We start from the raw sequence: 57,671 nt of genomic DNA on the forward strand, positions 1-57,671 counted from the left end.
AAAACCATTACCGATCCCAAAGGGCAAACCACTACTTACGAATACGATGAATTCAACCGTTTGAAATTGGTGAAAGATGCACAGGGGAACATACTGTCTGAAAATCAATATCATTATAAAAACTAATCTAAAATGATAAAAAAAATATTAGTTTGTTTTGCTATAGTTATGATTGTTCCTTTTGGAAATGCACAAACAAAGACGAATAATCAAGCTGAAGCTAGTGCGCCTCCACAAGATGGTATTTACGAATGGTATATTGATAAAGATAGAGACGGGTACGGCGTTTCAAATGAGGAGCCAATTATGAGTCTTAAAAGACCGAAACCGAATTACGTTACTAATAATAATGATTACGATGACACAACTAAAAATATTACAAATATTCCTCCTCAATATTTTTATCAAGATAATGATAATGATACTTTTGGTAATCCAGGAGTAAGTTTGTATTATAGTATAAAACCAGTAGGCTATGTTGCTAATAATGCCGACTGTAATGATGTCGATGCAACATTAAATCCCAATACGGCTTGGTATCGAGATGCTGATTCGGATAGTTATGGAACTAGTGCAATCACAAAATTGCAATGTACTCAACCAGCGGGTTATCTTCGAAATGCGAGTGATTGTAACGATGGAGATGCATCCTTAAATCCCAATACAGTTTGGTATCGTGATGCCGATGGAGATGGCTATGGAACGAGTACACCCACCGCTACAGGCTGTACCCAACCTGCAGGTTATGTACGAAATGCAAGTGATTATAACGATACGACAGCAAATATTACCAATATCGCACCACAAACATTTTATCAAGATGCCGATGGTGATACTTTTGGAAATCCAAATGTTAGCATATACTACAGCGTAAAACCAGCAGGTTATGTAGCTAATAATTCCGATTACAATGACACAACCGTAAATATTACCAATATCGCACCACAAACATTCTATAGAGATGCTGATGGCGATACTTTTGGAAATCCAAGTGTTACCTTGTACTACAGCGTAAAACCAACAGGATATGTAAACAATAGTTCCGATTATAATGACACTACGGTAAATATTACCAATATAGCGCCTCAATATTTTTATCAAGATACCGATGGAGATGCTTTTGGGAACCCATCAGTAAGTTTGTATTATAGTGCAAAACCAACAGGTTATGTTAATAACAATACCGACTGTGATGACGGTAAAGCAGCTGTAAATCCCAATACCAGATGGTATGCCGATATGGATGGGGATGGTTTTGGTGATCCTTCTAGTTTTGTGCAACAATGTGGCAATCCAGATGGGAATTATGTGCTTAACAATACTGATTTATGTCCTAATATACGTGGTACAGGCAACGATTGTGAAAGTATAAAAGCACCATCTCTAGATCAAAACTATATTATAGGTGCTAATTATAAAAAAGCGAGAACAACCGTTTATGTCAATGCATCACCTCTCGAAGCTCAGGTAAACATAACCTATTTTGACGGACTGGGCAGACCCATGCAACAAATTGCTAATCAGCAGTCTGATTCGGGAAAAGATATTATAACACATATTGGCTATGATGATTTTGGGAGACAAACTAAAGATTATTTGCCATTTGCTAGCACAGCAACCAATATGGTATATGATGTAAATGCCGCAGACAATACCGTTAATTTTTATAGAACAGATAAATATGACAACACATCAAATCCCTTTTCAGAGAAAAAATTAGAATCCTCTCCGCTCAATAGAGTGTTAAAACAAGCCGCTCCAGGAACTGATTGGGCTATGAATGCAGGCCACGAAATAAAACTCGATTATCAAACCAATACAGGTACAGAGGTAAAATTATACAAAGCAACTACCACTTGGAATGCCGGATCGGGCTTATATGATATTTCCTTTTCGGATGCAGGAAATTATGAAGCCAATCAATTGTATAAAACCATTACTTACGATGAGAATTCGGCTGCAAGTCCAACAGAATCTTCGGGGTCAACTGTAGAATTTAAAAGCAAAGAAGGGCAGGTTATTTTGAAACGAACGTATGAATCGAAGACAAAACACGATACGTACTACGTTTATGATAGTTACGGAAACCTAACTTATGTTTTGCCTCCAATGTTTACTAATGCGGCAGGACAATTAGACGGTTTGTGCTATCAGTACAAATACGATAATCGCAACCGCCTTGCCGAGAAGAAACTACCGGGCAAGCAATGGGAGTTTATTGTTTATGACAAACTTGACCGTCCGGTGGCTACTGGACCTGCTTTCTCTCCATTCAAAGATGATACCGCTGTGGGTTGGTTGATTACCAAATACGACGCGTTTAGCAGACCCATTTATACGGGTTGGTACAACTACGTTTCTAATTCGTATACTCGAAAATCACTGCAGGACACGCAAAATAGTGCGGCGGTTTTGTTTGAGACCAAACAAACTTCGGGAGCGATAGACGGGATTGCTGCTTTTTATACCAATGACGTTGAACCAAAGAGTATCAAGCTTCTAACGGTCAATTATTATGATAATTACGTATTTCCAAACGTTCCTGCTATTCCCTCAACGATAGAGGGGCAAAATGTTTTGGCAAATACCAAAACGCTTGCCACAGGATCTTGGACAAGAGTTGTAACCACAGCCTCGGCAACTTTGGGAGAAACAGCTGCTATTTTTTATGATGCCAAAGCAAGACCTATTCGCAGTGAAGTGACCAACTATTTGGGCGGCTATACCAATACCGATAGTAAATTGGATGCATTTTCGGGGCAATTGCAATACACCATAAGCAAACACAAACGCACCACTGGGGATGCTGAATTAGTGGTAAAAGAAGTATTTACGTATTCGCCGCAAGACCGCTTGCTTACCCATACCCACCAGATAAACGGCGGGACAATCCAGCTGTTGGCAGCCAATATTTATGATGAATTGGGACAATTGACAAGTAAAAAAGTAGGCGGTAGTAATAGTTTTCCTTTGCAAAAAGTAGATTACACCTATAATATCAGAGGTTGGCTTACGGGGATAAATAACGACCCGACTAATAAATTAGTTTTGAATACTACCGAAAAAGATTTGTTTGGGTTTAAAATCAATTACAACACGGTTGAGAACCAAATGGGCTATACGGGAACACCACTCTACAACGGCAACATATCCGAAACCTATTGGAGAACTGCAAGTGATAATGTGCAAAGAAAATATGGTTATAAATATGACAATTTAAACAGGCTCAGCGAATCCATCTATCAAAAGCCGGGCAATGCCAATCCCGTTCCCAAATCGTACGATGAGAATCTGACTTATGACAAAAACGGTAACATCCTGTCATTGCTTCGGAACGGCGATATAGACGGCGCTTTGCCCGCAAATGTGATTGATAATCTTGCTTATACGTATCCTGCAAACTCGAATCAACTTTCAAAAGTTGCTGATGTGTCCAACAACACCAGCGGTTTTAATGATTTTAACAACACCGGCGACGATTACACATATGATTTAAATGGAAACCTTATCACCGACAAGAATAAAAACATTACGGAGATAGTTTACAATCATTTGAACTTGCCGGTAAAAATAACTTTTGGAACTACGGGAAGTTTTTCGTTTATTTACGATGCAAAAGGTCAGAAGGTACAGAAAACGGTAACAGTAAAAACTCCTGCCAGTACCACAGTAACGGATTATCTAGGTGATTTTCAATATAAAAATTCTGTGTTGCAGTTTTTTTCAACAGCGGAAGGATATGCGGAACCGAATGGAAGTTCTTTTCGATATGTATGGCAATTCAAGGATCATATAGGGAATGTGAGATTGAGTTACAGCGATGCGAATAATGACGGAGTCATTGCCGATTCTGAGATTATTGAGGAGAGCCATTTTTACGGGTTCGGCATGAAACATGTGGGGTATAATTCTGTAATCACTTCCACTAATCCGGCTCAAAAATATAAATACAACGGAAAAGAACTGCAGGACGAGCTAGGGATTAATTGGTATGACTACGGGGCAAGAAATTATGATCCTGCTTTAGGACGTTGGATGAATATTGACCCACTGGCAGAAACATCTAGACGATGGTCGCCATATAATTACTGTATGAATAATCCAGTATTCTTTATCGACCCTGATGGAAAAGAGGTCATAAATGGTTATCAAAAATCCAGAGATGAAGCTTTAAATAAAAAGAATAGTAAACAAAGTGAATTCAATAGCAAATATTCAGGCAGAGATATGAAACGAGGCGATTTTGAATCAAATAAAGAATTTAAACAATACAAATCGGATAAAAGCGGATTGGAATCAGCAGAATCAAAATTTAATGATGTTGACGCAAAATATCAAGAAACGCAAAATACTATTGATGAGTATAAGAGTGTCGACCCTGAAGGCTTTGCAAAAGTAAACAACCTTGAAAATGGATTTACTGGTACTAAAATTGATGTTGTAGTTAAGTTCGGATATGTTTCGCCTAACTCGGGTGGTGCATCAACTACAGGTAATGTAAATATGCAAACCAACGAATTTACGGGAAGCGGTAATATAAATATTACTTATGACGGTAGTATAAAATCTTCACGGGGTACGAGAATAGCCCATGAGTTTGGACATGCATTTGGTATGGCTCAAAATCCTAGGGAAAGCATAATTTCGTTTAATACTGCTATGTATGACTATAAGTATAATAATGGGCCTCAGCCAAGTTGTCAAAATCCTGAAAATAGGAATACCTTATTTGCAAAATCGGCTATGGATTTTCAAGAAAGATTTATTCTATTACAAAAAACTATGAAGCCATGATTAAGAAATTAACTGTATTGCTTTTTTGTTTCATAAGTATAAATAATTTATGTGGACAATCTAAAAATAATATAGAAGACATTTTTAAAATGCAATTGTTTTTAAATAAAAAAAACACAATTTTTAGAAATATGGATTATTCGGTAAGTAAAAATGATTCATTATATAAAAAGTTTAAAGAAGTTTTTAACATTAAAATTGATACTCTAAAAATTAATAATAAACTTTCTGGCGTCTTAGAAAATCAATATCAATTTTTTAAAATAACAGAAAATAACATCGTGTACGATAAAATATTAGTCGGTAAAGAGAGTCGGTATTTATTATTAGAAACAATGATGAATTGTTACTATGTTTTAGCAGTTAATACAAATACTGGTGCAAGCTATCGTCTAAGTGGCTTTGATGCTAATGATTTTTTTGGGTTTTTATCAGACTTTAAAGAGGAATATCTTAATAGTAATTTTATAAAACTTAAAAATTCTACTTTCTTTAAAAATTATAAAGTTGAATATTTAGATTTTAATTGTCTGTATGAAGGTTTAAGTAGGAGGGATTTAGATAGGGAAAAATATGAATGTTTAAGAAGATGCAGTGAGCCATTTAAAATAAATCACAATAGTACAGATTTCTAAATCAGACTGCTCGGATATTTCTTTAACGATAGTGTGGTTTTTTAAACCGTGCTCGCTCCGCAAACGTAATAAAAGTCTCCCGACTTTTTCCGTGAATATTTTTAGAATTATAACTAAAAAAAAACCTCGCAAATTAGCGAGGTTTTTTAGTTATAATGACCTTTAGCGGAGTAAATTAAAACAGTTTCTTGTACAACTTCATAAACAAGTCGGTGTTCAAGATTTATTCTACGAGACCAAGGGCCGGTTAAGCTGTGTTTTAAGGGTTCGGGTTTTCCTGTACCTTCAAAAGGGGTTCTGGCACTTTCTTTAATTAGTTTTTTGAGTTTGGTAAAACACTTGTTTATTTTCTGTTTGCCATTCGTTGTATTGCTCAAAAGCTACAGGAGTAAAGAGATAATCTCGCATAAATTAGAGTTTTACTACAATGTGCTCTCCTTTTTTGTCTTGCTCAATTGATTTTTTGAGGATGTTTTTATTGGCAGGACTAGACATCAGATAAGTAGTTGTGTCCATTTCTTCTTCTACAGTAATCACAATAGGTTTAGATTTAAAATTAGCTTTTATAGCTTCTAAAATATCTGTTGTTAGTTCTTCGCTGACGATAAATGATATGTTGCGTACATAATGTTATTTTAAAGTGACAAAGCACTCGAAAGAGTTTGTTTGAGTCGCTTCTTTTTGGGTCATCCCTTTAGCTTCTCTTATGTCTCTTATTTTTTGCTCCTACATTCTTTGCAAAGTATTTACAACAATACAAATATAGTTAAAATGCATTAAACGGTATTACTACGCTTTTTATATTTGAATCCAAGAAAAGACAAACCCGTAACTCTAAAATTTATTTAGTGTTGCGGGTTTGAAATAGGATAATCTATTATTTTATAAACTACTAATATCGGTATACAAAGGCATTGATATTCATTCCTGCTCCTACCGAAGCAAATATAACGACATCGCCTTTATTGATTTCCTGATCTTGAATTTCTCCTCGAATAAGGAGGTCGTAAAGAGTTGGTACCGTTGCTACACTACTGTTTCCTAGTTCATGTATGCTCATGGGCATAATGTTTTTGGGAGGGGTTTGTCCGTATAATTTGTAAAAACGATGAATGATAGCTTCATCCATTTTTTCGTTGGCTTGATGAATAAGTATTTTTTTGACGTCTTCAATAGCAATACCGCTTTGGTCTAAACAGCTTTTCATGGCTGTGGGAACTTGGCTTAAGGCAAATTCGTAAATTTTACGACCATACATTTTGATGTACTTAGTGTCTGGATTTAACTCCGGATTGTATGATTTTCCGAAGTAAAGGAAATTCGCTTCTTCAGCAGCATAAGTTGCGCTTTCATAGGATAGCATTCCAGTCTCATCGTCAGAGGCTTCTATAACCGAAGCGCCAGCTCCATCAGAATAGATCATGGAGTCTCTGTCGTGGTCATCGACTACGCGAGATAAGGTTTCTCCACCTATGACAAGGCATTTTTTGGCCATGCCTGATTTTATGAAAGCATTGGCTTGCAATACGCCTTCAATCCAACCTGGGCAACCAAAAAGAATGTCGTAAGCGACACATTTTGGGTTTTTTATCTGTAATTTATGTTTGACTCTTGTGGCTAAGCTTGGAATAATATCCGATTGGGTTGTACCAAATTTCACATCGCCAAAATTGTGAGCAAAAATAATATAGTCTAGGGTTTCTGGATCTATACCTGCATTCTCTATTGCTTTTTGAGCAGCAAAAAAAGCCAAGTCTGATGCAGTATACTCGTCCTCGGCATACCTCCTTTTTTCGATACCCGTAATGCCTTTGAATTTATTAATTATGACTTCGTTTGGGTGCGCCAATGGAGAACCATCTTCGTTTAAAAAAACATGTTCGCTAAAGTCGGTGTTGCTTATTTTTTTCTCAGGAATATAACTTCCTATTCCACTTATTTTTATTTTCATTTTGATAAATTCCAGATATATATCGGCTAAATTAATTATAAAAAATGTATAAAAGGTAAAATATTTATTATGCATGCATATAATTGCAGAATATCAAATATATTGTAAAAATATTGAATATTTTTTATTGAATATTATTAAATCATGCGTATTATTTTTAAAATTGTTCTAAATAACAAAGAGAATGTTTTTTGTTAAAAAGTTAATTCTTTGTTTTAAAAGGATAAATGTCATTTGATTTTAAATAAATAGTTTTCATATGTAGATAATATTTATTTTTTATAGGAATATGGTATCGCCAGATCTTCATTGGTGTTTGAGACAGCTTTTGTCATTGCGATTTCATAATTTAAAGTGTGATTTTGTTTGAAATTGCTAAGTTTTTTTTGGAAAATATTTTATGAAAAAATAAATAGGTCGTTTAGCCCTGATGGGAACGGCATCCTTTTTTCCTTAGACCTGACGGGTTTTTGAAACCCGTCAGGTCTAAGGAAAAAAGATACAGTGGACAGCAGGAGGAATCATGATGAAAACCCGAAGACGTCTGCTCCTTATTCTTTTTAGGATTCTAATAATAATGAAAAACCCTTTCGATTTTTGAAATCGAAAGGGTTTTGTGTAATCTGCAATCTAATCCCGATAGCTATCGGGACTGCAATCTAAAATTTCTTAGCTTTCCATGTAAGCCTCGATTGGCGCACAGCTACACACTAGGTTTCTGTCTCCGTAAGCATCATCGGCTCTACGAACGGTAGGCCAGAATTTGTTTTCGGCGATGTAGTCTAGTGGGAAAGCGGCTTGTTCTCTGCTGTATGGGAAATCCCAAGTTTCGGCAGTAAGCATGGCTAATGTATGAGGAGAATTTTTCAAGACATTGTTGCTGTCATCAATAGAAGCAGCTTCGATTTCTTTACGAATGGCAATCATAGCATCACAAAAACGGTCTAATTCTTCAAGGTTTTCACTTTCGGTTGGTTCGATCATCAAGGTTCCTGCCACTGGGAAAGAAACGGTAGGAGCGTGGAAACCATAATCCATTAAACGTTTGGCGATATCAGTAACTTCGATTCCTTTTTGTTTGAAAGGACGACATTCCAAAATCATTTCGTGTGCTGCACGACCCATTTCTCCAGAATATAACGTATCGTAGTGACCGTTTAATTTTTCTTTGATGTAATTGGCGTTCAATATGGCGTGTTCTGTAGATTCTTTCAAACCGTCGGCACCTAGCATAGTGATGTATCCGTAAGAGATTAAACATACTAATGCCGATCCCCAAGGTGCTGCAGAAATACCTGTAATGGCGTTTTCTCCACCTGTTGGGATAACTGGGTTTGATGGTAAGAATGGTACTAAGTGTTTAGCCACACAAATAGGTCCTACACCTGGTCCACCACCACCGTGAGGGATAGCGAATGTTTTGTGAAGGTTCAAGTGACAAACGTCAGCTCCAATGGTTGCTGGGTTGGTCAAACCAACTTGCGCATTCATGTTGGCTCCATCCATGTAAACTTGTCCACCGTTTTCGTGGATTAATTGTGTGATTTCGATAATGGCGCTTTCAAAAACCCCATGAGTCGATGGATAAGTTACCATCAAACACGATAAGTTGTCTTTGTGAAGAATTGCTTTTTCGCGTAAATCATCTACGTCTATATTTCCGTTTTCTAATGTTTTGGTTACGATAACTTTCATACCCGCCATAGCTGCAGAAGCCGGATTGGTTCCGTGAGCCGATGATGGAATTAAAGCAATGTTTCTGTGATGATCTCCACGTGATTGGTGATAAGCACGAATTACCATTAATCCTGCATATTCTCCTTGTGCACCTGAGTTAGGTTGCAAAGTTGTTCCTGCAAAACCAGTAATTACGTTTAATTGTTGTTCTAGTTTAGACAACATTTCTTGGTATCCTTGTGCTTGGTCTAATGGTGCAAAAGGGTGAATGTTGTTCCAAAGTGCGTTGCTTAGTGGCAACATCTCTGAAGCTGCATTCAGTTTCATGGTACAAGAACCCAAAGAAATCATGGAGTGATTCAATGATAAGTCTTTACGCTCCAGCATTTTGATGTAACGCATCATAGCTGATTCCGAGTGGAATTTATTGAAAACATCGTGTTGTAAAAAAGATGATGTTCTTTTTAAATCCTCTGGAAAATGGTTGGCTTCTGATACAGTTTCGATTGTTGTCGCTTGCTTACCATTTGCGGAAGCGAAAATTCCAACGATTTTATTGATATCGGCAATACTTGTAGTTTCATTCAAAGAGATAGAAACTGTATTTTCGTCGATATAATAAAAGTTTACTTCGTTTTGTTCTGCAATTTCTTTTGTTTTTTTCGCATCGGCTTTGATTACGATAGTGTCAAAGAAAGCGGTATTGGTTTGTTGTAAACCTAGTTTTTCTAATTCGTTTGCCAAAGTAGCGGTCAAAGCGTGAACTTTATTTGCGATATATTGCAAACCTTTTGGCCCGTGATATACAGCGTACATTCCGGCCATAACAGATAACAAAACTTGAGCAGTACAGATATTTGAAGTCGCTTTGTCACGTTTGATGTGTTGCTCACGAGTTTGCAAAGCCATACGTAGCGCACGATTCCCGTTAGTATCAACCGTTACCCCGATGATTCTTCCTGGCATTGATCGTTTGTACTCGTCTTTGGTAGCAAAATAAGCAGCGTGTGGACCACCGTAACCCAACGGAATTCCGAAACGTTGTGTCGTTCCAACCACTACTGCAGCTCCCATTTCTCCAGGAGGAGTCAGTTTTGTTAAACTCAAAATATCGGCAGCTACGGCTACTTTTATTTCATTGGCGGCTGCTTTTGCAATAAATGCACTATAGTCATTTACTTGACCATATTTCCCAGGATATTGTAGGATTGCTCCGAAAAAGTCTGTTGAGAAATCAAAGTTTTCGTGGTTACCAACAACCAATTCTATTCCGATTGGAGTAGAGCGTGTTTGCAAAACCGATAACGTTTGTGGTAATATTTCTTCAGAAACGAAGAATTTATTGATGTTGTTTTTCTTTTGATCACGTGATCTTACGTCGAATAACAGTGCCATTGCCTCAGCAGCTGCAGTTGCTTCATCCAATAAAGAAGCATTGGCGATTTCCATTCCGGTAAGTTCAACTACCATCGTTTGGAAATTCAAAATAGCTTCAAGACGACCTTGAGCAATTTCGGCTTGGTAAGGCGTATAAGCGGTGTACCATCCTGGGTTTTCAAAAATATTTCTTTGAATAACCGCTGGAACGATAGCTTGATTGTATCCTAATCCGATGTAAGTTTGAAACATTTTGTTCTTACTTCCCAATTCAGCAATATGATTAGAATACTCATATTCAGTCATGGATGGATCTAAAGCAAGAGGGGCTTTTAGGCGGATATCATCTGGAAGTGTTTCGTACACAAGTTGTTCGATGGAGTCAACTCCTATAGTTTTCAACATGTGTTGTAAGTCGGTTTCTCTAGGACCAATGTGTCTTAAAGCAAAAGAATCTGTTTTCATGTGTAGTTAATGTTTTTTTTAAGTCTAAAGAAAAAGCCTGATTGTTTAAAGATTCATTTATATTTGATTTTAATCAGTACTGTTTAATGTAGAAATAAATGCGTTGTTTTTTTTTATGGCGCAAAATTAAATATTAATCTATTAATAAAGCCCTTTTTTAACTTGATTTTATAGGGATTTTTCAACTAATGGACTGGTTTATTAACAATTGATTAAATTTACTAGATGAAGGGATTGAAAATGATAGTCCAATTTTATATAAACAGCAGTTTACACGTTGGTTTGTCCTGTTATGCTTTGGTTCGAATTACCCAAATATTGTTACAGATTTCGCAACAAAATGCCGTGGGGTATTTTGTTTTTTGGGGTACCATAGTAGGATATAACTTTGTAAAGTATGAAGAGTTGGCAAGAGCCAAGAAACTACAAATGCGAAACCAACTACGATGGATTGCGCTTTTTAGTTTTTTTTCTTTTATAATGACGGGCTATTATTTCTTTCTGTTGGAACTCCTCACTCAAATAATTGCAGTTGTTTTTCTGGGATTGACCTTGCTTTATACACTTCCGTTTTTTCCGAATAGGAATAATGCCCGAAATTGGGCAGGAGTAAAGATTTATATAGTGTCGTTTTGTTGGGTTGGAGCAACCGTGTTTTTGCCTGTACTGAATGCAAGTGTTACTCTTACGGCAAACATTGGAATACTCTCCGTACAACGATTTATCTTAATTTTTGTTTTGATTCTCATTTTTGAAATTATCGATTTACGACATGACAATCCCAATTTAAGAACTGTACCTCAGCAGATAGGAGTGAAGCGAACCAAAATATTGGGCTATGTTTTGTTGGTTGTTTTTTGTGGATTAGAACTTCTCAATATCAATGGCAATATCAATGGCAATATCAATGGCAATGGCAATATTCAATTTTTGATATTGCCATTGATTTTTGCTATTGCTATTGCCTTGGCTTCCGCCAATGAAGAACGCTCGAAATATTACACTTCATTTTGGGTCGAAAGCATTCCTGTTGTTTGGTGGATTTGTCTTTTTTTAGCACATTGATTCAATAGAAGCATTCGGTTTTTTTTTTTCTTTTTTCTTTTTTCTTTTTTTCATTGAAATTGAAATTGTCATTGCTATTGCTATTGCTATTGCTATTGCTATTGCTATTGCTATTGCTATTGCCATTGCCATTGAAATTGCTATTGAAATTGCTATTGAAACTGTCCTTTTGTTTTTTTAAAACATACTAATCAGTGAATACAATCACCAAAATATATAATAATTGGTGAATATAATCACTAAAAAACATAATTATCAGTGAAAATAAAAATATTTCGTTACATTTGTTTAAAATTAATGTAATGATAATAAGGAGTTTAATAGATAGAATAAGAGATAGGTTGAATAAAGGAAAAGCAATCGTTCTTGTTGGCCCGCGTCAAGTGGGAAAAACGACCTTGATAAATACTTTGTTGAAGGATATCTCGTATTTGTTTTTGGATGGTGATGATTCGGTGGTGATGGATACTTTGGCGAATGCCAATACCGAAACGTTGAAGAGTATTATAGGAGATTACAAATATATTTTTATTGATGAGGTACAACGCATTCCGAACATTGGTTTGAAGCTAAAAATTATTGTTGACCAAATAAAAGATGTTCAGGTGATTGTGAGCGGTTCTTCGGTTTTGGATATTCACAATATGACACAGGAACCGCTAACGGGGAGGAAATTTGAGTTTCAAATGTTTCCTGTTTCTTGGAGCGAATTCGAGAATAATGTGGGGTACATCAAAGCACAGCAGCAACTCGAACTGCGGTTGCTTTACGGAATGTATCCTGACGTAATCAATAATTTTGGGAATGAATATGAGATTCTTAAAAATCTGGTATCGAGTTATTTATACAAAGATATTTTATCTCTGACTGGTATTCGGAAATCCGAAGTTTTAGAAAAAATTCTACAGGCTTTGGCGTTGCAAATTGGTAGTGAAGTAAGTTATAACGAAATTGCACAATTGGTTGGAGTCGATAAAAATACAGTCAGTAATTATATTGATTTGCTCGAAAAAAGTTTTGTGGTTTTTAAGTTGAACAGTTTCAGCCGAAACGTTCGAAATGAAATCAAAGCCAACAGGAAAATATATTTTTATGACAATGGCGTTCGGAATATGCTGATTGGGAATTTTAATTTTTTGGAATTCCGTCAAGACAAAGGAGCGCTGTGGGAAAACTTCCTGATTTCGGAACGAATGAAAGTGTTGAGTTACCAAAACAGCATAGCGAAGCCTTTTTTCTGGCGAACTACTCAGCAACAAGAAATCGATTATATTGAAACCGTTGCCGATGAAGTTAACGCTTATGAATTTAAGTGGAAAGCCAAAAAAGCGAAACTGCCTAAAACTTTTTCGGATAATTATCAAGGGGGTTTTACGGTTGTGACTGTGGAGAATTTTAGGGAGTTTTTGAAGATTTAATTTTCTGACAACTCTCTCGAAACCTTCTTCCTCTTCATTTACAAAACAAGGTATAAGTTCAAGGTTGTTATTCGGCTTTAGTGGAGCATTTAGATTTCGAAGTATTTGTCTTGCCACTAGGCTGTTTCGTTGTAATCGATATAGTTTTCTAGTGTCTGGTTCTGTTGTTGTTATGAATTGATATTTTAGGCTTTAAAAATTTATAAAAAACAATATAAAATCAGGTATTTATACGTGGTCGTAATTTGAATTAATTAGCCATATTTGGCTCAATACTATTATAAAAAAAAGGAGATTTTGTAAATTGAGTTATAAATTAATTTTCTTAATAATATTTGTCTATATGAGTTATTAAGCTTTGCTTATTGAAAAGATTAGTAATACACAATAGATAAAAATCGAGGTGACAAGTAGACTCACTTCAATAAATGATACTGATTAGCACAGTAAAAAGCTAGGACGAAATCTGAAAAACATCATGAATAGAAAAAAATCAATTATATGAAAAACGAAGAAATAATTTCTGAAACAGAAGCGGTTTTGGCAACAATTAACCCTGAAGTTGTGCGAATCCGCACCATTAATCCAAAACTTGCCCAAAGTTATGTTGATAATTGGAAAAACGGCCAGTACCAGATTGTACCAGATACTGTTATTCCTTCTTTAGGTCAAATACAGCTAAATTCCTTTAGTTTTTCCATTAATGATTTTGAGCAATTATCAAATTTAACAAAGGAATACAATAAAAAAAATCCTTCTAAAAAAATAGAAGCCGTGAATTGTAGGATTGGTTTAAAACCAGTTCCGAATGTGGAGGGCGCTTTTTTACCTTATATGTTTTTTGAACCACTTATCGGAAATGAACCAGGAAAACGCCTTCCATTTGTGCCTTCTGGAGATGAAAATACCGAAGTACTAGTTAGCGCATGTTATGACGTCTGCTATCCCTGCCCTCCAACATGCCCTCAGAATGTAAATGAATGAGAACAAATTATGCGGGGTTTCTAATTCAATAAATACCTTTTCATGTTTTCAGAAATCAAGATTTTTTTTTTCACCTATGCTCCTTGGATGATTATTTTACCCATCTATTTAACATTTAGAAGTCGTGAAAAACATTCGCTGGAAATAAAAATAATATCCTATTATTTGGTGTTGTCAGTGCTTGCATTGATAACATCATTTTTATGCTGGAAAAAAAGCATTAATAATCTTCCTGTAAATCATGTTTTTACCTTATTCGAGTTTTTAATTTTAGTATGGTTCTATTCAAAATTGCTTGTAGGATTCATTTCAAAAAAAGCATTTATAGTATTAACCCTTTTCTTTACGATTTTCGCACTAATTGACTCGGTCTTTCTTGAAAGTATATTTAGTTTTAATACTTTAGGACGTTCGGTTGAAGCTCTCATCTTTATTTCTCTTTCTTTTTGTTGGTTTATAAAATTGCTTAACAACGAGCAAATTTTAAACTCCTCGGAATCCAAAGGAATAAGTTATATCGTTGGTGGATTTTTTATTTATTTTTCAGGCTCCATTATATTATTTTCCTTTAGTACTTGTATTAATGAAATGACTTATTCATTATCCTTGAATATCTGGACAATACATACCTTTTTATTGGTAATTATGTACCTCATCATGTCGCTTGGTTTAATCAAATGCCAAACTAAATGAATATGTACTATGGGATACTCTTTAGTATGTTATCCTTTGCGATAATAGCGGGAGGGTCGATTTTAGTATTCGTTTTGTATCAGAAACGATTGTTGAAAAAACAAGAAGAATTCTACTTACTAGATGCCAGATATAAAAAAGATTTAATCATAAATACCATACAATCGGCAGAAGTCGAGCGCATGCGCATTGCCAAGGATATACACGATGAAATAGGCAGCATCTTTTCTAGCTTGTCCCTTGCTGTGAATCAAATTAAAAAAGAAGATCATTTGTCAAAAGAACAGGTTCAGATTAGTAAAAGCCTTATACAGACAGGTATCAACAGTATTCGCAGGATCTCACACGCTATTGTACCCTTTGAACTAGAATTATTAGGGCTTCAGCAAACACTTGATAATCATTTCAATTCCATTTCCTCTCTTTCAGGAATAACTATAAATTTCGAAAACGAATACAAGCTGGATTTATTAAACAATGACACTGCCTTAGCCATTTATAGAATCATGCAGGAATTACTTTCCAACTGTATTAAATATGCTCAAGCAAAAAAAATAACTGTTTGGATTAAACATAATAAAGATAAAAAATGCCTCAACATAACCTATCGTGATGATGGAATTGGTCTTGATATGAAAAATAAAAACTTACAAAAAGGGATTGGATTAAAAAACATAGAAAGCAGGATCATTGCTTTAGAAGGAGCTGTAAACTTTAATTCTGAACCCGCTAAAGGTTTTGAATGTGAACTAATGATTCCTCTCAATAAAAACAATATTAAATGATCAATATAGCTATTGCAGAAGATCAGGTATTATTCCGGAAAGGTATAATTTCTCTTTTAACAACATTTAATGATGTAAAAGTTTGTATTGAATCTGGAAATGGAGAAGAACTCTTAGATAAATTATCCATGAGCTCAGAGGTTATAAGTATATGCTTAATTGATCTTAATATGCCTATACTTAATGGCATTGAAACCATGAAACAGGTACGAAAATTGTATCCTTCTATAAAAAACATTATTCTCACCATACACGAAGAAGAAAAATACATACATAAATTAATAGAAGAGGGGGCCAATGCCTATTTGGCCAAAAACACCGAACCTGATGAATTGGAAAAAGCCTTGCATGCTGTTATAAATCAGGACTATTATTTTAATGATGCTAGCATAAAAGCCATGCATAATAATTTGCAGGGCAAAAAAAACAAATTCATACATACGGCAAGCATTGACCTTACCCGCCGAGAAAAAGAAATTTTGCATTTAATTTGCCAAGAATTTACCAGTCAGGAAATTGCGCAAAAATTATTTATAAGTGATAGCACAGTAAATGGTCATCGCAATAATTTATTGCTCAAAATTGGATGTAAAAACACTGCGGGTCTTGTTCTTTTCGCTGTTAAAAATGAGCTTTTTGATTATAGGTTTTCCTCTTAGAAAAATAATTTTTCCTTCCTTGGCCTTCATTTACTGAGGGCAATAATGAATTCTTTAAGGTAACTTGTTTTCTCCAAATACGGCTCCTAATTATTTTAAACCTCTCCCATACAGGAACTATTCTGTCATTAATCAATGGTAGTTTGGGAGGATAAGAGGTCATAGAATGCGAAAAACCAAAATTCATTTAGCTTTTTTGTTTTTTATTGATCAAATGTAATCTTCGATGCCTTCTTTAAAACTAAGAACTTAAAACTTTCTTTGGTCAATTCTATTTTAGAATAAAAAAGCATATAGTAGTTATGCAACTATAACTAAGCGGTTAAATAGTGATTTTTTGACAAATAAGAATTTACAGAACTATTATAAGTTGAGTTTTGTTATGTTTTTTGTTTTATTCTGTTTTTAGAATAAGTCTTATCCTGCTTATTCCTGCTTCGTGTGTAAGAATTCCTGTCTTATGTCATTTTACCAGTTTGTACTCAAATTCACCTATAGTTTTACTATTGAAACCGCCATGAAGAAATTTTCTTCCTATAAAAATGAAGAAGTGGTTCCTGACAACCAAATTTTAAATGTTTTTTCGGAAGAAAAGAAAAGCGTGCAAAATTTATTTTCAAGATTTGTTTCTTATTAATTTTTTAAATGAGATAACCTTCATGTGTTTACAGTATTAGTAAAACTTTAAATATTGGTAAGAAGTAAAAAATTAAAAAAAGAGGAGCAGAACCCATTAAAAAAAGCGAAGGCGGATCTGAAACACTTTATAACTAGAAGGATTTAATTTAAATAAATTTATGAATATAGCGGGGAAAAAGACTTTGTTTCTGATTGGAACAACAATCAAACTTATAATTTAACATCTATTACCATGTTTTTTGGTACTCTAATGTTTCAATTCAAAGGCTTAAAGGTCATCTATAAATTGAATTTTAAAGATAAAGCTAAGTCGGTTTTACAGGTGCAGATTCTTAAAGATCATTGTATACTCTGGTTATACGTACAAAATTTAAGCATTTGGCAGAAAAAGACAAGTGTCTAAAATTTTCTAGTTGAATTGTAATTTGTGGTGTGGCTTTTCTATTTTGAAGAGTCTCTTTTTGAAGAGACTATATGTTTCAAGCATTATGTTTTAAGTACCTAATTCAGAAATGAATTTTCTTTAAACCTTAACTAACCTTATCAATCCAGTAGCAATCTACAGGATTTTTTTTGCTCATTATGAATGTACCAAAATATTGTTAAATCTTTTCTTGGCAAAGTTTCTCATGCATTTAGATTGTGATTGCCAAACGAACTAATAGAAGATTTTACAGATTGGAAAATGAGTAAACAGGAGAATTTTCCTAATACTTCCAGCTCAAAAACGTAAATGGTTTATCCTTCCTTCTCCCAAAAAAGAGTTGAGTTTATTGTCTAAGATTTTTTGACAATCTGCTCATCATTCCTTTTGTGTATTGTATTCCTCCTTTTTAACAAATATTCATAAGTAGTATCGTAAAAAAATGCTTTTAACCAGTACCATACAAAAATAAATAATCATGAAAAAAAAACAAAGAAAAGTACATGATGGCAATCTAATTACCGTCAATAGCATGTTTGTAGAGCAAATTGATGCTATTCTACAGGAAAAAAAACGGACTCTTCATTTGGAGTACCGCAACTAGCGGATGAATTACAAATGAGTATGGCTCAACTGAACCGAAAATTGTCGGCCCAAATTGATTATTCTCCGGCTAAACTTATTTTACATTATAGAATGGAATATGCAAAACAGCTGTTGGATTCTAATTCGCATTCTATAGAAGAGATAGCGAATCAATGCGGATTCAATGGGTTAACTAGTTTCAGTCGTACATTCAAGCAAGAGTTTGGTAGTAGTCCATCAGAATACCGTAAAAAGGCATTAGATGAAACCACTGAACTATGGGATTGGAAAATACCCTTGAGTGAAAATTGCTTTGATCAACTCCTACTACTAAAAGCTAAAAATAGATGGCTAGCCAAATTGTTTACTATTGTCATTGATAATCTCGACAATGAATTGTTTTCTATAGAAGAATTAGCTAGCAAACTATTCATAAGTTCTTCGAATCTAAATCGTAAAGTACAGCATTTGTTTGGGTTTTCTACCGCAAGACTAGTACGTGATTTACGATTACAACACGCAGCCGAATTACTCTCAACACAAAACAAATCTGTTACTGAAGCTGCTTCTCTTGCTGGTTTTTTTGATGTTGCTCACCTTTCACGCTATTTCAAACAAAATTTTGGTTGCTCACCAGGGGAGTATAGAAATGTAAGCGTGTTTTTTTCCTGTATAGATAAATTAAAAGAAGAAGTAATAAGTCAAATTGCTAAGTAGTTGCATGTTTGATACAAAACAAATCAAGTATGCCATGGTAATTTTGACTTATAAAGAAGGAATCGCAGCTGCGGAATAATGTCAGGTAAATAATAAACAGATCATTTATTTTGAAGAAATAAAAGAGAATCGCTTTTTAAATAGAGACAGTCATAGGTGTTACGCAATGTGACATAAGGATAAAAGAAAATATTTAGATTTTACAAGTTTGAAATTAGTTTACTAAACACTTGTTGTGACAAACAATACAGGAAACAAGATGAAAATGTTACCATATAAAAATGACAAAAAAATTAATTAAAAAAATAGATACTATGAAATGTTATATTGTTTTATACTCTCAAGAAGGTTATTTTTTAACTTTTACTAAAAGAGACCTTACTTATTTTTCTCATGATACAAATGAGATATACCCTGATGGACTTTCAATTGAGAATGGTCCAGGTCAATTTGCTTTTCCAGGAGGAGTATTTAATAAGGATGAAGAGCTTTTTAGAGCCTGCTTAAGAAAATTTACAGAAGAATGTGGTAAAGAAATAACTTTTGAGTTTTTTCCTTTGAATCGACTTCAATCGTTATTAACGTTGAGAAATATGATAGTAAACGGAGCTAAATATGAGATTTTATTGAGTTTATTGAACACTGTACCAAACAAGTATCATACTTTATATTTAGAATTTACGACTGATGATTTACGACAAATACAAAATAGTATTGCCAATACAAATATAGCACAGGCAAATCGAGCGAGAATAGGGGTTTACAATAATGTAATTCAAAATTATGATCAGATTTTTAAATACAATCCATTTTGTCCTCTAAATGATGAATTATTCAATCCAGAACTATGGCAAATAAAAAGAGAAATTGATAAAATTAAGTTTTTGTCTAAAAGTCCCATTACAAACGGATATTATGAAATGATTGTATATCTAGCCAACTACATTCTTAATGCAAATACCCCCTATTAAACTTCGAATCGTAATCGTAAAGTTCCGTATTTGTTTGGGTTTTCTACCGCAAGATTAGTACGTGCTTTATGGCTACAACATGCAGCATATCTTTTATGCTATTTTAAACAAATTGTTGGTTGCTCACCTAGATGAGCATAGAAATACAAAGCTGTGTTTTCCTTGAATAGATGGGTTAAAAAGCAACAATGAGTCAAATTGCTAAATAGTTGCCTGTTTCATACAAAACAAACTAACGCTGTCACTGTAATTTTGGCTTATTAGAATTCATCATTTGTACAAATTGATTCTAAAAAAAATCATGGACTGATACTGCAGATTGGGAAATGATTTAAATGTGAGTTTCAAATGAAAAAAAATCCGACAGAAGTACAAGGCATACAATATGCCAAGTTTTATAACAGCTACATTACTGTTGCATTATTTTATTTTGAAATTCAAAAATCTTTAACACAGTGATTATAAATGTTAGCTTTAAAAGGTTAGAAATAGACGTATGGAAAATCATAAATAAGTAGGCATAAAAAGTAATTAACGAAAAAAAATGGTGTATCGCAATTTTTTGCTGGCAATTCTCCAAATAGGACGTTATAGTGAATCTTTATTACCAATTCGGGTGATGTTAGACCACTTAGTGTTAAAGATAAGGTTAAAATAAAGATCGCTAGAGAGTCTAGTGGCTTATAAAAGGTTGTTATAGGTAATAAAGAAAGTCTGTAACAAAGCCTAAATGACAATTAAAAAGATATTTTAAATGTATACATCAATAAGAAATGACACCAATGGTGAACGCAGAGTTTTATTTTCAAACCAAAATGATAATTGGCCTGCGGATGCACAGGCCTGGAAAAGAGCAATAGCGCTCGAAAGAAATCAATCAACAGGATGGGACGAAGACAAAAGATGGTTGCGCTATTACACTGGGCCTACAGCTCACTCTGCAGATATCGACCGAAATGGAGGGACCGGAAATAATGCCATATACAAAATAACTGGAGGGTAAAGGTAAGAGGTGGGTTTAAAGCTTTATTAGTAACGGATAACCATAACAAAATCTAAAGCCCATTAAAACGCTTTTTAGCCTAATCGTTTTAGGCACTTAAGAAAGTCTAATATAAATTTAATATAATTAAAAAACTATGCCACATATAACGATTTTTCCTGGAACCACAGGCAATATAGGTACAAACCAAGTGCCTGGGAATTTACAAATAATAGGAGTTGCAGTTCCTTACACAATAAGTATCGGAGGAAGCCCTGCTGTGGCTCACACAGTTGCTGTCGGTGCCGTTGATAACTATGTAATAAATAATAGAGCCGTGACCATTGTAAATAATTCCGCCCTTGGTATTCCTGCAGGTAATTTAGCAGTAACCTACTGATATAATGATTTTTGAATAAAACCTAAAAATAGACTAAAACAAAGTTTATCCTAATTGTTATAAGTAAAAAATAAACTTTAAAGTGTGAATAAAAACAATATTATAAGGAGAAAGCTTGCTAAATAGATGCCTTTTTCATAAAAAATGAATCGAAAGTCTTAACGTAATTTTAACTTATTAGTATTCCTAATTTGTACAATTAGAATTTTAAAAAAAATTATGAACTGATACTGCAGATTAGAACATGAAAACCAAGAGTAGTTTAAAAAATACAATCTCATTCAACAGTGTACATGGGATTTTTATCTCCAACAAAAAATAGAAGTATAGTTTGATTGATAGGGATTGCATGATAGACTATTCAAGTTGAAATAAAAATGGTAAACCATTTTTAGTGGAGTAGAACCCACTTAAAAAAACAGATTGATTGTCAAACAAGTAAGCATGGTTTAATTATAAAAATAAGAACATGAAAAAAATAAAAAAGAAAGGAGGTCATTATGAGTAGTAGAGATGTAAAAATAACGTATGTCAACAATTCCTTAAACGAGGATATGCCTAGTATTTTCGTTTTTACGCAAAATGAATTGGCATCCTTCAATGCTATTCGTGACGGGGTAGCTTGGAGAGTAATTAAAAATATCGGAAGAAACTCACGGAGTAGTTTTGTTTTCCCATCCCAAACGAGTATTAAAGCCACTTGGGAAGGAGGTGCAAATGAAACCAATCAATTACTTTGTGAAGTAGGAAAACGGTATACTGTGCAAAAAAATGCAACAGGAATTGTGCTACAGCAAGATGGTAATGCGATAAGTCCAATGGATATTGAGTTAATGAATAATATCCAAATGAACAAAGGCATTAGTGCGCTGTTACTTAAAGGAGACAATGTGATTGTAAAAAAAAACATTGTTGCATATGAGCAAAAAGCAACCTTCCAATTGGCTCCTAAAATTTATTGGGGCATTGCCTCCGAAATTCAGGTTTCTCAATCGATATCTTCTGCGGTGTTGGATAGCAACGTGTTTTTTGAACAGGATCTGGCAAACGTAAGTGCTGCAACGGTTTCTTTAAATGGGAATGCGGAGATTGGCTATAACTTTCAAATAGAACACCAAGAATAATGGATAGTTTAGCACTAGGAACAAAGATTTGTTACGTTAATAAATCTGCGAATAAAGACTTGCCGCAGGTATTTATTTTTGCTCAAAATGGGACCTCAAACTTTGATAGTATAGAAGAAGAGGTTGCTTGGAAAGTAATTAAAAATATCGGTAGGGGATCACGAGCTACTTTTTATTATAGTCAAGAATATTGGGTGCAAGCATCTTGGGATAATGACTCCAATAGTACTGCTCAGATTCCGGCCAAGTTAGGGGGTAGGTATCAAGTGATTCAAGACACAACGGGTATTGTGTTGAAGCCAGACGGAGATGCATCAGATGCAAAAACCATTGAAGTGGTAAACGCTATCGAGGTTGCCAATGGAGTGGCGGCTCAGTTTTGTAACAATGATAAGGTGATGTTAGAGAAACGTCAAGTTGGCTATGATCAATCGGCTGTATTTAGACCCTCAAAAAAAATCTATTTTGGATTAGCGTCAGAAATAACGGAAGGGAGTAGTTTGCAATCCGCGGTGATAAGTAGTAGGAAGTTCTTTGAATTGGACCTTACCGGGCTTAGTTATGTGATGATTTCCCTAAATGGGAATGCAGAGAATGGATACCAGTTTCAAATAGAAGGAGGAAGTTAATTCACTTATAAAAATGAACGCCTTCGAATATGAAATATCTGGTATTGCGAACGTAAACCGCATTCTGCCTCCAAAAGGCAACTGGTGTTACCATTTTTTAAAGAATGGTAACATAAGGATTCGTGGAAAACCTTTAGATGCTAATTTTTTTTCTTCAATGAAATTTGAAGAAAAAGTAATAACGAATGGAGGTTATATAGTAAACAATAATAAATTATTAAATAAAAAACAAAATAAAATGAGTGAACCAACAAAAACAGAAACAGCAACAGAGGAGTTGATTAAAATTGAACAAGAAATTGAGACTTTTCTAGAAGTAAACAGTGAAAAAGAATTAGAGAACACCTACTCACAGCTTGATTTAACTTCAAAAAACGCAATTACAGACACAACAACATTTGCAACTCAATTAGAGAGTAGTTTAGGAGGAAAAATAAACAAGGAGATCGAATCAAAGATTAAGCAACTATTGGAAAAGATTAAAAATAATTTAAAATCTGGGAAGGTGTTAAGTGCAGTTTATTCTCCTCCTAGTTGTACTCCAACAGTAACTGGAACTAAAATAACGATAGAGAAGAGTGCTTGCAAGGCTGCAACTTTAGACGTTACCATAGAAGTTATAATTGACGATGTAAAAGTTTTATCTAAAAAAAATTACTCTATTTCAGCGGATTTATTCCCTTCACAAGATGTAATAAATGCGCTATCAGAGTTTTCAGCGGGAAGAGCTTTTCTTAAGGGCTTGACTACCTCTACAGAAACATTTACTCCAGGTCAATAGTTTAACAAAATTAATTAATAACATAAAAACAAATAAATAATGGCAACAGATATTAAAATTACCTACACGAATAAATCGATGAACAAGGATCTTCCAACGGTTTTTGTATTTACTAAAAATGAAACACCAACCTTTGATGTCTTGAAGGAAGGTGTGGCATGGCGTACCATTCCTGATATAGGACGCGGTTCTTCTAGCAGTTTTGTATTCCCAATCGTTACCGAGGTAGGAGCTACATGGCAAGGCGGAATGAATAAGACGCAAATTTTGCCATCAGACATTGGTAAACGTTATACGGTAAGCCAAAATGACACAGGGATTGTTCTTGCGGCAAACGGAAACGCTTCGGATACAAAATCTATTGATGTGAATAACAATGCCAACATCCAAGACGGTGTGAGTGCTTCTTTGTACAAAGACAACAAATTAATGCTTACAAAAAAAATAGTGGGCTACGGTCAAAAAGCCACTTTTGTCCTTAAGCCAAAATTGTATTGGGGTATTGCATCAGAGATTCAAGAAAGTCAGCTAATCAATTCGGCAGTATTGAATACGGATTCCTTTTTTGAGCAAGATTTAGAAGGAGTAACCGAAGTGAATATCTCCTTGAATGGAAACGCAGAAGATGGTTATACTTTCTTAATAGATAGTCAAAAATAATTAATAACATAAAAATAAATAAATAATGGCAACAGATATTAAAATTACCTACACGAATAAATCGATGAACAAGGATCTTCCAACGGTTTTTGTATTTACTAAAAACGAAACACCAACCTTTGATGTCTTGAAGGAAGGTGTGGCATGGCGTACTATTCCTGATATAGGACGCGGTTCTTCTAGCAGTTTTGTATTCCCAATCGTTACCGAGGTAGGAGCTACATGGCAAGGCGGAATGAATAAGACGCAAATTTTACCATCAGACATTGGTAAACGTTATACGGTAAGCCAAAATGACACAGGAATTGTTCTTGCGGCAAACGGAAACGCTTCGGATACAAAATCTATTGATGTAAATAATGAGGCCAACATAGTAGACGGTGTGAGTGCTTCTTTGTACAAAGACAACAAATTAATGCTTACAAAAAATATTGTGGGCTACGGTCAAAAAGCCACTTTTGTTCTTAAACCAAAATTGTATTGGGGTATTGCATCAGAGATTCAAGAAAGTCAGCTAATCAATTCGGCAGTATTGAATACAGATCATTTTTTTGAGCAAGATTTAGAAGGAGTAACCGAAGTGAATATCTCCTTGAATGGAAATGCAGAAGAAGGGTACACCTTCCTGATCGATAGTCAGAAATAAAGTTCATAACTTGTTTATTTAAGTTGTAAAAAGAGAACGTATTCGATTGAGTAGCTACTATCGCCTCTTTAGTAACAAATAGACCTGTCTCTAGAAGATCAATCGTTAAGGATTGTGAACCAGTTTTTAGCTTCAAAAGAAACAAATCCATCACAATTAAAAAGGTGATGGATTTTTTAATGTTTAAAATAACTTAACCAAAGACTAAAAAAATGAAAAATAATTCTCGAAAATTACCAGGAACAGTTCAAAAAGCTACTCCAAACTTAAAAGGTTTTGATACAGACACCGTTGTATCAGCTAGTCAAGCCAATTATTTCAAAAGGATAGGGTATTCTTTTTGTATTAGATACCTCTCTCTTGCTAATGGTCAGCAATCTGGTGACCTCAGTTTCAATGAAGCAAACGATATACTTAAGGAGGGATTAGCTCTAAGTGCAGTCCAGCACGTGGATAGCGCTGGTTGGACGCCTACTAAAAGTCTAGGAACTATCTATGGCAAAAATGCAGCTTCAAATGCCATTTCTGTTGGGTTACCTTTAGGAATGAATCTATGGTGTGATTTAGAAGGTATAGCTACAGGTACATTATCACAAAACGTGATCGATTACTGCAACGCATGGTATAGTGCTGTACAAAAAGGAGGTTATATCCCTGGGATATATGTTGGGGCAAACAGTATTCTTAGTGGTAGCCAATTGTATGAAGATCTTGAATTTCAGCATTATTGGAAATCGTCAAGCAGTGTTCCTGCAATTTCAAATCGGGGGTATCAATTAGTACAATCGCTAGAAAATAAAAATAGTGATAATTTGAGAATTGACACTGACACTACTCAAAATGATGAGTTGGGAGATTCGATGGTATGGCTGATGATTTAGCCCAGATTCTATATGAAAAATTAGCTGTAGCTGAATTTTTAGACAAAACCAAAAACCTACATTTATTTTTTTAATCGAAAGATAAAAGAATTAGTTTAAGAGTTTTATATTTTTTTGTATTCCATGAACTTCGTTTCCTTCTTTAAAAGTATTCGGATAAAGAAGAGGCTGCATATACTTTTTAGACAGTCTTTTAAGCTTTATGTAGCGAATAGTAAATCACCTAATTTAAAACCATGAAGCGGTAAGGATTCAAGTATTACTCTTCATTTGTTTCAATAATTTCTATTGTTTTCAGTCAACTGTTTTTAAAACCAGATAAAAATAACTGGTTTTAAAAACAGTTGTTTTTGTTTAAAAATGAATTACCCGGCAGTTGTTTCTTTGGTATGTTAAAAAGTTGGATGCAACTTACTAAACAGTGGAGCAGAACCCACTTAAATAAACGAACTGTTTCGCACAGTAAAAAGCGAAGGCGTAATCTGAAAAGCCTTATGAGTAGGAGAAACAATTAAATTATAGAAATTATGGCAATTGTAGAAAATATCACAAATCTTATATTTACTCCTGGAGGATCTTATCTCGAAACGAGTAAGTCGGTTAATGTTACGATTAATGCCTTTTGTGCGAAAAGAGATGGCTCTATTGCAAATTCGGCTCCTTTATCTTATACAACTGAGCAGGCTCAATCATTTCCTGATATTGCAAATGATAACGGAAACCTTGTTTCCCAAGTTGTCTCTCCTGGAACCTTGGTAAACGAAATGGGTATTGCAGTTCCAGCGGGTAGCTATCAGAAAACAAGCAGCGAAATTGTTATTACGTTAAGTGCTTTGTGTCAGAAAATTAATGGGACTTGGGTAAATTCAACATTAACCTATAGCGCTAGTGAAGCCCAGAATTATCCGCTAGGTATCGTTAACAATGACGGAAATCTTTCTTTTTCAATGTCATCTATTGTAGGTGCTACAACCATAAATATTGCGTTTCAGGCTACAGGCTGTCAAACGTATTTGAATAATGTAACAGGTTTAATTATCGGTAATATGGTAGCTCCATGTGGGGGTGGATTTTGGTATAATGTTTCTTCTGCCACTTGGACATGGAATAATGATGGGACAAATGTCAATGCATTTGGATTAATGGGGAACTATCAATTCTCTGGAGAAGAAGAAACCGCATACGGTATGATAGTTATTGATCCTACTCAACTTGCTCCTGGAACCTATGATGTCTTGGTTACACTTTCTACTGCCCAAATTGGACCAGGGAACAATATTTTAATGTTTCAAGGGGCTACGGTTAATGGAAAACCTAGTGCGACAGTATTTCCTTGTACTTATCCTGGACAGTCAAGCGCTGAATTCTATACGTGTTAATCTATGCTGAGATCTTTTCTTCGGGCAGGATAAACTAATTTAAAAATAAATGGATTGCTAAAATGCCTTTAGCAATCCATTTATTTATACCAACCCCGCTCTCTTCAATAAAGCATCTGGTTTTGGTCTCTGTGCTCTAAGATGTTTGTACAAAATCATAGGATGTTCGGTTTCTCCTTTTGAACGCACATTTCCTTTGCAATTTTTAATCGTTACTTTGTTAAAAACACCATTCTCTTGAAAAGTCAAAAACAATTTGAACCGGAGCTTCTATTTTTGTGGTTAAGTTTATGGTTGTCATTTTTTTAATAAATTTTGGAATGCTTTTTCTAAAGTGTCAAATTCAAACTCAAAACCGTTTTCTTCAAGTCTTCGGGGAATAACATTCCTGCTTTTTAGGACCAGTTCGGGTTGTGTTCTAATGAAAAAGGCACCAATTTCTAATAAGAGTTTATGAATTGGAATGCCAAATGAAAGACCAATTTCTTTTTGTAGCTTTTTCATAAAGTCATTATTGCTAATAGGTTTTGGAGAAACTATATTTACAACACCAATCAACTCTTTTTGGATAATAAATTCAATGGATCGAGCAAAGTCTTTCTCGTGTATCCAACTTATGAATTGATTTCCTTGCCCTTGCTTTCCTCCGAAACCTATTTTTGCTAAGGTTTTTATAGGAACAAATGCTCCTCCATTTTTACCCAAAACAATTGATGTTCGTAAAGTGGTTTTCAAAGTATTTGGAGTTTCTGTTTCAAAGAAAGCTTTCTCCCAAGACTTTGCAATATTCATAGAAAAGTCATCTCCAATTTCTCCATCAGTTTCATCCATTTGTTTGTCTTCAGAATGTCTGTAAATGGTAGAAGTTGATGAGTTTAGCCAATGTTTGGGTGGTTTTTTGCAATTTAAAACCGCTTGATTCAATATTGTGGTACTATCAATTCTGGAGGAGTAAATTTCTTTTTTGTTTGCTGTTGTATAGCGGCAATCTACAGATTTACCTGCAAGATTGATTAATACTGTGGCATTTTCCAATTCGTTTTCCCAACCTGAAAAGGTTTTGGCGTCCCAATTTATATACTTTATAGTGTCTACAGTTTTAGATTTTCCTCTAGTAAGAATTACAATTTCTTTAAATTTATCTTTGAAGTGATGAAGTAGAACTTGACCCAAGAATCCTGTTCCTGCTGAGATGATTAATTTTTGCATTAGTATAAATTTAAAATAAATAATAAGGCAATAATTCTATAAATGATCCAAGTGATTGATAAGTAGAACGGCAATTCTAAAATTTTAATTCTTCTTGAATGTTCGATTAACATTAGTAAAACGGTTATGCCAAACCAAGTTAAAGTAATTGATTCTGGGATATTAAAAATTGAATTTACAATCAGAATTGGAATAAGCAATAAAGAACCTGTCAATGAAACGGTCATTAAGTTTCCGATGTAATTTAGAATTATTTTCGGATCAAATTTCATCAAAAATAAGCCCTGAAAAACTATTTGTCCCGTTGCAAGAATTAATTCTCTAATAATTGTAGATTTTGGTAAAAGTCTAATTAGATTTGAAAAATTATATAAAACCAATATGGTAATTAGGGTTGCAAATCCAATAAAAATCAATCGGTATTTATAACTAAAATCAGGAACACATTGCAACTTAACTTCGTTCTTGATTTTGCTCGGAATGATTACTTTTCTATTGTATGAAATGAAAGAATAGCCTTTTTTTAGTACAAATTTTATTGGTTTTATATTCCCAACTTTCTCCATCCAAGGAAAGGAATACCCAATGATTTTTAGTAAACTATCAATTCCGTAAATCACGCTTTTATTTTTGTTGTCAATCAGTGCAATTTCGTTTGAAGCACGCTTTACATTTATAAATTGTTGTTCTTCATCGCTTAATTGACAATAAGGTTTCTTTCCGTTTTTGTCCAACATTCCAGCGGCTATAAAGCCAGAAGTATAAACCCGACAAAGAGGACAATCTTCATCGTATAATAGGGTTTGGTTTTCAAGTGTTTTCATATGTAGATAATATTGTTTTTGTTGGAATATGGTATCGCCAGATCTTCATCGGTGTTTGTGACAGCTTTTGTCATGGCGATTTCATTTTATAGTTTTTTTGTTTTCAACCGTGATTTTTGAACCTAATGCCAAGAATGCTGAAATTGGTTTTGCGTCTTGAAGAATTGCAAATGCATCGCCATAATTATTCTTAAAATCCACATCAGTTTTATAGTCAATTACGTTTAATTGTAGCCAACGAGGATGCGTAACTTCGTATTCAAAAGTGGTGTTTTCGTCATATTTGGTATAGCCAAAATAATGTTCTGTTATGAATTCGGCTTCTGAGTTTAATTCAATTTCTGTTTGATTCGGTTTTGTTTCTAATTGAATAGAATTCCACTTATTGTCATTTTTCCATTGGTAAACAAATGTTGTTGAGGTATCATTTTTAGTGATAGAATGTTTCATTTTATTGGTTTGATAATGTTCCTTGTACAAGGAGTTTGCAATAAAAGTAATCGCTGCTTTAGGAACGATTTCTCTAATGAAAACAACACCACACTTCCATTCTCCGTTTTCAAAGCGTTTGACATAAAACCTAAGATTTACTTCTTCAAAGTTGATGTGAAAGGGGATTTTCATGCCCAATACTTTAGTGTTGTTAAACATAAAACCGACTAAGCTTACATAACATTTGTTATCCCAATAATCAATTTCGGTTCCGTTTGGGAGGTATTCTTCTAGTATTTTAGCATCGATTTCGTAGTTGATTAAGGCTAGATTGTTCCAATTTGCGGTTAAGAAGCTCATAGTTTTATTTTTTACATTTTGAACTTTCAGAAAAAAATGAAAGTTTTAATTAAATTTTTTTATTCTTATTTATTTCGTTCTTTGTTATTTGATTTTATTGGTCTCATTGAATAGTTTTTAATCGTTTTATTTTTCATTTGTTTAAAACTATTTCATTATTTTTAAAACCAATCTACCCAGCCAGTTTTCGTTGAATTCCGTCATTTTATCCAGCATATTATCAGCTTTCAAAACAAAATCGTACAATTTGGTCGTTTGATTTACAAAATGTTTTTCTTCGATAGTGTCGTTAACAGTTATGGTCGAGACTTCTTTTAGGATTTTAAGAGCAGGTTTGATTTCACGTTTGCTTCTTTCTCTGGCAATTTTGGAGGCTAATTCGTCTAAATCTTTTTCGGCTGTAAAAAATTCTCTTCGTTCGCCAGCTTTGTATTCTTTATATACAATTCCCCAATCCATCAACGCTCGTAAATTCATACTGGCATTTCCTCGGGAGATTTGCAATTCTTCCATAACATCTTCCATAGAAACAGCTTCGGCAGAAACCATTAACAAAGCGTGAATTTGTGCCATGGTTTTGTTAATGCCCCATTGCGAGCCTAATGCGCCCCAAGTTTGTACAAACTTATTTTTTGCTTCTTTGTGATTCATTTTTGTTGTTTTTTTAATGGTCAAATGTAATTTGAATAAAAATACTCATTAGCATAGTACAAATGTAAATAAAAGTTTTTAAAGTTTCAAAAATAAATGAAAGTTTGTTTTTAAAATGAAACCCGAAATATTTCTACTTCGGACTCTATAGGTTACAAGTATTTTGTAATTTAGGATTTCTTTCGAAATAAACCTTTTTTTAGGGAAAAAGATTAAAAGGTACTAAGCTTATTGCTTTCTTAGAATAATCGAAAAACCACTATCAAAAAACGATTCGGATTTACTACTTAGTTTGAAATCAAAAGTGTATTTTCCGTCTTTTGGCGCAATGAACTCTTTGTTTTTTAATTCGAATTGAAAATTTTCTTTGTGAATTAAGGTATCTTTATCATCAAAATTCTTTTCAACAACATCTTCTTCGCTTGCTTCTGAATTGATGATATGCTCCGATATAGGGAACAAACTATCAAACTCAATTTGTTTGTCATTTTCTTCGATTAGGTATTTAATTTTAAAATTGGGTACTGCGTTTGGAATATTGCATTTTGTCCAAATGGCTATTTTTTCGCCTTTTTTAAGTTCAATTTCATTTGAGGATGTAATGTTCTGATCACTCAATGGTATTTCTGCTAAATCTTCACCCAAGGATTGACATCCAAAAATAAGTATAGGAAGGATAAGCAGTATGCTTTTAATTGTAATTTTCATATTTTAATTTTTTTAAGACGGAATACCTAAAGTTTTATTTTTCGAGTAATAGTTGAACATTTTTATATAAAAGTCTTTTGTAAATTGCGAAACATCTTTAGATATGATATAAAAATTTTTGCCTTGGTACTCAATATGGCAAATTAATTTAGCACTCTCGGTTTCATATTCTGCACTGCTAATTTTTACAACATCAACATTTTCTATTTGATTTAAAGTGTATTTGTTGTTTGTTTCATAGTCAAAAAAAGTACTTTCAAAATTTTCATGAATAGCATCGGGCAAATTAAAGTTGATTACGTTTTTAGACTTAATTGCATCCAAAAAATTAAGATACGTTTCATTCATAGCCAGATTTACTCTATATAAATTGGCGCTAGAGTTTGGAATGCTAACATTTTCATTACAGTTTAAAAAAGCTTTTATTTCTTTATTGATGTTACTATAAGGTTTTGTTATAAAGTTTATTTCTGCGGTTGAGGTATTAGCAACATATTGTTCCCAGGAATTAAAGGGGGTGTTTTTATACTCTTTTTTAAATATATTTTTTCCATTTTTCAGCATGTGTATAGCTAAATTCAGTCTTTCTTTTGGTGTTAAATCTTCTCCATAACCAGTTATTTCGGCTTGATAAACCAAATAGCTTTTTAAAACTGAATCATATCCGAAACAAATTACTTGAATTTCTTCGCCATAAATAATGCTATTGGCATCTTCGTAATAAATAGGCTCTTGCTGGGAATCATTCGTTTTTAAATCTTTTTTGATGTCCTCAACTGTTAATAAATTAGGGTTGCTTTCTTTTATAATTGACACTTCTTCTTTTGCTAAATGTGTATATCCGGTTAATGCTGACTCTAGCTCGACCACTATTGTTTTTTCCTTTGCAACGCAATTTAATTTACCATATTTTAAGTCTATTTGGCCTTTGTTATATTCGGTGGTGTTTGCTTGATAGTAGTCTGGAATCGAAATACTGTATTTATTAGGCTCGGAGTAGTTTGCCAAATTAACTTTCAAATTCAATATGGTATGAACTTCAAGTTTTGTGATGGTATTTTTTTCTTCGATTGGCATTACAGTTTCTTCATTTGAATATCTTTTGCAGCTAGATATTGAGTAAGTTAAAATTAATAAAAAAAGAAATTTCGGGTATATAGTTATATTGATTTTCATAGTTCTGATTTTGCGTTTAATTAAATTTTTCAATGTTTACTATCAGTTTTTCTTGGTTTTTACTGCTCGAATAAGCAACATAAAAGCACTTATGCAAAACATAATAAATAACATAATAAACAAGGAAAATAGCAAAGCTGGATAGCCATAGAAATGATAGTATTTTGTCTTTGAAGAAAAATAGATAGCCTTCAGTAAAATCAAAAAAGGCTTTTATCTTTTCAAAATATAAAAATAGGACTAATGCAAAAGGAACAATTTTTGTCGAAATCTTGAAACGAGCCACTAAAAATTGAGCCAAAATACAAATAGGAATTTTTATTAAATCATTGGTCTCTTTGACCTCCTTTTGAAAATAATCATAAACCAAAAAAGCAGTTATGAGTAAGCAGTAAATAGTTAAATGAAGGTTTTTGTTCTTCTTTAAATTATCAAAATATTGTAAGGTATAGCCTGTTTTTTTTGATAATAACAAGACCAAAAACGGTATTGTGTTTATAAGAGGAGCAAGAGTTAATGTATTTAAAATTCCGAAATACTTTTTTAGGGAATATCCTCGAAACTGAATTAAATTACCCAAAAATCGGCCTGAGTAGAATAATAAAAAATAACTTGACACCAATTTGCTTATCTCTGAAAAGTTAAACTCTTGAGAATAAACTGAAATCGTAAATATAGATTGCCCTAAATTTAATAAGGTTAGAAATAAAATCGAAAAACTGATAATAAATCCCCAGTTAAAGAAGCTTTTGTCAATAAATTGCTCTTCGATAGGTTTAATTAAGCTTTTAATTTCGCCAAATCTATTGGTTATGTAGAAAAAACCAATCACTATAAATAAAATTTTGAATGTATTGATAAACTCGATTATTGTTACCAAAATATCCTGAATGTAAGGCTCGCTAAAGTTTAAAAAAGTAAAATATTGAAATATATCATCTACCTCGACATCAATAACATTAATTAGAACCAATGAAATTAAAAATGCGAAAAACCAATTTGTTTTTTTTGAAGAATGAGCGTTTTCTAATTTGAAATATTGTTTTACAAAATAAAGAAAAGGCAACATAAAAGTAATAAATTGTACTAATTTGTAGATGTAATCACTTTTGTACCAAATGTATTTATAAAGAATTGATGTAAAGTGATAATCTAATAAAAACGAAATGTCATTCCTGAAAAAACACGGAATGCTCAAGGCTTGCAAAATCATCCCAACTTGTATTTTTTTGTTTTTGTAAAAATACCAAGCAATAATCAAAGAATTAAAGAACCAAAATAGTGTGCGAAAAAGCTGTTTGAAAAAAGGTGTGTTTGGAGTAAACATATCGATAAAATACAGAATCATACTGATGGAAAAAAGTACAACTCCGAAAATCCAAATTTTGTTGATTACCTTATTTTGAGTTTCACTAAAATGTGCTTTCATAGCTGGATAAATTAAATGTGAGGCTTTTATTATTTTTGCAAAAGTATCGTATTTAAAATTATTACAAAGTAAAATGTAATATTTCTTACTTTTTTTATGATTTGAAACTTTGTCTATATTTGTTATAGAGTATAAAAAAATTATTTCGGCTTCTGGTTGCATCAAGGATCAATTCGAAATCGAATATATTCTCTAAACTAAACATATTAAAAACTACCATACTCGGCAATATTTCTAGAAAAACAAATAGATTTAGCCCAATTCTATAACCAAAAATAAATTGGTAAGTCCTGTAATTAAAAACACTCATTGTTTTTTATTCTTTTTTGCTTGTGACTCTTTTTTTTGTTTATAAGTCTCTCTTGTACATTGTTTTATCTCTTTCGTGACAACTATTTTCGTGACAGTCTCATTTTTTAAGTAAGAGCTCAAAATGGGATGTAGTTTTACTTTGGAAAGGCAATGAAATAGAGAAGATAAATTGGCTACTCTACATTAGTATTCTCAATAATAATTTTCTTTTTAGATCTAAAAAAATGGAGTCCAGAAACCATTTCAAAAACGGGGAGGAAACTGAAAAGCCTTAAGAGTAAGAAAAACTATCAAATTATTGAAATTATGCAAAATCAAACCGAAACAAATCATGTAGAAATGGTGGGAGGATGGTCTCCTTATCGTAACCTAACAACAGAAGATAAACTTGTATTCGACGAAGCTTTTAAAGGTTTTGTTGGAGTAAAATATTCTCCAACAGCAGTTTCGACTCAAGTCGTAGCTGGAACTAATTACCGTTTTAAATGTACTGCTCAAGTTCCACCTTCTGAGGTTATTTGGGAGGCTATAGTTGAAATTTTCAGACCGTTAGTTGGTACTCCATACATAACAGGCATAGTAAGGATTTAAAAAGTGAAAACCAAGAGTATAGTTTTATATCTATTTTTATAAGTGCATATTCTTGAATATCAGTTTGTAATAAAAAGCAGCTTTTGATGAGTTGCTTTTTCTTTTCATTGATTGCTCTCAATCTATCTAATAATTTTAATACCAATTTAAAAGTGAAAAAATCATTCCAAAAAATAACAATCACTACCGCAGTAATTGTTATAAGCTTATTTTTTGCCTGCAAGAAAAATGAAGTTGCAGCCTCTAGCTATTTGCCTCAAGATGTAAAAGAATCTTGTACTATCTCTCCAACAGAGTTTGATTCTTGGTTTGCAACGGGCAAAGTATCCGAGAATGGTTTGGTAAAACCAGCCAGTAGTGTAGATTTTCCGCACAATAATAATTGTGATTTCTATAAATGGTCTGAGCAAATGTTCCTTTGGATAACCTCTCCTTCCTCGGGCGAGTATGGCAGTGGAGGCACTGTCATGGAATCGCCAGAATTTTATACAGTTACGCCAGAAAATAACGGGCAACGAGAATTGATTTCGCACAAAAAAGGGGAACTTCTTAATATGTCGAGCCATATTACCCAAAATGGACCAAATCGATTGCCTATTATTTTTGATAAAAAGGGGCAAATGTACGAGGTAGAAACTCTTGCCGAGGAGACAACAGAGAAAATGTTAGTATTGAATAGTACTGGCCAAAAAACTGAGTTTGATCACCTAAAGGCCAATGCTTCTGGAGGAATTTCGTTTTTTGACAAAAGAGGCAATGAAATAAGAAAAGTTAAACCCATTTTTAAAAGAAAATACAAGACCAAATTTATTCTGCAAGAATTTAAGCTGGGCAAAAAATCAGTCTTTTTAGATTCAAATGGGGACATTATAGATACCGAAACTGGGCAAGCCACTGGAGATGCACTCATGACTGTAAACGGTTCTTTGGTTTATTATATTTCGATGGTAAACGATGTGTATGCTTATTTCCTTACGGGAGCAAAAGACGGAAAACTTAATGGAAGTCAATTTCCAACAGATTCAATAGGACGAAATGCTATTATTGCTTATGCTAAAGCACAGGGTAAAACACTAAAAAACCCTGATGCCTTAGCCATTGAACTCAAAATGTCGTGGGTTGAAGCGTCATCTATCAAAGACTTGTCTAACTATATTACTATTGATGCGAGAATTCCAACTTATGATACAATAAATCCAAAAAAATGGACTCCGAATGGCGAAAGAATAGCAAAATTAGCACTTATAGGGGTGCATGTGGTAGGCAGTGTTGCGGGGCATCCAGAAATGATTTGGGCTACTTTTGAACATCTAAAAAACGCACCAAATGCTTCTTATACTTACGTTAATAAAGAAAACAAAATTGATACAGTACAACAAGATGGGGGCAATGATTGGTTGTTGAATAATGATGCAAAGGATACTGTTGTTAATGTCTCGCATATAAAGGATAAATCAGGAAATCTTGTCAGCGTTTATTACGATAATGATACAAAGGATACTCTGAGATTTACCGTAAGTCCTAGCAATACACTTAGAACCAAGCCTTGGGGTGTTGCGCCAACTGGAGTGCCAAATCAAAGAAACAAAAATGCCGCGGAATCGAACAGCGAAATTATTTCTATAAACAATAGTGTGATTAATAAGCTCTTGGGCAATGATGTTCGCAAGAATTATATACTAATAGGTGCTACTTGGACTGAAGGCGGATTTGGACCAAGCGGAGCGTCTTACTCTGCTCAGAATACTACCAAAGGTGTCGCCATTGGTACAAGTCAACTTGCGAACAGTACTATGGAAACCTATTTTCAACACGGAAAAGATTTTTACACAAATGGTTCTTGTTTTTATTGTCATTCAGGAAATAATGGGCTGGCTCCAAGTGATTTGAGTCATATTTATGAAAAATTAAATCCGCTAGTTTTTAAAACTAAATAATCAAAGAAGCGATCAATTTAATACTTAAATAAATTATAGAAACAATTCTAGAAGCACTTGCAGATGGTTACAAAACCAAAGTGATACAAGTGTCTCAAATTAATAAAGCTCCAATTCGAGGGTCTTTCTTAATCTCTGCCTATGCAGAAATATACGAAAAAGTGCAATATAGGTACCGAAGCGGTTTTGAGCCGTTGGAATTCTAAATATTGTGCCAATTGCCAAACGCATATAGAAGTTAAAGCCCATTTTGAACTGCCCGTAAAGGAAGAGCAATTAGAAAATGGGATATTAAAATCGAATATCCATGATTCTATACAAATTAAAATTTTAGGCCGTGATGGATTGCTGAAAAGTAATCGTAAGAGACCAGTAAACTATCGTTTTGATGTTTTGTAAAACAATAAGCATGAGCATTTAAAAAATATCGGAGAAATACGCTCCGATATTTTTTTTTTTGAATTTAAAGGAAAAGCATAGATGTATAGCTATAAGCATGGTTTTGATGAGATAGTTTATTTTCGAAAAACCCAGCTTTCTATGTAGATTATTCAATAAAAAAATAAAAGGAAATTCATTTTTGAGTGAACCTCTACAGTATTGTTTTTTCAAGCGGTTATCAGTTGTTTTCGTGCATTATTTTACTTCCTTCATGACAACTATTTTTAGTTCAGTTACATTTTTTACTTTAGAATATAAAAGAGCACGTAGTTTTACGTGTTGTAGAAAATGAAATCGAGTAAAATTAGATTTCAATTATTGTTCGTAAAGATGTTTTTTAGAACAAAAAAAGCAAAGACAGAAGCCACTTTGTTACGAGACTGGAATTCGAATAGCTATAAACAAAGTAGAAAACAGGTAAATTTCCATTATTATGACTAGAAAAATAGAAATAACAGTGTACAATCATACAGAGCATATTATGTATGTAAAAAAGAAAGGTCTGACTTATGGACAATGGCTCGTAGAACCTTTTTCTATTGGTTCTGGGGATTCTAGACAATTCTCAGCCGAAAAAGAAATTGGAGATCGTCAAGGTACTGAGGGATTTGTTTTGTATGAATGCGAAAAAAGATCTTTTGCAATTATGTTTGAGAAACCTTATGGCAAAGGAGATTCGTTTATAAAAGTTACTGATATAGAAGGATTGTTGATAGAAGTTAACGAAATTATAAAATACACTGAAGTAACTTCTGGTTCAGTAGAGCTGGTAGAAGTATTGCAAGAACAGGAGGCGTAATTTGATATAAAAAAACCGAAGTATTACTACCTCGGTTTAAATCTGAATTTATAAAGCTATAGCAACCCCGCTCTTTTCAATAAAGCGTCTGGTTTTGGTTCTTGTCCTCTAAAACGTTTGTACAAAATCATAGGATGTTCCGTTCCTCCTTTTGAAAGTACATTTTCTTTGAATTTTTCGGCGATTTCTTTGTTAAAAATACCATTTTCTTGAAAATAATCAAAAGCATCGGCATCCAATACTTCAGCCCATTTGTAACTGTAATATCCAGAAGAATATCCCCCTTGAAAAATATGTGAAAAGGCAGTACTCATAGCATTTTCGGCTACATCTGGATACAATTGGGTAGCAGCAAATTGTTCGGTTTCGAACGCTTTTAAGTCGGTAATACTGGTTGGGTCTTGTCCGTGCCAAGCCATATCCAACAATCCAAAACTCAATTGACGCATCGTTGCCAAACCTTCTTGAAAACTCGCGCTCTCTTTTATTTTTTGCACATATTCTTGCGGAATCACTTCCCCAGTTTTGTAATGGTGCGCAAACAAAGCCAAAGCCTCAGGTTCATAGCACCAGTTTTCCATAATCTGACTTGGCAATTCTACAAAATCCCAATAAACTGATGTTCCCGAAAGATTCGGATATACTGTATTGGCCAACATGCCGTGCAAACCGTGACCAAATTCGTGAAACAAGGTTGTCACTTCATTAAAAGTCAAAAGAGATGGTTTGGTCTCGGTAGGTTTTGTAAAGTTGCAAACATTCGAAATGTGTGGTCTTTCGTTCTTGCCGTCTTTGATGTATTGCGATTTGAAAGAAGTCATCCAAGCACCGTTTCGTTTCCCTTTTCTCGGAAAAAAATCGGCGTAGAAAACAGCAACCAATTCGTTGTTTTCGGCTCTTACCTCATAAGTTGTTACTTCTTCATGGTATTTATCAATGTCGAAAATCTCGGTAAATGTCAATCCGTATAATTTTTGAGCAATGGTAAAAGCGCCATTCAATACTTTTTCTAATTGAAAATAGGGTTTCAGTTTCTCATCATCCAAATTGAACAATTGCTGTTTCAATTTTTCTGAATAATAAGCGCCATCCCATTTTTCAAGCTGTTCGATACCGTCTAAGGCAGCGGCGAAAGCCGATAATTGATCAAATTCTTTTTGCGCTGCAGGTTTGGCCTTGGCCAATAAATCAGTAGAGAACGATAATACTTTCTCAGGACTTTCGGCCATACGTTCTTCAAGGACAAAATGAGCATGAGTTTTATATCCCAAAAGATTAGCTCTCTCGAAACGTAGTTTGGCAATTTTTAAAACAATTTCCTGATTGTCAAATTCGTTATTCTGGAAACATCTGGCACCAAAAGCAATAGCCATTTTTTTACGCAATTCGCGATTGTCAGCATACGTAACAAACGGAATATAACTAGGATGGTCTAAAGTAAAAATCCAACCTTCCTTTTCTTGGGCTTTCGCCAAAGAACGAGCGGCTTCGATAGTTCCTTCTGGTAAACCCGCTAAATCTTTTTCGTCGGTAAGTAGCAATTCGAAAGCATTGGTTTCGGCCAAAACATTTTCGCCAAATTGCAAGCTCAATTTTGATAATTCTTTGTCAATTTCTCTTAATTGGTTTTTCTTGTCTTCGTTCAAGTTAGCACCGTTTCTAGAAAAACTCTTGTATTGTTTGTCAAGAAGGGTGGTTTGTTCGGGATTTAAGTTCAAGGAATCTCTTTGGTCGTAAACCGTTTTTACTTTGGCAAATAAGGCGGCATTCAAACGAACATCATTCCCAAATTCAGATAATAAAGGAGAAACGTCTTGAGCTATTTTTTGCATTTCGTCACTCGTTTCAGCCGAGTTTAAATTGAAGAAAATACTCGAAATTCGGTCTAAAGTATCTCCGCTAAAAGATAAGGTTTCAATTGTATTTTCAAAAGTAGGATTTTCCGCGTTGTTTGAAATAGCGTCAATTTCGGCTTTAGCCAAAGTAATCGCCTCTTGAAATGCAGGCAGGTAATTTTCGTTTTTTATTTTAGAAAATGGCGCAGTATCTAGCTTGGTGCCAAATTTTTGAAGTAGTATATTCATGATTATAGGCTCTATTTTGTTTCAAACAATTGGTTATTATGGCTTTGTGTTTTTATGTTTTGAAAATAAAAACAAGAAAAATTTGTTAAAGTTTTCAAACGCTATGTATTTAATCGGCTATTTGTGTACTTTTGTCGAGTAGTTAATTCCCAGATGAATTAATACAGTCGAAAATATAAACTCTTTTTGTCCCAAATAAAAAGAAGAGAATATTGATAATCCTAAATTTCCCCAAGTTTAGAGTTTAACAATATCAAAAAAAGCTCCTAGTCATAGGAGCTTTTTTTATTTATTCAAGTTTTCCGAAGATTTATAAACCGCTTCTTTCAGTCCTTCTTTATAGGATATGATTTTATCCAAAACATTTTTGTCGGAACTACCAATAATTTGAGCGGCAAGAATTCCGGCATTTTTTGCTCCGTTTAAAGCGACAGTTGCTACAGGAACTCCACCCGGCATTTGCAAAATTGATAGTACACTATCCCAACCATCAATAGAATTGCTTGATTTTACGGGAACACCAATCACCGGTAACGGAGACATTGAAGCTACCATTCCAGGTAAATGTGCAGCACCTCCAGCTCCGGCAATAATCACCGAAATGCCACGAGTATGGGCATTTTTACTGAAATCGAATAATTTCTCTGGGGTTCTGTGTGCCGATACAATGTCGACTTCTACAGCTATATCAAATCCTTTTAAAATGTCTATGGCATCTTGCATTACAGGCATGTCTGAAATGCTTCCCATGATTATGGCTACTTTGCTCATTGTTTTTTTAATTTATTTTGGTTCTGGGATCATTTCCCAAATGTTTATTTTGAATTCTTCTTGAATTGCTCTTAGGTACTTTATAGAATCTATTTCGGAGTTTATTTTTTCTTGAAAATAATCTTCACTAGGAATGTCTTTTTCTTTGATTCGATCTTTCCTTCTTTCGATATATTTCTTTCTGTTTTTTACAAAAATTTCATCGTTAAGATTCAGCAAATCTATTAGGTTTTTAGTGGCAATATCTTCTGGATTGTAGAAAAAATATCCTTCAGAATAAATTAATCTTTGTTCGAAATCGTCTTCAGTTGGATGTAATATAGGTTCAATCCAATTGGTTCTTTTTAAGTTGTTCGGTTTGTGTTTTACCATAAACCAATTTTGATAAGAATCAGTATCTAAATATTTTAGATTCGGATTGAAATGTTCAATATCTACAGCATCATTTATACCAATGTATTCTTCGGTGTAAGCACAGAAGTTTTTTTGTTCTTTTAATAGTATGGCGCTTAATTTTTTATTTGCTCCTTTTTTGTAGCTAATTTTTTTTTGGATTACTTCGGAATCGGAGGTTTTAATTATTCTCTTCATACTTTAAAAGTTATACTCCTCCCCAATTTTTTCTAGTTTTTCGGCATATTCTTTTTTGATTTTTTCATCTTTCTCAAAAAATATTTTTTGCTTCAATTCTAAATATTCATTGTACTTTGCTTGACCAAATTTATTGATGTAATTGATGCCAAAATCGTTATAAAGCATATCATTTGGGTCATCGCCAATTGGAGAACTTCCTCTTCGCACGGCTACTTTTCCTTCTTCATCAAAATATAAAATAAACCTTTCGTCTGGTTCAAAAGATGCTGCAATAAATGGTGAATGAGTTGCAACTATAAACTGCGCCTCAGGAGCAAGATTTTGATAATGATCCATTAAGTCCATTTGCATGTCAGGATATAATGAACGTTCGGGTTCGTCAATCAAAATGATGGAATCTTTTGTGTCTAATTTGAATAATGGTAGGAATGATAATAACAACCCTTTTGTTCCTGTACTTGTATTTTGGATTGGGATAATCCCATTTGTTTTTTTATTTTTTATTGGGATTGGATATTCAGTATTAACTATATCTACCTCTAAATACAGTTTTTCTAAAAGAGGATTGAATTTTTTGGCGAATAATTCTACTTTGTTTGGGTTTTCTTTTTGCCATTTTTGAATTTCAGAACCTAAACTTGATAAATCAACAGAGCCATCTTTAATGTGAATTAATTCAGATATTTTTTGCGTAAAATTTTTACGGTATTCCAAAATTTCACTCAGAAGAAATAGCCAAATTTCAGGATTAACATCATCGTTAAAAAGGACATTTCTATTATTAAAATTGTTGTCTAAAATATTTTCAAGGTTGACCTCGTTTTTTTTTCGATATATTTCAATTAAATCAATTGGGTTTTTTGTAAAAACATCTATGTTATTGTCAGAAATTAAATTGGCTTTGAAGTAAAAAACATTTTCTTTTTCTTTTAATGGAGGTAGTTGTTCAGTCTCAAAGTTAGAAAGTTTTTCTTTTTTTTGAAATTCATAAAATACGGGTTCAATATTCGTTTTTCCTATTGTGAAAGTACGATTTATAGTGTCGGATATAAAATTGATTATTCCAGATAAAATATTATCAGGGTTGTTATAGTTTGGTATTTTATTTTCTGTTATCTCTTCAAATCTAACTGCATTTTGCAATCTACAAGATTCTTGATAAATCAACTCCAACAAACCAGTCTTCCCACTTGCACTTTGTCCAATAAAGCATATTTTATCCAATGGCTGACCTTTAAATTCACCACTTTGATACGTAAAGTCAAAAGTTAGATTTTCTAAATGTCTATATTGGTCTATGTGTAATTTTGAAATTTTCATTTATTGAATTTTTACAAATTTAGCTAAAATCTTCGATTATGCGGTTGATAAGAAATCTAACCAGAATTATAGTTTTTTTGAATCCTCATCCAAATCATTGACAAGAGTATCGATAGCTTCAAATTCTTTTAAGACTTCCATTGAACTCTCTCTTACTAAAATGCTTTCGTGTTTTAGTTTTTCCTTTAATTCTTGATTAGTTTTTCTTTTCATAAGATTTACTTGCTAACATTCGGCTATTGTAAACTTGAAAACTGCGACTGAATACTGACCACTAATTACTGACCACTAATCACTCGTATCGTATTCTTCACATCCTCGGCAATTCTTCTCGCTTCGTTTATGTCTTCGTTTACAATTGTTACATGTCCCATTTTTCTAAAAGGGCGTGTTTGTTTTTTACCGTAAATATGCGGTGTCACTCCACTCCAGCCTAATATTTTTTCTATGTTTTCGTAAATGACATCTCCAGAAAAGCCTTCTGCTCCCGAGAGATTGACCATAATTCCAGCTACTTTACTCTCTGTGTTACCCAAAGGCAAATCAAGAATCGCACGCAAATGGTTTTCAAATTGTGAAGTGTAACTGGCTTCAATAGAATAATGTCCTGAATTGTGCGGGCGAGGAGCCACTTCGTTTACCAAGATTTCATCATCTTCGGTCTGGAACATTTCAACTGCCAATAGACCAACGTGATTGAATTGCTGTGAAACATTCAAGGCAATAGCTCTTGCTTTTTCGGCTACTTTATCGTCAATTCGAGCAGGACAAATTACGTATTCCACTTGATTGGCTTCTGGATGAAATTCCATTTCAACCACTGGATATGTTTTTATTTCTCCCTGCGGATTGCGACAAACAATTACAGCCAATTCATTTTTGAAAGGCACCATCGTTTCTGCAATACATTCTACATTGGGTAAATTTTCTAAATCAGCCGTTTGACGGATCACTTTTACGCCGTTTCCGTCATAGCCAAATTCGGTACATTTCCAAACAAAAGGAAGTTGAATATTAGAATCTACCAGATCAACCACTAAATCTTTTAATGATGCATAACGCTTAAAAGGAGCTGTTGGGATATTGTTTTTTATATAAAATTCTTTCTGAATGCCTTTGTTCTGAATTAATTTCAGTGTTTTTGGAGAAGGATATACTTTTAGACCTTCGTTTTCCAATTTTTCCAGAGCTTCCAGATTAACCAATTCAATTTCAAAAGTCAAAACATCTACTTGTTTTCCAAAATTGTAAACCGTTTCAAAATCCATCAAGTCGCCTTGAAAAAAGTGATTACAAGCGATTTTGCATGGCGCTTCGTCACTAGGATCGAGTACATAGGTTTGAATGTCAAATTTTCGGGTATCAAACAATAGCATTTTACCTAATTGGCCACCACCGAGTATGCCTAATTTGAAATGGGATGAAAAATAGTTCATTGTGATTGTGTTTACTTTGTCTGTTCGGCAAATTGCCTTGAGTATGCAAAGATACTTTTTCCTAATCGAATAGGAAAATGCTATTTTATTTTCTTCAAAACTTCTCTAGCCACTGCTTTATAGGCAGAGCTATGGTTGGGGTAATCTTTGGTGATTATAGTTTTCAATTCGGGATGTATCCAATCGTAATGTTGTCCCAAAATGTACAAAGTACGCATCGCATAAGCTTTAGAAGCTACTTTGGTATCGTTAATCAACCAGTCAAAATTGGATTCTATGATTTCGTCTAGATGCTTTGGCGAAAGCTGTATTTCTTTTTTCTTATAATGGGAAAGTATCAAAAGCTGACAAACCTTGGCCACAGGTCGAATGGCGCTTTCGTCTTTTTGATTTTTAATGTGGGAACAGAAAAAATCCAAATGATCTTGTAGCCATTCCAATTTTTGGTAACATACAAATTCTAAAATCCAACAGGCTTTAGGTGCATTTTTGTCTAAAACTTGAAAACACAGTCGAACCAACTCGGGGAAAAGTTCTGGATTGTGAAGTACTTCATCAGCATATTTTTGTCTGTTGACTCTATATCCCGTTACATATTCTAATTTTTTTTGGAATTCGGTAACCATCATCGGTATTTTTGCTTTAAAAGTACAAATCAATTATCAATAGTCAAAAGTGAAATCCCTATCTTTGCAGAATATTTTAAAACGATATACTGTGATACAACTACACGATAAACAATTTGTTCCGTTTATTTCTGCTACTGAAATTGATTTTGCCATCAAAAAAATGGTTGCGCAAATAGAAGATGATTTTTTTGACGAAACACCAATTTTTATTGGAGTCTTAAATGGTGCTTTTATGGTGGTTTCCGATTTTTTAAAACTGTATAAGAAACCTTGTGAAGTTTCTTTTGTCAAATTAGCGTCTTACGAAGGGACATCTTCCACAGAATCGGTAAAGCAATTGATTGGGTTAAACCAAGATTTAACAGGACGTAGTGTGATTGTTATTGAGGATATTATCGATACAGGAAACACTTTGGAAGAATTGAAAAATTTGTTCAAACAACAAAATGTAAAACATTTTAAAATTGCAACACTTTTCTTCAAACCAGAAGCGTACAAAAAAGATTTGAAGATTGATTATGTTGGAATTAGAATTCCAAATAAATTCATAGTAGGTTTTGGATTGGACTACGATGGTCTAGGCAGAAACTTACCCGAAGTATATCAATTAAAGGAATAAAAAAACAAGAATAAAAAATAGTAAAAACCACATATAAAAAAGGAATGATCAATATAGTTTTGTTTGGAAAACCAGGAGCAGGAAAAGGAACTCAAGCTGAGTTTTTAAAAGAAAAATACAAATTAACACACATTTCAACTGGGGATGTTTTTCGTTATAATTTAAAAAATGACACTCCATTAGGTAAAGAAGCAAGAGTATATATGGATGCTGGAGATTTAGTTCCAGATGAGTTGACTACAAAAATGCTTATCGATGAGGTAAACAAACATCCAGATACAAACGGAATTTTATTCGACGGATATCCAAGAACCATCAGTCAAGCCGAGGCATTGGATGCATTTTTGCCAACGATTGGTTCAAGTGTAGCTGCAACAGTAGCGCTAGAAGCTGATGATAATGTTTTGGTAGAAAGATTATTGGAAAGAGGAAAAACCAGCGGAAGAGTTGACGATCAAGACGAAGATAAAATCAGAAATCGTTACCAAGAATACAACGAAAAAACAGCTCCATTGATGGGGTACTATAAAGCTCAAAATAAGTTTCACGCTGTAAACGGTATTGGATCTATTCAAGAAATTACAGAAAGACTTACGGCAGTTATAGATAATTTGTAACTTTATAGTGTTCCTATACTCAACTTGATTAAATTTTTTGATTATGGATTTAACAGTTAAAATTGGATATGATGAAATATTAGGTTTGGTTAAACAATTGCCTGCAAGTAAAATCAAACAATTGCAAGTGGTTATCAATCAGGATTTTATTTCTAAAAAAGCAAAGCAAGAAATTTCGGCTTTTCAAGAATTTTTATTGAAAGGACCTGTCATGTCTGACAAAGAGTTGGAACAATTTAATGAAAATAGAAAGGCATTTAGTCAATGGAGAGCGAAGAGTTAATTTGTTTAGATACTTCTGTACTAATTGATTACTTTAGAAAAAAAGACAAAAGCAAATCTTTTTTCTTTGAGTTGACAAAAAAGTATAATTTATTCGCAGTTTCTGTAATAACAGAATACGAAATCTTAATAGGAAGCAAACCAGAAACTGATGAATTTTGGGTTGCTTTTTTTGATAGAATAACAGTTTTGCCTTTTGATAAAGAAGCCAATAAAACGGCTGTTGAAATTTTTAAACAATTAAAAAAAGACAATAAACTTATTGAAATTCCTGATATTTTAATTGGAGCAACAGCCCAGACGAATAATTTAAAGTTGGCGACTCTGAATAAAAAACATTTTGAAAGGATAAAAAGCTTAGAAATAATAGTAAAAATTTAAAAACAACCATTGGAAATACTCATAATATTTTTTCTAATACTCTTAAATGGGGTTTTCTCTATGTCGGAAATCGCATTGATTTCGGCAAGGAAAAATAGATTGGAAACCGCCGCAAAAAAAGGAAATAAAAGTGCGCAAATAGCTTTAGATCTGGCCAATTCGCCAAATAAATTCCTTTCGACGGTACAAATAGGAATAACCCTTATTGGGATACTTACCGGTATCTACAGTGGCGATAGAATCACCAAAGATGTGGAGACTTTTGTCCAGGGTTTCGAAATATTAAAACCTTTCGCGCATTCAGTCGCCGTTGGAATAGTAGTTGTGATATTGACATTTTTTTCTTTGGTATTAGGAGAATTGTTGCCTAAAAGAATTGGGTTGAACCATCCAGAAGCGATTGCAAAAGCCGTGGCGTTACCCATGAAAATTGTTTCGATAATTACGGCTCCGTTTATATGGATGCTGACCCATTCGACCGATTTTTTATTGGATGTCCTGAAAATAAAACCTACCGCAGATGGTAAAGTAACCGAGGAGGAAATTAAAGCCATTATCAAAGAAGGAACTGAAGGCGGAGAAGTACAAGAAATAGAACAAGATATAGTAGAGCGAGTTTTTCATATCGGAGATCGAAAAATCAATTCGTTGATGACCCATAGAAAATCGGTTATGTTTTTGCCTTTGCATGCAGATAAAAATAAAGTGAAGGAATTTATGCTCAAAGAATTGCATTCTATTTATCCAGTTTATGGAGAAAATTATGATGATATTCTTGGGGTGGTAAACTTGAAAAATATATTTGCCCATTTTGAAAACGACAGTTTCAATTTGGCCGATATTATGACCGAGGCTCCTTTTATGATGGAACAAACCACCGCCTATAAAGCACTGGAAGAGTTCAAAAAAACAGGGATTCATTATGCTTTTGTTTCAGATGAATACGGGATTTTTCAAGGAATTATCACTTTAAATGATATTCTTGAAGCACTTGTAGGGAATGCATCTGATTTTTATAAAGATGATTTTCAATTAGTCGAAAGAGAAGACGGAACTTGGTTGGTAGACGGACATTATTCGCTACACGATTTTCTAACCTATTTTGAGTTGGATGAATTAATAAATGATTATGAAGTAACCACGGTAAGCGGATTAATCATGACCGAATTATCTCGTATCCCAAGACAAGGGGAGAAGTTGATTTGGCATAAATTTGAGTTAGAGGTCATCGATATGGATGGCGTGAAGATTGATAAAGTAATGGTTAAATCATTGCAAAAATAGAAATAGTTTTCAGTCACAGTTTTCAGTCGCAGTTTGCACTGAAAACTGTGACTGTGACTGAATACTTAGAAAAATGACAGAAGGGAATTTTGTAGATTACGTAAAAATTTATGTTTCTTCAGGAAAAGGAGGAAAGGGATCTACGCATTTGCATAGAGAAAAGTTTATTGAAAAAGGAGGTCCAGACGGTGGTGATGGTGGACGTGGTGGACATGTTTATCTAGTGGGGAACAAAGGGCTTTGGACTTTATTTCACTTAAAATTTGCACGCCATATCAAAGCAGGACACGGTGGTGATGGAGGAGGAGATCGTAGTACTGGTGCTGATGGAGATGATAAATTCATCGAAGTTCCACTGGGGACTGTGGTTAAAGATAAAGAAACAGGAGAAATTCTTTTTGAAATTACCGAAGATGGTGAGAAACAAATTCTTTCCCGTGGAGGAAAAGGAGGGTTAGGAAACTGGCACTTTAGAAGCTCAACCAATCAAACACCTAGATATTCACAACCAGGTTTACCAGGTGTAGAAATGGATGTAATTTTGGAACTTAAAGTATTGGCAGATGTAGGTTTGGTAGGTTTTCCTAATGCAGGAAAATCAACACTATTGTCTGTTTTGACTTCTGCAAAACCAAAAATCGCCGATTATCCGTTTACGACTTTAAAACCAAATCTTGGAATTGTAGCCTACAGAGATTTTCAATCTTTTGTAATTGCAGATATTCCTGGAATCATAGAAGGTGCAGCCGAAGGAAAAGGATTAGGACACTATTTCTTGCGTCATATCGAACGTAATTCGACTTTATTATTCTTGGTTCCTGTAGATACGCCGGATATCAAAGCAGAGTATGATATTTTGGTAAATGAGTTGACAAAATACAATCCAGAAATGCTGGATAAAGAACGTTTGTTGGTGATTTCAAAATGCGATATGCTGGATGATGAATTGAAAGCAGAATTGAAAACCGAATTAGACGTTGCTTTCAAAGACGTTCCTTATATGTTTATCTCATCGGTTGCCCAACAAGGTTTGACTGAATTGAAAGATAAATTATGGAAAATGTTGAATGACTAAAAATTTATATTTTTTATAACAAAAAGGTGTTCTAGCAATAGAGCACCTTTTTTTGTTTTTGGACAATTCTTAAATTTTGGTTAATAAAGATATGTTTAATTATGTTTATAGCCGTAATGCTTTAGTAAAGTTGTCAAAATGATTATATTCGTGCCATTAAAAAAATATTCAAAAATATGAAAAAAGTAATTTTATTTTTAACCATGTGTCTAATGGCTTTTCCTGTGAGAGCCGATGAAGGAATGTGGTTTTTAATGTTTATAGAAAGATTGAACCATAGGGATATGGAAAAAATGGGCTTGCAATTGACAGCCGAAGAGATTTACAGTATCAATCACCATAGCTTGAAGGATGCCGTAGTGCAATTCAATGGAGGTTGTACAGCCGAAATCGTTTCAAAAGAAGGTTTGGTACTAACCAATCACCACTGTGGATATGATGCGATTGCAGAACTTTCTACAGAAGAACAAAACTATTTAAAAAACGGTTTCTGGGCCAAAGACCGAAGTGCTGAATTGAAACCAAAATCATTATATGTGCGTTTCTTCGTTCGTATGGATGATGTTTCTAAAAGGATTTTATCAAAAGTAAATGATAAAATGACCGAAGCAGAGCGCAATAAAGCGATTCAGCAAGAAATGGCTTTGATTGAAAAAGAAAACAATGAAGGTGGAAAATACACCGTATCCGTTCGTCCTTTCTTTCAAGGAAATGAATATTACTATTTTGTTTACCAAGATTACAAAGACGTTCGTTTAGTAGGAACACCTACAGAAAGTCTTGGGAAATTTGGTGGAGATACCGATAACTGGGAATGGCCTCGTCATACTGCAGATTTCTCTATGTTTAGAGTGTATGCAGATAAAGACGGAAACCCGGCTGAATATTCTAAAGACAATGTGCCTTTACAACCGAAACACCATTTGCCAATTAGTATAAAAGGGGTAAAAGAAAATGATTTTGCAATGATTCTGGGATATCCAGGAAGAACAAACCGTTGGATGCCTTCTGGTGGAATAGCACAAAATGTTGGGTATGGGTATCCGTCATGGGTTGAAGGTGCCAAAACCGGAATGGATAACATGAAGAAGTACATGAGCAAAGATGAAGCCGTAAATTTGAAATACGCTTCTAAATACGCTTCTACTGCCAATTACTGGAAAAACCGTCAAGGGATGATTGATGCATTGACTAAAGCGCAAACCGCTAGTGCAAAGTCAAAAGAAGAAGCTAAATTTAATTCTTGGGCCAATAAAGCAGAGAATAAAGCAAAATACGGAAATGTGATTGCTACCATAAATGACTATTATGCAAAAACAAATTTAAAATCGCGTCATGACAATTACCTTTCTCAATTAGCGAGAACGACTTCTTATGGAGCTGGTCCTTCGGTATTAGGGAACGCGTTGATTGCGTATTATAAAGAGAATGAAGCGAAAAGAACTGAAATGCTTCCTAAATTAAATGCTTTAGTCGAAAATTATTATGGAGAGTTTTATGCTCCTTTAGAAAAAGATGTTTTGACAGCACAATTGAATTTGTATGCTGCCAAAGCATCAGAATATGGTTTGGCTCCAGTTATAGCTACAATGAAAGCAGCCAATAACGGTAATTTTGCTGCCGATGTCGATAAAGCAATTGCAGCCAGTATTTTTGCAACAAAAGAATCGGTTGAGGCTTTTATGAAAGATCCAAAAGCAGAATCAATTGCGACCGATCCTTTGTATGTAATCTCAAATGATTTGATGACTAAGATCAGAGCTAAATCGCCTGAGCAATTAAAATCTGATGATGATTTCGCTATCGCTTACCGCAAATTGGTGGAAGGTTTAAGAGAATCAAAATTGAATACCATTCAGTATCCAGATGCCAATTCTACTTTGCGTTTAACGTACGGAAAAGTACGCGCTTTGCCAGCGGACAAACGTAATGATGCCAAAATCAATAATTATACAACTATGACAGGAATGGTCAAAAAGTATAAAGCAGGAGATGCCGAGTTTGATTTACCAGCTCGTTTGTTGGAATTAAACAAAGCGCAAGATTTTGGAGAATATGCCGATAAAGCAGGGTATATGCCAGTGAATTTCTTAACCGATAATGATATTACTGGTGGGAATTCAGGTTCTCCAGTATTGAATGGAAAAGGAGAATTAATCGGTGTGGCTTTTGATGGTAATATCGAAGCTATGGCGGGTGATGTTATTTTTGACAAAAAACTACAACGTACGATCAATCTTGATATTCGCTATGTACTTTGGATTATTGATAAATATGCTGGAGCGCATAACATTATTGAAGAAATGACCATCATCAAATAGGTAGAGACGCAATGCATTGCGTCTCTACTGCATTGCGTTTTTTTTAGACAAAAAAAGCCGTCTCATTTTCGTTAGTGAGACGGTTTTTTTATTTTGGATAAATAACTTTAAGGTTTTGCTACGAATGATGAAGTGAAAGTTTTTCGCCACGAATTTCACTAATTCGCACTAATTCCTTTAAATTATAAAAGAAAAATTCGTGTGAAATTCGTGAAATTCGTGGCTCATTTTTTTAAAACGTTTTATGAAACCTAGTTATGTAGTAGAACCAAATTTAATAATGGGTTCTATATTTTATTTATCATTATAAGTGTCAAATAAAAATTGCAAGGTTTCTGGGATATTATTGGCCTGTATCTTTGGGTATTTTATAGGAGAATCGAGCCAGTTTTCTATTATTAGATCAAAATCATCGCCAATATCATAAAGAACCGGGACGCCCATTTTTTTGAGAGCCGCCGCATTGCATTCTTGCTCATAATGCTTCCGAATAGGAATAGAGAGTATTTTTTTTCTTAAATATAATGCTTCTGCTGGGGTTTCAAATCCTCCTCCAGTGATGATGCCTTCACAGTTTGTGAGACTTTTGTTGAAGTATTCTTGGTTGACAGGGTAATACGTGACGTTTTTTATGGTGTGTTTGGTTTGTATGCCATTCAAAAACCAATGAAAAGATAAATTAGGTAGTTTGTTGAAGGCTCGCTCTAAACAATCCTGTTGAAAAGAGGGTAGATAAACCGTGATATGCCCTTTGTTTTTCGGTTCGGCATTTGCGATTTCATCTTTGATAATGGGAGGATAAATAAAATCATCGTATTTGTCAAAATGCAAGCCGATGTTTTTTGGAGAAGGAGCATAATGTTTGAGAATCATTTCGCCCATAAGATTCTTTTTCTCGGGTCTTGGAGTTTTAGGAGATATAAAACTAGCTTGATGTCCAAATTGTATCGAATGTACTTTTTGCAATTTGCATGCCAAAGACGTAATCGAATCAAAATCATTGATGACCACATCGTAGTTTTTCAGCGGTAAGGAATTGGCGTCTTTATAGATTTGTTTGGGTTTAATGTTTTTGGCAATATCCCAATAATTCAAACCGCCACATTTACTGTAATGCAAGCTACAGCCTTCGCTTTTGAATTTTATAGGCAAATTGACATCTAGACTGGCATTGTTGCCACTCATGAAGAAATCAACTTCACCAAATTTTTGCAGATAAGGATATAGTTGTACGGCTCTGCTGATGTGTCCGTTACCCGTTGCCTGAATGGCGTAAAATATTTTCATTACTGATTGTTTTGGTTTTTTAAGAGAGGATTTTGTTGACAATGTCGTTCACTATTTTTTCCTCATGGGAGTCAGCGTCTTTGTAGTGGTCTGCTTTGTAATGATAAAGACTCCATTTTTGTTTTTTATATTCTAATGCTGTAAGATTTTCGATCCAGTCGCCACTGTTCAGGTACATTACTTTCCCGTGTTCGTTTTCTATTTCCTTCATTTGGGGTTTATGAATGTGCCCGCAAACTACATAACTGTATTTTTTTTGGATGGCGATTTCGGCAGCAGTAGTTTCAAAATTCGAGATAAAGGAAACTGCTTTCTTGACACTGTCTTTAATCATTTTAGAGTAGCTTCTTTTTTCTTTGCCTAAAATTTCCAAAAACCAATTGATCAAACTGTTAATCAAAATCAATAAATCGTATCCTTTTCCGCCTAGTTTGGCGAGGATTTTGGCATACCCTTGAGTCGAAGAGTCGAATACATCTCCATGAAAAATCCACGTTTTTTTGCCGTCTAAATCCAGAATAAGTTTATCGACCAATTCAAAATTACCTAATATAAAGTCAGAGTATTTACGTAACGCTTCGTCATGATTTCCGGTAATGTATATGACTCTAGTACCAAGGTTGGACATTTTTATAATTTGTCGCAATACATTCATGTGAGCAGCGGGGAAATAACTTTTGGTAAAACTCCACATGTCGATAATGTCTCCATTTAAAACCAATGTTTGTGGATTTATTGATTTTAAATACTGCAACAATTCTTTGGCATGGCATCCGTATGTGCCAAGGTGGATGTCACTTATAACCACCAGCGGAATTTTTCTTTTCCTTTTCATAATTAGTTTTTACGAAAGTAAGACGGCTATGTTATGTCAATGTGTTTTTAGTATTATTTGTATATAAAAAATAGGACTGTCAGTTTGTGGTAAGATAGTATCCGTAATATTATTGTCATTTCGATGAAAGAGGTTGAAAGTTCTTTTTGTATATTTGACTTCGGTGTAAACCGAAATTTAAGTAATAAAAGTCTCCGTATTTTGCAAGTTTTGAAAAATCCGAAAATAAGGCTTAATTTAATTTTAAATCACTAGTAAATAGTATATTACATTTAGTTTTATTGCGGCACTCTGCCATAGCTAAACATATATTTTATTAGCCCTAACGATCTAATCCCTAATTTATGGCATCACTTACCAATACCAGAATAGAATCCGTTGACTTACTAAAAGGTTTGATGATGGTTATAATGGCACTCGACCATGTGAGGGATTATTTTCATTATTCGGCTTTCTTTTTTGACCCAACAGACCCCATTCAAAGTAATTTACCCCTCTTTTTTACACGATGGATAACCCATTTTTGTGCGCCTACGTTTAGTTTTTTGGCAGGGCTGTCCGCATTTATGGCTGGCAAAAGGAAAACCCGGAATGAGTTATCTGGTTTTTTATTAAAACGGGGGCTTTGGTTGGTTTTTATAGAGTTGACCATTGTAGGCTTTGCGTGGTTTTTTGATGTTCAGTTCAGGACCTTTGGCTTGCTTGTGATATGGTCATTAGGAATTAGTATGATAGTTTTGGCAGTTTTGATTTATTTGCCAAGAACCTATATTCTAATTTTTAGCTTGTTGCTTATTTGCTGTCATAACCTGTTTGACAACGTTCATTTTTCTGGAAATGTATTGTGGGCTGTTATTCATGAACAAACTTTTTATGCATTGTCTGACCACACCCAATTGCTGATTGGATACCCACTTGTTCCATGGATTGGAGTAATGGCATTAGGATATTGTTTTGGTGCATTGTATGATAAATCTTTTGACAGTGCCAAACGACAGAAAATATTCAACAGTATTGGTGGAATTGCTATTGCAATTTTTATTCTATTACGATTGACAAATCTGTATGGTGACCCAAAGGAATTTAAACATTATGATACTTTGTCCCAAGATCTAATTTCTTTTTTTAATCCAAGTAAGTATCCGCCGTCACTTTTGTATGTATTGATGACTTTGGGTGCGGCTTTCCTATTTCTGGCGAACACTGAAAAGCTCAAAGGAAAGATTGTAGATTTCTTCTCTACTTTCGGAAGAGTTCCTTTTTTTTACTACATCCTGCATCTTTACTTAATTCACATATTGGCAATGATTTTTGCCCAACTGTCTGGTTTTGGTTGGCAAAAACTGATTCTCTCCACATGGATAGGATTTGAACCCAATATGAAAGGCTATGGCTATAGTCTTTGGGTGGTTTATGCGATTTGGATTGGAATTATTTTGATGCTTTATCCATTCTGTGAAAAGTTTGATGAGTATAAACAAGCGAATAAGGAAAAATGGTGGTTGAGTTATTTGTAAAAACAATTCACAACTAGTTTTCCTTCTGATAGAAAATAATTTTTGTTAATCAATAGATGAATAGTATGAATCCTAAAGTTGATTTTTATTTTAGTAAATCCGAAAAATGGCAGTCAGCACTGGAGCAATTGAGAAGGATTGTTCTGGATTGTCAGTTGACCGAAGAATTAAAATGGGGTTGTCCTTGCTACACGTTTCAGGGAAACAACATTGTTTTGATACATGAGTTTAAAGAATATTGTGCGCTTTTGTTTTTCAAAGGAGCCTTGTTAAATGATGCCAATGACATTCTAATCCAACAAACGAAGAATGTGCAGGCGGCAAGACAGATTCGGTTTACCAATGTTCAGGAAATAGTGGAGAAAGAAGCCATTTTGAAAGCCTATATTTATGAAGCTATTGAAGTGGAAAAAGCTGGCTTGGAAGTGCAATTCAAAAAAACGGATGAATTCATCATCGCATCCGCATTTCAAAAGAAATTAGACGAATTTCCCGGCTTGAAAAGCGCTTTCGAAGCCTTGACACCAGGACGGCAGAAAGCCTATTTACTGCATTTTTCGGCGCCCAAACAATCCAAAACTCAGGAGTCAAGGGTTGAGAAATACATGCCGCAAATTCTCAGCGGTAAGGGGTTGAATGATTAGCAAAGAGGAGAAAATAAAGGCATCAAATTAAATCCATCAAGAAAAGTATGTCTGAAATATTCAAGAACCATTTAGCAAAATTTATCGAAATAAACGAAGAAGAGCTTTCTGGTATTTTACTCTTTTTTCAGATTAAAAAGGTCAAGAAAAAAGAAAATTTGCTTGTAGAAGGACAGATTTGCAAATCGCATTATTTTGTGCTGAATGGTTGTTTGCGAAAGTTTTTCATCAATGGAAAAGGCATGGAACAAACCACCGAATTTGCAATAGAAAATTGGTGGATGACGGATAATTTTGCCTACGAGAGAGGCTTGTCAACAGAATTTTGCATTCAGGCGGTAGAGAATTCAGAAATTTTAAGCATTGACCGTGATGCACAAGAAAGGTTGCTGATAGAATTCCCAAAAATGGAACGCTATTTTAGATTCATCTATCAACGCGCTTACGCAGCCACACAAATGCGGATAAAATACCTGTATGACTTTTCGAAAGAAGAGTTCTACGATCATCTGTGCAAGGGGCATCCTGAATTTGTGCAAAGGATTCCACAGTATTTAATTGCTTCTTTTTTAGGTTTTACCCCAGAATATTTAAGCGAAATCAGGAATAAAAAGCGTTCTTAAACTGGTTTAAGTTTTTTTTATTATCTATTTCGGAAATTTGTCCTGTTAATTTAAAACAAACAAAAAATGGAAAAGAGAATAAACATCAACGAGATAGAACCTCAAGCTTATAAAGCCATGTATGCTTTGGAAGGTTATTTGGCAACAAGCCAATTGTCAAAAACACACAAGGAATTAATAAAAATTAGAGCTTCCCAAATCAATGGTTGTGCATTTTGTATCGATATGCACACCAAAGATGCGCTAAAATATGGCGAAACCACCCAACGTATTTTTTTGCTGAATGCTTGGCGTGAAACCAATTTATTTACGGAGGAAGAAAAAGTGATTTTGGCCATTACCGAAGAAATTACATTGATCCATAATCACGGTTTATCTGCCGAAACGTATAAAAAAGCAGAAGAGTTTTTTGATAAAAATACAATCGCCCAGATTATAATGGCAATTGTAACCATAAATGCTTGGAACAGAATTGCAGTAAGCACACAGTTGGAGCCGGCGAAATAAAAGGTTATTGTCAACAGCAAGAATAGAAAAGCGCAAGAGTCAGGAACTTTTGCGCTTTTTTTATGATAATTTACGACAAAAGCCGATGTTGCGTAAAGTTTCTAGCTGCAAGATTGATTTTGATAGCACTCCTTTTTTTAAGTTAAAAGACAGCTATTCTTTTATAAATTCTTTATTTTTGGAGGATGAAACTACTGGCAAGCGTCTTTTTGTTATTTCCAATACTATTATGTTCCCAATCTTTTGAAAAAGGGGAAAAATTATTTGTTGAAAAGAAATTTAATCAGGCACAACCTTTGTTAGAAAGTTTCTTAAAAAGCAATCCAAACCATCTTAAAACAATAGAATATTTAGGGGATATTGCGGGCTATGATAAATTATGGGACAAGTCCATAAGCTATTATAAAAAACTGAAAACATTAAAACCCAAAGAAGCCAATTATTATTATAAATATGGAGGGGCTTTGGGAATGAAAACTTCGGAAGTCAGTAAATTTAAAGCGTTAAGTCTGATTGGTGAAGTGAGGTCTTCGTTTGAAAAAGCGATTGTATTAAACCCAAAACACATCGAAGCACGATGGGCACTAATTGAATTGTACTTACAGCTGCCGGGGATTGTTGGGGGGAGTGAATCCAAAGCTATCAAATATTCGAC

General features: G+C 34.0%; 58 protein-coding genes (2 of these 58 running past the window's edge). 36 read left to right on the forward strand and 22 right to left on the reverse strand.

The features are described from left to right. The 3 genes in view from FNW52_RS10750 to FNW52_RS10760 are tightly spaced (at most 6 nt apart) and all read left to right on the forward strand, a layout consistent with a single transcriptional unit that may run on beyond the window. Positions 1-126, forward strand: the final stretch of a protein-coding gene (locus tag FNW52_RS10750; RefSeq protein ID WP_185965959.1) for an RHS repeat domain-containing protein. The gene continues 2,928 nt to the left of window position 1, outside the view; only the last 126 of its 3,054 coding nucleotides appear in the window; the start codon falls outside the window, past its left edge; it ends in the stop codon at positions 124-126. A gap of 6 nt (positions 127-132) precedes the next feature. Beyond that, complete coding sequence (locus FNW52_RS10755; RefSeq protein ID WP_255515564.1) at positions 133-4,794, forward strand: DUF6443 domain-containing protein; 4,662 nt, start codon at positions 133-135, stop codon at positions 4,792-4,794. Further along, positions 4,791-5,429, forward strand: a complete 639-nt coding sequence (locus FNW52_RS10760; protein WP_143377472.1) for a hypothetical protein — start codon at positions 4,791-4,793, stop codon at positions 5,427-5,429. The genes FNW52_RS10755 and FNW52_RS10760 overlap by 4 nt, the downstream gene beginning before the upstream one ends. A 146-nt stretch (positions 5,430-5,575) precedes the next feature. Here FNW52_RS10760 and FNW52_RS10765 read toward each other — a convergent pair whose 3' ends face one another. The 4 genes from FNW52_RS10765 to gcvP form a co-directional block, all read right to left on the reverse strand. Then, complete coding sequence (locus tag FNW52_RS10765; protein ID WP_143377473.1) at positions 5,576-5,806, reverse strand: Txe/YoeB family addiction module toxin; 231 nt, start codon at positions 5,804-5,806, stop codon at positions 5,576-5,578. A gap of 34 nt (positions 5,807-5,840) precedes the next feature. Further along, positions 5,841-5,966, reverse strand: coding sequence for a hypothetical protein (locus tag FNW52_RS21115; protein ID WP_255515565.1), 126 nt, complete (start codon positions 5,964-5,966; stop codon positions 5,841-5,843). A 355-nt stretch (positions 5,967-6,321) separates the two neighbouring features. Further along, positions 6,322-7,380 (reverse strand): 3-oxoacyl-ACP synthase III family protein, encoded by a 1,059-nt coding sequence (locus FNW52_RS10770; RefSeq protein WP_143377474.1) that lies wholly within the window; start codon positions 7,378-7,380, stop codon positions 6,322-6,324. A 669-nt stretch (positions 7,381-8,049) separates the two neighbouring features. Next, positions 8,050-10,899 carry an aminomethyl-transferring glycine dehydrogenase gene (gcvP, locus tag FNW52_RS10775; RefSeq protein ID WP_143377475.1) on the reverse strand — a complete coding sequence of 950 codons (2,850 nt, stop codon included), beginning with the start codon at positions 10,897-10,899 and terminating at the stop codon, positions 8,050-8,052. Between the two features lie 240 nt (positions 10,900-11,139). Here gcvP and FNW52_RS10780 point away from each other — a divergent pair, with 240 nt between their 5' ends. Next, complete coding sequence (locus FNW52_RS10780; RefSeq protein ID WP_255515566.1) at positions 11,140-11,964, forward strand: hypothetical protein; 825 nt, start codon at positions 11,140-11,142, stop codon at positions 11,962-11,964. On the opposite strand, the gene FNW52_RS20735 is transcribed toward FNW52_RS10780, so the two are convergent. Continuing rightward, positions 11,953-12,096 (reverse strand): hypothetical protein, encoded by a 144-nt coding sequence (locus tag FNW52_RS20735; RefSeq protein WP_185965960.1) that lies wholly within the window; start codon positions 12,094-12,096, stop codon positions 11,953-11,955. The genes FNW52_RS10780 and FNW52_RS20735 overlap by 12 nt on opposite strands. A gap of 170 nt (positions 12,097-12,266) precedes the next feature. Here FNW52_RS20735 and FNW52_RS10785 point away from each other — a divergent pair, with 170 nt between their 5' ends. From FNW52_RS10785 to FNW52_RS10855, 16 genes are all read left to right on the forward strand, one after another. Beyond that, complete coding sequence (locus FNW52_RS10785) at positions 12,267-13,382, forward strand: ATP-binding protein (RefSeq protein ID WP_143377477.1); 1,116 nt, start codon at positions 12,267-12,269, stop codon at positions 13,380-13,382. A 501-nt stretch (positions 13,383-13,883) separates the two neighbouring features. After that, positions 13,884-14,366 (forward strand): hypothetical protein, encoded by a 483-nt coding sequence (locus tag FNW52_RS10790; protein ID WP_143377478.1) that lies wholly within the window; start codon positions 13,884-13,886, stop codon positions 14,364-14,366. A 689-nt stretch (positions 14,367-15,055) separates the two neighbouring features. Next, complete coding sequence (locus tag FNW52_RS10795; protein ID WP_143377479.1) at positions 15,056-15,844, forward strand: sensor histidine kinase; 789 nt, start codon at positions 15,056-15,058, stop codon at positions 15,842-15,844. Next, positions 15,841-16,503, forward strand: coding sequence for a response regulator transcription factor (locus FNW52_RS10800; RefSeq protein WP_143377480.1), 663 nt, complete (start codon positions 15,841-15,843; stop codon positions 16,501-16,503). Before FNW52_RS10795 ends, FNW52_RS10800 begins: the two co-directional genes overlap by 4 nt. A gap of 460 nt (positions 16,504-16,963) precedes the next feature. Beyond that, positions 16,964-17,140: a hypothetical protein gene (locus tag FNW52_RS20740; RefSeq protein WP_185965961.1), complete on the forward strand. Its 177-nt coding sequence runs from the start codon at positions 16,964-16,966 to the stop codon at positions 17,138-17,140. A 1,044-nt stretch (positions 17,141-18,184) separates the two neighbouring features. Next, the gene (locus FNW52_RS21295) at positions 18,185-18,868 is read left to right on the forward strand and encodes an AraC family transcriptional regulator (protein ID WP_143377481.1); all 684 of its coding nucleotides are present in this window, start codon (positions 18,185-18,187) and stop codon (positions 18,866-18,868) included. 281 nt (positions 18,869-19,149) lie between these two features. Further along, the gene (locus FNW52_RS10810) at positions 19,150-19,839 is read left to right on the forward strand and encodes a hypothetical protein (RefSeq protein ID WP_143377482.1); all 690 of its coding nucleotides are present in this window, start codon (positions 19,150-19,152) and stop codon (positions 19,837-19,839) included. A 754-nt stretch (positions 19,840-20,593) separates the two neighbouring features. Continuing rightward, complete coding sequence (locus FNW52_RS10815) at positions 20,594-20,842, forward strand: hypothetical protein (RefSeq protein WP_143377483.1); 249 nt, start codon at positions 20,594-20,596, stop codon at positions 20,840-20,842. A gap of 136 nt (positions 20,843-20,978) precedes the next feature. After that, positions 20,979-21,221 carry a hypothetical protein gene (locus FNW52_RS10820; protein WP_143377484.1) on the forward strand — a complete coding sequence of 81 codons (243 nt, stop codon included), beginning with the start codon at positions 20,979-20,981 and terminating at the stop codon, positions 21,219-21,221. Positions 21,222-21,721: 500 nt separating this feature from the next. Then, positions 21,722-22,345 (forward strand): hypothetical protein, encoded by a 624-nt coding sequence (locus FNW52_RS10825; RefSeq protein ID WP_143377485.1) that lies wholly within the window; start codon positions 21,722-21,724, stop codon positions 22,343-22,345. Next, the gene (locus tag FNW52_RS10830; protein WP_255515567.1) at positions 22,345-22,974 is read left to right on the forward strand and encodes a hypothetical protein; all 630 of its coding nucleotides are present in this window, start codon (positions 22,345-22,347) and stop codon (positions 22,972-22,974) included. Before FNW52_RS10825 ends, FNW52_RS10830 begins: the two co-directional genes overlap by 1 nt. Before the next feature lie 13 nt (positions 22,975-22,987). Then, positions 22,988-23,755, forward strand: coding sequence for a hypothetical protein (locus FNW52_RS10835; protein WP_143377487.1), 768 nt, complete (start codon positions 22,988-22,990; stop codon positions 23,753-23,755). 39 nt (positions 23,756-23,794) lie between these two features. After that, complete coding sequence (locus FNW52_RS10840) at positions 23,795-24,415, forward strand: hypothetical protein (protein ID WP_143377488.1); 621 nt, start codon at positions 23,795-23,797, stop codon at positions 24,413-24,415. 25 nt (positions 24,416-24,440) lie between these two features. After that, positions 24,441-25,061 (forward strand): hypothetical protein, encoded by a 621-nt coding sequence (locus tag FNW52_RS10845; RefSeq protein WP_143377489.1) that lies wholly within the window; start codon positions 24,441-24,443, stop codon positions 25,059-25,061. A gap of 212 nt (positions 25,062-25,273) precedes the next feature. After that, the gene (locus tag FNW52_RS10850; RefSeq protein ID WP_143377490.1) at positions 25,274-25,942 is read left to right on the forward strand and encodes a DUF1906 domain-containing protein; all 669 of its coding nucleotides are present in this window, start codon (positions 25,274-25,276) and stop codon (positions 25,940-25,942) included. Between the two features lie 527 nt (positions 25,943-26,469). Further along, on the forward strand, positions 26,470-27,321 hold the full coding sequence (locus FNW52_RS10855) for a hypothetical protein (RefSeq protein ID WP_143377491.1): 852 nt from the start codon (positions 26,470-26,472) through the stop codon (positions 27,319-27,321). Positions 27,322-27,405: 84 nt separating this feature from the next. Here the strand turns inward: FNW52_RS10855 and FNW52_RS10860 are convergent, their stop codons facing one another. The 8 genes from FNW52_RS10860 to FNW52_RS10895 form a co-directional block, all read right to left on the reverse strand. After that, on the reverse strand, positions 27,406-27,570 hold the full coding sequence (locus FNW52_RS10860) for a M3 family metallopeptidase (RefSeq protein ID WP_143377492.1): 165 nt from the start codon (positions 27,568-27,570) through the stop codon (positions 27,406-27,408). 48 nt (positions 27,571-27,618) lie between these two features. Further along, entirely contained in the window at positions 27,619-28,530 is a 912-nt protein-coding gene (locus FNW52_RS10865) for a TIGR01777 family oxidoreductase (RefSeq protein WP_143377493.1), read from the reverse strand. Continuing rightward, positions 28,530-29,354 carry a hypothetical protein gene (locus FNW52_RS10870; protein ID WP_143377494.1) on the reverse strand — a complete coding sequence of 275 codons (825 nt, stop codon included), beginning with the start codon at positions 29,352-29,354 and terminating at the stop codon, positions 28,530-28,532. Before FNW52_RS10870 ends, FNW52_RS10865 begins: the two co-directional genes overlap by 1 nt. 81 nt (positions 29,355-29,435) lie before the next feature. Then, complete coding sequence (locus FNW52_RS10875) at positions 29,436-30,146, reverse strand: YqjF family protein (RefSeq protein WP_143377495.1); 711 nt, start codon at positions 30,144-30,146, stop codon at positions 29,436-29,438. Positions 30,147-30,293: 147 nt separating this feature from the next. Then, entirely contained in the window at positions 30,294-30,797 is a 504-nt protein-coding gene (locus tag FNW52_RS10880; protein ID WP_143377496.1) for a GbsR/MarR family transcriptional regulator, read from the reverse strand. 228 nt (positions 30,798-31,025) lie between these two features. After that, on the reverse strand, positions 31,026-31,505 hold the full coding sequence (locus FNW52_RS10885; RefSeq protein ID WP_143377497.1) for a hypothetical protein: 480 nt from the start codon (positions 31,503-31,505) through the stop codon (positions 31,026-31,028). 12 nt (positions 31,506-31,517) lie between these two features. Beyond that, a complete protein-coding gene (locus tag FNW52_RS10890; RefSeq protein WP_143377498.1) occupies positions 31,518-32,582 on the reverse strand; it encodes a hypothetical protein in 1,065 nt (354 codons plus the stop codon). 115 nt (positions 32,583-32,697) lie between these two features. Further along, the gene (locus FNW52_RS10895; protein ID WP_143377499.1) at positions 32,698-34,110 is read right to left on the reverse strand and encodes a hypothetical protein; all 1,413 of its coding nucleotides are present in this window, start codon (positions 34,108-34,110) and stop codon (positions 32,698-32,700) included. A 618-nt stretch (positions 34,111-34,728) separates the two neighbouring features. Here FNW52_RS10895 and FNW52_RS10900 point away from each other — a divergent pair. The 4 genes from FNW52_RS10900 (at position 34,729) to FNW52_RS10915 (ending at position 38,190) form a co-directional block, all read left to right on the forward strand. Then, the gene (locus FNW52_RS10900) at positions 34,729-35,013 is read left to right on the forward strand and encodes a hypothetical protein (protein ID WP_221933394.1); all 285 of its coding nucleotides are present in this window, start codon (positions 34,729-34,731) and stop codon (positions 35,011-35,013) included. 152 nt (positions 35,014-35,165) lie between these two features. Continuing rightward, positions 35,166-36,950 carry a hypothetical protein gene (locus FNW52_RS10905; RefSeq protein WP_143377500.1) on the forward strand — a complete coding sequence of 595 codons (1,785 nt, stop codon included), beginning with the start codon at positions 35,166-35,168 and terminating at the stop codon, positions 36,948-36,950. Between the two features lie 141 nt (positions 36,951-37,091). Next, a complete protein-coding gene (locus FNW52_RS10910; RefSeq protein WP_143377501.1) occupies positions 37,092-37,349 on the forward strand; it encodes a hypothetical protein in 258 nt (85 codons plus the stop codon). 475 nt (positions 37,350-37,824) lie between these two features. After that, a complete protein-coding gene (locus FNW52_RS10915) occupies positions 37,825-38,190 on the forward strand; it encodes a hypothetical protein (protein WP_143377502.1) in 366 nt (121 codons plus the stop codon). Between the two features lie 56 nt (positions 38,191-38,246). Here FNW52_RS10915 and FNW52_RS10920 read toward each other — a convergent pair whose 3' ends face one another. The 7 genes from FNW52_RS10920 to FNW52_RS10945 form a co-directional block, all read right to left on the reverse strand. Continuing rightward, the gene (locus FNW52_RS10920) at positions 38,247-40,274 is read right to left on the reverse strand and encodes a M3 family metallopeptidase (RefSeq protein WP_143377503.1); all 2,028 of its coding nucleotides are present in this window, start codon (positions 40,272-40,274) and stop codon (positions 38,247-38,249) included. 285 nt (positions 40,275-40,559) lie between these two features. Beyond that, on the reverse strand, positions 40,560-41,045 hold the full coding sequence (purE, locus tag FNW52_RS10925; RefSeq protein ID WP_143377504.1) for a 5-(carboxyamino)imidazole ribonucleotide mutase: 486 nt from the start codon (positions 41,043-41,045) through the stop codon (positions 40,560-40,562). A gap of 12 nt (positions 41,046-41,057) precedes the next feature. After that, complete coding sequence (locus FNW52_RS10930) at positions 41,058-41,636, reverse strand: HNH endonuclease domain-containing protein (RefSeq protein ID WP_143377505.1); 579 nt, start codon at positions 41,634-41,636, stop codon at positions 41,058-41,060. A 3-nt stretch (positions 41,637-41,639) separates the two neighbouring features. Beyond that, the gene (locus FNW52_RS10935; protein ID WP_143377506.1) at positions 41,640-42,959 is read right to left on the reverse strand and encodes an ATP-binding protein; all 1,320 of its coding nucleotides are present in this window, start codon (positions 42,957-42,959) and stop codon (positions 41,640-41,642) included. A 66-nt stretch (positions 42,960-43,025) separates the two neighbouring features. Next, positions 43,026-43,172 carry a hypothetical protein gene (locus FNW52_RS20745; RefSeq protein WP_185965962.1) on the reverse strand — a complete coding sequence of 49 codons (147 nt, stop codon included), beginning with the start codon at positions 43,170-43,172 and terminating at the stop codon, positions 43,026-43,028. Between the two features lie 65 nt (positions 43,173-43,237). After that, positions 43,238-44,395: a 5-(carboxyamino)imidazole ribonucleotide synthase gene (locus FNW52_RS10940; RefSeq protein WP_143377507.1), complete on the reverse strand. Its 1,158-nt coding sequence runs from the start codon at positions 44,393-44,395 to the stop codon at positions 43,238-43,240. 80 nt (positions 44,396-44,475) lie between these two features. Continuing rightward, on the reverse strand, positions 44,476-45,024 hold the full coding sequence (locus FNW52_RS10945) for a hypothetical protein (RefSeq protein WP_255515569.1): 549 nt from the start codon (positions 45,022-45,024) through the stop codon (positions 44,476-44,478). Between the two features lie 88 nt (positions 45,025-45,112). On the opposite strand from FNW52_RS10945, the gene hpt reads away from it, so the two are divergent. The 7 genes from hpt (at position 45,113) to FNW52_RS10980 (ending at position 51,603) form a co-directional block, all read left to right on the forward strand. Next, the gene (hpt, locus tag FNW52_RS10950; protein ID WP_143377508.1) at positions 45,113-45,643 is read left to right on the forward strand and encodes a hypoxanthine phosphoribosyltransferase; all 531 of its coding nucleotides are present in this window, start codon (positions 45,113-45,115) and stop codon (positions 45,641-45,643) included. A 44-nt stretch (positions 45,644-45,687) separates the two neighbouring features. Beyond that, positions 45,688-46,260 carry an adenylate kinase gene (locus FNW52_RS10955; RefSeq protein ID WP_143377509.1) on the forward strand — a complete coding sequence of 191 codons (573 nt, stop codon included), beginning with the start codon at positions 45,688-45,690 and terminating at the stop codon, positions 46,258-46,260. 43 nt (positions 46,261-46,303) lie between these two features. Next, complete coding sequence (locus tag FNW52_RS10960; protein WP_143377510.1) at positions 46,304-46,543, forward strand: hypothetical protein; 240 nt, start codon at positions 46,304-46,306, stop codon at positions 46,541-46,543. Further along, positions 46,525-46,923: a type II toxin-antitoxin system VapC family toxin gene (locus FNW52_RS10965; protein WP_143377511.1), complete on the forward strand. Its 399-nt coding sequence runs from the start codon at positions 46,525-46,527 to the stop codon at positions 46,921-46,923. Before FNW52_RS10960 ends, FNW52_RS10965 begins: the two co-directional genes overlap by 19 nt. A 9-nt stretch (positions 46,924-46,932) precedes the next feature. Further along, a complete protein-coding gene (locus FNW52_RS10970) occupies positions 46,933-48,207 on the forward strand; it encodes a hemolysin family protein (RefSeq protein WP_143377512.1) in 1,275 nt (424 codons plus the stop codon). 73 nt (positions 48,208-48,280) lie between these two features. Next, positions 48,281-49,282: a GTPase ObgE gene (obgE, locus tag FNW52_RS10975; RefSeq protein WP_143377513.1), complete on the forward strand. Its 1,002-nt coding sequence runs from the start codon at positions 48,281-48,283 to the stop codon at positions 49,280-49,282. Positions 49,283-49,458: 176 nt separating this feature from the next. Next, positions 49,459-51,603, forward strand: a complete 2,145-nt coding sequence (locus FNW52_RS10980; RefSeq protein WP_143377514.1) for a S46 family peptidase — start codon at positions 49,459-49,461, stop codon at positions 51,601-51,603. A 294-nt stretch (positions 51,604-51,897) separates the two neighbouring features. On the opposite strand, the gene FNW52_RS10985 is transcribed toward FNW52_RS10980, so the two are convergent. Both FNW52_RS10985 and FNW52_RS10990 read right to left on the reverse strand, forming a co-directional pair. Next, entirely contained in the window at positions 51,898-52,890 is a 993-nt protein-coding gene (locus FNW52_RS10985; RefSeq protein WP_143377515.1) for a glycosyltransferase family protein, read from the reverse strand. A gap of 19 nt (positions 52,891-52,909) precedes the next feature. Next, positions 52,910-53,725: a UDP-2,3-diacylglucosamine diphosphatase gene (locus tag FNW52_RS10990; protein ID WP_143377516.1), complete on the reverse strand. Its 816-nt coding sequence runs from the start codon at positions 53,723-53,725 to the stop codon at positions 52,910-52,912. Positions 53,726-54,069: 344 nt separating this feature from the next. Here FNW52_RS10990 and FNW52_RS10995 point away from each other — a divergent pair, with 344 nt between their 5' ends. From FNW52_RS10995 to FNW52_RS11015, 5 genes are all read left to right on the forward strand, one after another. Then, the gene (locus tag FNW52_RS10995; RefSeq protein ID WP_143377517.1) at positions 54,070-55,242 is read left to right on the forward strand and encodes a DUF1624 domain-containing protein; all 1,173 of its coding nucleotides are present in this window, start codon (positions 54,070-54,072) and stop codon (positions 55,240-55,242) included. A gap of 65 nt (positions 55,243-55,307) precedes the next feature. Next, positions 55,308-55,886, forward strand: coding sequence for a YdeI family protein (locus FNW52_RS11000; RefSeq protein ID WP_143377518.1), 579 nt, complete (start codon positions 55,308-55,310; stop codon positions 55,884-55,886). A 47-nt stretch (positions 55,887-55,933) separates the two neighbouring features. Further along, positions 55,934-56,509 carry a Crp/Fnr family transcriptional regulator gene (locus FNW52_RS11005; RefSeq protein WP_143377519.1) on the forward strand — a complete coding sequence of 192 codons (576 nt, stop codon included), beginning with the start codon at positions 55,934-55,936 and terminating at the stop codon, positions 56,507-56,509. 66 nt (positions 56,510-56,575) lie between these two features. Further along, positions 56,576-57,016: a carboxymuconolactone decarboxylase family protein gene (locus FNW52_RS11010; RefSeq protein ID WP_143377520.1), complete on the forward strand. Its 441-nt coding sequence runs from the start codon at positions 56,576-56,578 to the stop codon at positions 57,014-57,016. 185 nt (positions 57,017-57,201) lie between these two features. Next, positions 57,202-57,671, forward strand: the 5' portion of a protein-coding gene (locus FNW52_RS11015) for a lipopolysaccharide assembly protein LapB (protein WP_143377521.1). Its footprint extends 223 nt past the window's final position; the window shows 470 of its 693 coding nt (coding positions 1-470); the start codon lies at positions 57,202-57,204; its stop codon lies off the right edge, out of view.

Origin of the sequence: Flavobacterium sp. ZT3R18 (assembly GCF_007097385.1) — a bacterium.
In the GTDB taxonomy this organism is placed as follows: Bacteria; Bacteroidota; Bacteroidia; order Flavobacteriales; family Flavobacteriaceae; genus Flavobacterium.

What these genes read in the sequence shown, in the direction of transcription:
- obgE (WP_143377513.1), top strand. Translation starts at nt 48,281, where the DNA reads ATGACAGAAGGGAATTTTGTAGATTACGTAAAAATTTATGTTTCTTCA.
- FNW52_RS10920 (WP_143377503.1), bottom strand. Translation starts at nt 40,274, where the DNA reads ATGAATATACTACTTCAAAAATTTGGCACCAAGCTAGATACTGCGCCA.
- FNW52_RS10900 (WP_221933394.1), top strand. Translation starts at nt 34,729, where the DNA reads ATGCAAAATCAAACCGAAACAAATCATGTAGAAATGGTGGGAGGATGG.
- FNW52_RS10770 (WP_143377474.1), bottom strand. Translation starts at nt 7,380, where the DNA reads ATGAAAATAAAAATAAGTGGAATAGGAAGTTATATTCCTGAGAAAAAA.
- FNW52_RS10990 (WP_143377516.1), bottom strand. Translation starts at nt 53,725, where the DNA reads ATGAAAAGGAAAAGAAAAATTCCGCTGGTGGTTATAAGTGACATCCAC.
- FNW52_RS11005 (WP_143377519.1), top strand. Translation starts at nt 55,934, where the DNA reads ATGTCTGAAATATTCAAGAACCATTTAGCAAAATTTATCGAAATAAAC.
- FNW52_RS21295 (WP_143377481.1), top strand. Translation starts at nt 18,185, where the DNA reads ATGAGTATGGCTCAACTGAACCGAAAATTGTCGGCCCAAATTGATTAT.
- FNW52_RS10875 (WP_143377495.1), bottom strand. Translation starts at nt 30,146, where the DNA reads ATGAGCTTCTTAACCGCAAATTGGAACAATCTAGCCTTAATCAACTAC.
- FNW52_RS10880 (WP_143377496.1), bottom strand. Translation starts at nt 30,797, where the DNA reads ATGAATCACAAAGAAGCAAAAAATAAGTTTGTACAAACTTGGGGCGCA.
- FNW52_RS10795 (WP_143377479.1), top strand. Translation starts at nt 15,056, where the DNA reads ATGAATATGTACTATGGGATACTCTTTAGTATGTTATCCTTTGCGATA.
- FNW52_RS10885 (WP_143377497.1), bottom strand. Translation starts at nt 31,505, where the DNA reads ATGAAAATTACAATTAAAAGCATACTGCTTATCCTTCCTATACTTATT.
- FNW52_RS10995 (WP_143377517.1), top strand. Translation starts at nt 54,070, where the DNA reads ATGGCATCACTTACCAATACCAGAATAGAATCCGTTGACTTACTAAAA.
- FNW52_RS10760 (WP_143377472.1), top strand. Translation starts at nt 4,791, where the DNA reads ATGATTAAGAAATTAACTGTATTGCTTTTTTGTTTCATAAGTATAAAT.
- FNW52_RS10960 (WP_143377510.1), top strand. Translation starts at nt 46,304, where the DNA reads ATGGATTTAACAGTTAAAATTGGATATGATGAAATATTAGGTTTGGTT.
- FNW52_RS10820 (WP_143377484.1), top strand. Translation starts at nt 20,979, where the DNA reads ATGCCACATATAACGATTTTTCCTGGAACCACAGGCAATATAGGTACA.
- FNW52_RS10965 (WP_143377511.1), top strand. Translation starts at nt 46,525, where the DNA reads ATGGAGAGCGAAGAGTTAATTTGTTTAGATACTTCTGTACTAATTGAT.
- FNW52_RS10955 (WP_143377509.1), top strand. Translation starts at nt 45,688, where the DNA reads ATGATCAATATAGTTTTGTTTGGAAAACCAGGAGCAGGAAAAGGAACT.
- FNW52_RS10985 (WP_143377515.1), bottom strand. Translation starts at nt 52,890, where the DNA reads ATGAAAATATTTTACGCCATTCAGGCAACGGGTAACGGACACATCAGC.
- FNW52_RS10785 (WP_143377477.1), top strand. Translation starts at nt 12,267, where the DNA reads ATGATAATAAGGAGTTTAATAGATAGAATAAGAGATAGGTTGAATAAA.
- FNW52_RS10940 (WP_143377507.1), bottom strand. Translation starts at nt 44,395, where the DNA reads ATGAACTATTTTTCATCCCATTTCAAATTAGGCATACTCGGTGGTGGC.
- FNW52_RS11010 (WP_143377520.1), top strand. Translation starts at nt 56,576, where the DNA reads ATGGAAAAGAGAATAAACATCAACGAGATAGAACCTCAAGCTTATAAA.
- FNW52_RS10780 (WP_255515566.1), top strand. Translation starts at nt 11,140, where the DNA reads ATGATAGTCCAATTTTATATAAACAGCAGTTTACACGTTGGTTTGTCC.
- FNW52_RS10800 (WP_143377480.1), top strand. Translation starts at nt 15,841, where the DNA reads ATGATCAATATAGCTATTGCAGAAGATCAGGTATTATTCCGGAAAGGT.
- FNW52_RS10855 (WP_143377491.1), top strand. Translation starts at nt 26,470, where the DNA reads ATGGCAATTGTAGAAAATATCACAAATCTTATATTTACTCCTGGAGGA.
- FNW52_RS10865 (WP_143377493.1), bottom strand. Translation starts at nt 28,530, where the DNA reads ATGCAAAAATTAATCATCTCAGCAGGAACAGGATTCTTGGGTCAAGTT.
- FNW52_RS10810 (WP_143377482.1), top strand. Translation starts at nt 19,150, where the DNA reads ATGACAAAAAAATTAATTAAAAAAATAGATACTATGAAATGTTATATT.
- FNW52_RS10895 (WP_143377499.1), bottom strand. Translation starts at nt 34,110, where the DNA reads ATGAAAGCACATTTTAGTGAAACTCAAAATAAGGTAATCAACAAAATT.
- FNW52_RS10790 (WP_143377478.1), top strand. Translation starts at nt 13,884, where the DNA reads ATGAAAAACGAAGAAATAATTTCTGAAACAGAAGCGGTTTTGGCAACA.
- FNW52_RS20735 (WP_185965960.1), bottom strand. Translation starts at nt 12,096, where the DNA reads ATGGCAATGGCAATAGCAATAGCAATAGCAATAGCAATAGCAATAGCA.
- FNW52_RS20740 (WP_185965961.1), top strand. Translation starts at nt 16,964, where the DNA reads ATGTCATTTTACCAGTTTGTACTCAAATTCACCTATAGTTTTACTATT.
- FNW52_RS10835 (WP_143377487.1), top strand. Translation starts at nt 22,988, where the DNA reads ATGAACGCCTTCGAATATGAAATATCTGGTATTGCGAACGTAAACCGC.
- purE (WP_143377504.1), bottom strand. Translation starts at nt 41,045, where the DNA reads ATGAGCAAAGTAGCCATAATCATGGGAAGCATTTCAGACATGCCTGTA.
- FNW52_RS10915 (WP_143377502.1), top strand. Translation starts at nt 37,825, where the DNA reads ATGACTAGAAAAATAGAAATAACAGTGTACAATCATACAGAGCATATT.
- FNW52_RS20745 (WP_185965962.1), bottom strand. Translation starts at nt 43,172, where the DNA reads ATGAAAAGAAAAACTAATCAAGAATTAAAGGAAAAACTAAAACACGAA.
- FNW52_RS10890 (WP_143377498.1), bottom strand. Translation starts at nt 32,582, where the DNA reads ATGCCAATCGAAGAAAAAAATACCATCACAAAACTTGAAGTTCATACC.
- FNW52_RS10840 (WP_143377488.1), top strand. Translation starts at nt 23,795, where the DNA reads ATGGCAACAGATATTAAAATTACCTACACGAATAAATCGATGAACAAG.
- FNW52_RS10870 (WP_143377494.1), bottom strand. Translation starts at nt 29,354, where the DNA reads ATGAAAACACTTGAAAACCAAACCCTATTATACGATGAAGATTGTCCT.
- FNW52_RS10830 (WP_255515567.1), top strand. Translation starts at nt 22,345, where the DNA reads ATGGATAGTTTAGCACTAGGAACAAAGATTTGTTACGTTAATAAATCT.
- FNW52_RS10980 (WP_143377514.1), top strand. Translation starts at nt 49,459, where the DNA reads ATGAAAAAAGTAATTTTATTTTTAACCATGTGTCTAATGGCTTTTCCT.
- FNW52_RS10945 (WP_255515569.1), bottom strand. Translation starts at nt 45,024, where the DNA reads ATGATGGTTACCGAATTCCAAAAAAAATTAGAATATGTAACGGGATAT.
- FNW52_RS10935 (WP_143377506.1), bottom strand. Translation starts at nt 42,959, where the DNA reads ATGAAAATTTCAAAATTACACATAGACCAATATAGACATTTAGAAAAT.
- FNW52_RS10930 (WP_143377505.1), bottom strand. Translation starts at nt 41,636, where the DNA reads ATGAAGAGAATAATTAAAACCTCCGATTCCGAAGTAATCCAAAAAAAA.
- FNW52_RS10815 (WP_143377483.1), top strand. Translation starts at nt 20,594, where the DNA reads ATGTATACATCAATAAGAAATGACACCAATGGTGAACGCAGAGTTTTA.
- gcvP (WP_143377475.1), bottom strand. Translation starts at nt 10,899, where the DNA reads ATGAAAACAGATTCTTTTGCTTTAAGACACATTGGTCCTAGAGAAACC.
- FNW52_RS10825 (WP_143377485.1), top strand. Translation starts at nt 21,722, where the DNA reads ATGAGTAGTAGAGATGTAAAAATAACGTATGTCAACAATTCCTTAAAC.
- FNW52_RS10755 (WP_255515564.1), top strand. Translation starts at nt 133, where the DNA reads ATGATAAAAAAAATATTAGTTTGTTTTGCTATAGTTATGATTGTTCCT.
- FNW52_RS10850 (WP_143377490.1), top strand. Translation starts at nt 25,274, where the DNA reads ATGAAAAATAATTCTCGAAAATTACCAGGAACAGTTCAAAAAGCTACT.
- FNW52_RS10910 (WP_143377501.1), top strand. Translation starts at nt 37,092, where the DNA reads ATGCAGAAATATACGAAAAAGTGCAATATAGGTACCGAAGCGGTTTTG.
- FNW52_RS11000 (WP_143377518.1), top strand. Translation starts at nt 55,308, where the DNA reads ATGAATCCTAAAGTTGATTTTTATTTTAGTAAATCCGAAAAATGGCAG.
- FNW52_RS10845 (WP_143377489.1), top strand. Translation starts at nt 24,441, where the DNA reads ATGGCAACAGATATTAAAATTACCTACACGAATAAATCGATGAACAAG.